Here is a 45,579-nt window from a genome sequence, read left to right on the forward strand (position 1 = left end):
GTGGCCCTGGCCCGGCAGGACAAGCCCGACGCGGTGCTGATGGACATCGTCATGCCTGGCATGAACGGCTTCCAGGCCACCCGCCAGCTCAGCAAGGACCCGGACACCAGCGCTATTCCAGTGATCGTGGTAACCACCAAGGACCAGGAAACCGACCGTATCTGGGCCACGCGCCAGGGTGCCCGTGACTTCCTGACCAAACCGGTGGAAGAGGAGGCGCTGATCGCCAAGCTCAAAGAAGTGCTGGGGGCTTGACCACCCGCCCGCAAGGCGCGTCGCTGACCGCCTTTGAGTTGTTGCTGGACATCGACCGGCGCTGTCGCCTGCTGGTTGCCGACCAGCCGCCGCAGGACAACCGCGTGCAGCAGTGGAGCGGCATTGGCTTTCGCATTGCCGGGCAGTGGTTCGTCGCGCCCATGGGCGAAGTGGCCGAGGTGCTGCGCGAGCCGCGCAGTAGCCGCGTTCCCGGCGTGCAGCCGTGGGTGTGCGGGGTGGCCAACCTGCGTGGCCGGCTGTTGCCGGTGATGGACCTGAGCTGCTTCTTCGGCCTTGGCCACGCCGCACCGGGCAAGCAGCGGCGAGTGCTGGTGCTGGATCACGACGACCTGTTCGTCGGTTTGCTGGTCGACGAGGTGCTGGGCCTTCAGCACTTTGCCCTCGACAGCCTGCAGCTGTCGCCGCCGCAGCCGCTGATCCCTGCCGCTGCACGCTTTGTGCAGGGGTATTTTCCGCGTGAACGTAACTGGGCGATCTTCAGCCCCTTTGCCCTGGCCCAGGCCCCGGGCTTTCTCGATGTGGCGTTATAGGACCTGCGAACGTGAACAAGCCTGCCACCCCCGTCACTGCCACCACCGTGAGCCCACGTACCCGCAGCATCGCGCAGATCACCGTGCTGTTCCTGATCCTGATCCTTTCGATCATCTTGCTGTTCGCCAACTTTGCTTACCTGAATACCCAATCCAACTACGACAAGCAGTACATCGGCCATGCCGGCGAGCTGCGCGTGCTGTCGCAGCGTATCGCCAAGAACGCCACCGAGGCGGCCACCGGCAAGGCCCTGGCCTTCAAGCTGCTGTCGGATGCGCGCAATGACTTCGAACGGCGCTGGGGTTACCTGCGCCAGGGTGACAAGTCCACTGGCCTGCCGCCTGCGCCACCTGCGGTGCGTGACGAGATGGAATCGGTACGCCGCGACTGGGAAAACCTGCGCAAGAACACCGACATCATCCTGGCCAGCGAGCAGACCGTGCTGTCGCTGCACCAGGTGGCAGCGACCCTGGCCGAGACCGTGCCGCAGCTGCAGGTGGAATACGAAAAAGTGGTCGAGATCCTGCTGCAGAGCGGTGCCCCGGCCAATCAGGTTGCGGTGGCCCAGCGCCAGCTGTTGCTGGCCGAACGCATCCTTGGCTCGGTCAACACCGTGCTGGCCGGTGACGACAGCGCCGCCCAGGCGGCCGACGCCTTCGGCCGTGACGCCGGGCGCTTTGGCCAGGTGCTGGAGGGCATGCTCGATGGCAATGCGACAATCCAGATAACCCGCGTCGAAGACGCCGATGCGCGTGCGCGGCTGGCCGAAATCGCCGAGTTGTTCCAGTTCGTTGCCGGTTCGGTGGATGAAATCCTCGAAACCTCCCCCGAACTGTTCCGTGTGCGGGAGGCTGCGGGCAACATCTTCAGCCTTTCGCAAACCCTGCTCGACGAAGCGTCGCACCTGGCGAACGGTTTCGAGAACCTGGCTGGCGGGCGCACCCTCGACACCGTTGGCGGCTATGCGCTGGGGCTGCTGGCGCTGGCCTCGATCATCCTCATCGGCCTGGTCATGGTGCGCACCACCAACCGCCAACTGCGCGAGACCGCAGAAAAGAACGAACGCAACCAGCAGGCCATCATGCGCCTGCTCGACGAAATCGAAGAGCTGGCAGATGGCGACCTGACGGTGACCGTATCGGTGACTGAAGACTTTACCGGCGCCATTGCCGACTCGATCAACTATTCCGTGGACCAGTTGCGCGACCTGGTCGCCACCATCAACCACAGTGCAGTGCAGGTCGCTGCCGCCGTGCAGGACACGCAGAACACTGCGCGGCAGCTGGCCAAGGCCTCCGAGCACCAGGCTGCACAGATCAGCGAGGCGTCCGAGGCGGTGGGTGACATGGTCGAGTCGATCGATCGGGTTTCGGCGCATGCTTACGAATCGGCCAAGGTGGCCGAGCGTTCGGTTGCCATCGCCAACAAGGGCAACGAGGTGGTGCACAACACCATCAACGGCATGGACAACATTCGCGAGCAGATCCAGGACACCGCCAAGCGGATCAAGCGCCTGGGCGAGTCCTCACAGGAAATCGGCGATATCGTCAGCCTGATCGACGACATTGCCGACCAGACCAACATCCTCGCCCTGAACGCCGCCATCCAGGCCTCGCTGGCCGGTGAGGCCGGGCGTGGGTTTGCCGTGGTTGCCGACGAGGTGCAGCGCCTGGCCGAACGCTCATCGTCTGCCACCCGCCAGATCGAGGCGCTGGTGCGTACCATCCAGGCCGATACCAACGAAGCGGTGATCTCCATGGAGCAGACCACCGCCGAAGTGGTGCGTGGCGCACGCCTGGCCCAGGATGCCGGGGTGGCGCTGGCCGAGATCGAAGGGGTATCGCAGAACCTCGCCGACCTTATCCACAGCATCTCCGACGCTGCCCAGTTGCAGACCTCGTCGGCCGGGCAGATCTCCCACACCATGGCGGTGATCCAGCAGATTACCGCGCAGACCTCCGCCGGCTCCGGTGCCACCGCCGACAGCATCCGCCACTTGGCCCGCATGGCCAGCGAGATGCGCCGTTCGGTGTCCGGTTTCACCCTGCCACCCCCTACCGAGCCGCGTTGAGGAATAGTGACCATGGCTTCTGCAGTAAGCCCCGAGCGTCACGAAACAGTGGCGCTGGCCTGGACCAAGGCCGCCATCCTCGATTGCCTGGGCCAGGCACGGCAGGCGCTGGAGCGCTTTGCCGGCGAGACGGGTGACCTGTCGATGATGGCTTTCGTGGTCGACAACCTGCACCAGGTGCACGGCTGCCTGCGCATGCTCGAACTGCGCGGCGCCACGCGCCTGGCGGAGGAGCTGGAGCTGTTTGCCAGGGCGTTGGCCGACGGCCAGGTCAGCCCCCGGGGTGATTGCCTGGGTGCATTGTTCCGCGGCCTGGAGCAGTTGCCCTCGTACCTGGAGCGGTTGCGCGGTGCTCGCCATGACCTGCCACTGGTGATGCTGCCGTTGCTCAACCAGCTGCGCGCCTGCCGGGGGGAGGAACCGCTGGCTCAGGCCAGCCTGATGACCGGCGCCGCCCAACGCTTCGCGGGTGACGATGACCTTGCCAACCTCGACCTGTCGCTGGGCAACTGGCGTGACCAACTGCAGGCCGGGTCGGGGCGCGATGCGCTGCGTTCGGTGGTGACTGCACTGTGCGATGACTTGATGCGCATCAAGGAGCGCCTGGACCAGTTCGGGCGCGGCGACCGTCAGCACCGCGAACAGCTCGATGCGCTGTTGGCGCCGTTGCGCCACGTGGCTGACACCCTGGCGGTACTGGGCTTTCAGCAACCGCGGCGGGTGATCATCGACCAGGTGCTGGCGTTGCAGGCATTGGCTCAGGGCGAGCGGGCGGTGGACGACGCGGTGTTGATGGATGTGGCGGGGGCCCTGCTGTACGTGGAGGCCTCCCTGAACGGCATGGTCGGTCCTTTGGAGGAAAACGGCCAAGGCAGCCTGCCGGGCTCGGACCTGGCCGAAATACGCCAGCTGGTGCTGAATGAATCGCTGAACGTGTTGCAGCAGGCCAAGGATCTGATCGGCGATTACCTGGAGTCCGACTGGCCGCGGCAACGCCTGCAGCCCTTGCCGGGGCTGTTACAGCAGATCCGCGGGGCATTGGCCATGTTGATGCTGCCGGCCGTGGCCGAGCTGTTTGTCGGCTGCGCAAGCTATGTGCAGCGTTGGTTGCAGCACCAGGAGGAAGAGCCGCCGATTGATGAGCTGACGCACTTGGCCGAGGCACTGAGCGCTGCCGAATGCTACCTGCAATGGCGGACGGCAGACCCGCTGGCCGATGGCCAACCCTTTATCGAGATGGCACGGGCCAGCCTGGCGGCGCTGGGTGTGCAGTGCGCGGTGGTCGGGGCCAGCGCAGACCTGGACGGCAGTGGCGACGGCATCGATGACGAGCTTCGCGAGGTGTTCCTTGATGAAGCGGGTGAGCTGCTGCCGGAAATCGAGCGCCACTGGCTGCGCTGGCGTGCCGACAACCAGCAGCGCGAGGCACTGGGCGAAGTGCGTCGCGCGCTGCATACACTCAAAGGCAGCGGCCGCATGGTGCATGCCGAGGCGGTGGCTGAACTGGCCTGGGGCGCCGAGCACCTGCTGAACCGGGTGCTCGAGGGCCGCAGCGTGCTCAGCCCGGAAGGGGTTGTAGCGCTGCAGCAGGTGTTCGTTCACCTGCCTGACCTGCTGGCCGACTTTGCCGCCGGCCAGTTGCCGCAACTGACTGAAATCGAGCAATTGGCCGGGCATCTGCACAGCCTGGCCGAAAACGATGCCCCGGCGGCTGCCGGTGTCGATGGCCTCGATCCGCAGTTGCTGGGTATTTTTCGCAGCGAGGCGCAGGGCCATCTGGCCAGCCTTGAGGTTTATCTGCAAAACACCGGTGGCCACGACACGCCGGTCAGCGATGACTTGCAGCGTGCCTTGCACACACTCAAAGGCAGTGCCGCCATGGCCGGTGTGATGCCGGTGGCCGAACTGGCCACTGCCTTCGACCGCCTGGCCCGTGAGTACAAGGGCCATCAACTGCCACTGCAAATGGCCGAAATGGAATGGCTGGAGGCTGCGCGGTCGTTGTTCCATCTGGGCTTGGCGCAACTCGATAGCACGCCCCTGGCCGCCATCCCCGGTGCCGCGGAACTGATCGAGCAGGTTGGCCAGGCCGTGGACCGCCGCCTGGCCAGCCTGCATGAAGACCCGCACCATGCCGGCCGCAGCAAGCGTGATCCGCAGTTGGTCGCCAGCTTCCTGGCCCAGGCCATGGACATCCTGCTCGATGCAGAGACGTTGTTGTCGCGCTGGCAGCAACAGCCCGCCCAGCGCGACGCACTGGATAACCTGCTCGACCAGATGACCACCCTGGGGCACGCCGCGCACCTGGCCGACCTGTGGCAGATGGATGACGTGTGCGAGGCGTTGCTGGACCTGTATGGCGCTGTGGAGGAGGGCAGCCTGCCTGCCGATGCCCGCTTCTTCAGCCAGGCGCAGCGGGCCCATGAAGCCTTGCTGGACATGCTGGACGAAGTGGCGGCCGGGCAGGATATTCCACCGCGCCCGGAGCTGGTCGACAGCCTGCGCAACCTGCTGGACCAGGCCTTGGCGCCAGATGCCACCGGCCTGGTGGGCATCGATACGGTCACACCACTGCACCCGGACATGGACCTGTCCGATACCTTGGGGTTGCCACGCCCGCCGTTGCAACCGCAGGTGGCCGAGCCGCTTGCCGAGGAGCCGGAAAGCCCCGGCGAAGAGCTGCTGGAAGTGTTCCTGGAAGAAAGCTCGGACATCGTCGAGAGCGCCGCGGCGGCCCTGGCGCGCTGGCAGGCCGACCCGCGCAGCAGCGTCGAGGTGGACAACCTGATGCGCGACCTGCACACCCTCAAGGGCGTGGCGCGCATGGTCGAAATTACCCCGATCGGCGACCTGGCCCACGAACTGGAGTTCCTCTATGAGCTGTTGGCTGCGGGTAGATTGCCGCCAAGCGCGCCACTGTTCGCACTGCTGCAAAACTGCCACGACCGGCTGGCGCATATGCTTGACGCTGTGCGCCTGGGGCAGCCGCTGCATGCCGCTACAGCGCTGATCGACTACATTCGCAACTTCAGCAGCGCCGCACTGACAGACAGTGCCGCGGGCCAGGGGCCGCCAGAAGCTGCCACCGCCGAAGTACCGGCAGCAGCGCCAGAGCGGGCACCGGGTGACATGGTCAAGGTCGACGCCGAGCTGCTCGACGACCTGGGTAACCTGGCCGGCGAGCACTCGATCATCCGGGGGCGCATCGAGCAGCAGGTCAACGACGCGCAGTTCGCCCTCAACGAGATGGAAACCACACTCGAGCGCATGCGTGATCAGTTGCTGCGTCTGGATGTCGAGACCCAGGGGCGAATCTCCAGCCGGCAGCAGTTCGAAGGCGATGCCTATGACGACTTCGACCCGCTGGAAATGGACCGCCACTCCCAGCTGCAGCAGCTGTCACGGGCCCTCTTCGAGTCTGCCTCGGACCTGCTCGACCTGAAGGAGACCCTGGCTCAGCGCGCTCAGGAGGCCTACAGCCTGCTGCAACAGCAGGCACGGGTGAACAGCCAGTTGCAGGAGGGCCTGACGGCCACCCTGATGGTGCCGTTCGAGCGCCTGGTGCCGCGCTTGCAGCGCGTGGTGCGGCAGGTGGCCAGCGAGCTGGGCAAGCAGGTGGAACTGGTGGTTGGCAATGCCGAGGGCGAACTGGACCGCAGCGTGCTGGAACGTATGGTGGCGCCGCTGGAGCATATGCTGCGCAACGCCGTTGACCACGGCCTGGAAAGCCGCGCAATGCGCCTGGCCGCCGGCAAGCCGGAGCAGGGCACCATCCATCTGAATTTGCTGCATGAGGGCGCCGATATCGTCATCGAAATGACGGATGATGGTGCCGGCGTGCCCCTGGAGGCGGTGCGGCGCAAGGCCATCAAGCGCGGCCTGCTGGACCCGCAGGCGCAGTTGAGTGACCACGAGATCCTGCAGTTCATCCTGCGGCCAGGCTTTTCCACCGCCGAAAAGATCACCCAGATTTCCGGGCGCGGGCTGGGCATGGATGTGGTGCACGAGGAGGTCAAGCAACTGGGTGGCTCGATGAGTATCGAGTCGGCGCAGGGCAAGGGGGCGCGTTTCCTGATCCGCCTGCCGTTCACCGTGTCGATCAACCGTGCGCTGATGGTGCACCTGGGCGAAGAGCAATACGCCATTCCGCTCAATACCATCGAGGGCATCGTCCGCGTGCCACCTGCCGAGCTTGCGGCGTGCTACCAGCTGGACTCGCCGCGCTATGTCTATGCCGGCCACGAATACGAGCTGCGCTATCTGGGCGAGTTGCTGCAAGGCCTGCCGCGCCCCGCGCTGCTGGGGCAGAGCGTGCCGTTGCCGGTGCTGCTGGTGCATTCCAAGGAGCAGTCGTTCGCCATCCAGGCCGACAGCCTGTCGCCCAGCCGCGAGATCGTGGTGAAAAGCCTGGGGCCGCAGTTTGCCGCGGTTGCCGGGTTATCGGGGGCGACACTGCTGGGCGATGGCCGGGTGGTGCTGATTCTTGACCTGCTGGGCCAGCTGCGCGGCCAGCAGCGACGGCTGGCCCGCTTGCCTGGTGGCGGTAGCCAACGCCAGTTGCTTGGCCCGGCACCGCGCCGTGCCTTGCTGGTGATGGTGGTGGACGATTCGGTAACCGTACGCAAGGTAACCAGCCGCCTGCTGGAGCGCCACGGTATGAGCGTGCTTACGGCCAAGGATGGTGTCGATGCCATGGCCCTGCTGGAAGAGCACCGGCCTGACGTGTTGTTGCTGGACATCGAAATGCCGCGCATGGACGGCTTCGAGGTGGCCACACGCATCCGCCGTGACGCACGGCTGAAAGACTTGCCGATCATCATGATCACCTCGCGCACCGGCCAGAAGCACCGGGACCGCGCCATGGCCATCGGCGTCAACGAATACCTGGGCAAGCCGTACCAGGAATCGCTGCTGTTGCAGAGCATCGCCCATTGGAGCCAGGCCCATGCTTGAACTGATTTCCGGCCAGCGCAGCAGCCTGACCGGGCTGTTGCTGCCGTTGGGCGACCGCACGCTGGTGTTGCCCAACGTGGCGGTGGCCGAGTTGAGCGGTCAGCGTAACCTGGTGTGCCAACACGGCGACCCCGCCTGGCACCTGGGGTGGATCGACTGGCGTCAGCAACGCCTGCCGTTGATCGGTTTCGAGGCCGCGTGCGGTGGTGAGACGCCGTGCGGCGAGCGGGCTCGCGTGGTGGTGCTCAATGCGTTGGGCGATACCGGTTTGCGCTACCTGGCGCTGTTGCTGCAGGACATTCCGCGCTCGTGCAAGCTCGACAGTCAGCTTAACTACGTGGATGTGGCGCTGGGCAGGTTGGAGCTGGCGGCGGTGCAGGTGGGTGAGCAGGTGGCGCGGGTGCCGGACCTGGTCGCATTGGAAAGGCTGGTGCGTGACGCGGATCTGCAACCTGACCTTGGTTAGGATGTGAGGCGCAGGGCCTCTTCGCGGGTAAACCCGCTCCTACAATGGCTGCGCGCTCCGTTGTAGGAGCGGGTTTACCCGCGAAGGGGTCATCAGCATCACAACAGGAACCCAGCCCACCTCAGGAGGTCTGTGTTTGCATGTATTACGGTGAACGCTTCAACGCCTGGACCCACCTGGTCGGTGCCGTCCTCGCTGCTATTGGTGCCATCTGGCTGATCGTGGCCGCGGGCCTGCAAGGCGACCCGTGGAAGATCGTCAGCTTCTCCATCTACGGCGGCACGCTGCTGTTGCTGTACAGCATTTCCACCCTGTACCACAGCACCCGTGGGCGGGCGAAAGTGATCATGCGCAAGCTCGACCACCTGTCGATCTATCTGCTGATTGCCGGCAGCTACACGCCGTTTTGCCTGGTCAGCCTGCGCGGCCCTTGGGGATGGAGCCTGTTCGGCGTGGTCTGGGGGCTGGCGATCATCGGCATGTTGCAAGAGATCAAGCCGCGCTCCGAGGCGCGGATCCTTTCGATCATCATCTATGCGGTAATGGGCTGGATCGTGCTGGTGGCAGTCAAGCCACTGCTGAACTCGCTGGGCACGGCCGGCTTCGCCTGGCTGGCTGCCGGCGGCGTGTTCTACACCGTCGGCATCATCTTCTTCGCCTTCGACAGCCGCTTCCGCCACTGGCATGGCATCTGGCACCTGTTCGTCATCGCTGGCAGCCTGATGCACTTCGTGGCGGTGTCGTTCTACGTGCGCTAGTTAAAAATCGCCCCACAACTGCTGTGCCACCGACATCGCCACCACCGGCGCGGTCTCGGTGCGCAGCACGCGCGGCCCAAGGCGTGCTGCGTGGAAACCGGCGGCTTTGGCCTGCTCGACCTCGGCTTCGCTAAGGCCGCCTTCGGGGCCGATCACGAAGGCCAGGGTGGCGGGCTTTTCATGGCTGGTGAGCGGCTCGGCCACCGGGTGCAGGACCAGCTTCAGGTCAGCCTTGGTGCTGCTCAACCATTCAGCCAGGGTCACGGGTGGGTGGATGACGGGCAAGGTAGAACGCCCGCATTGTTCACAGGCGCTGATCGCCACTTGGCGCCAGTGGGCCAGGCGCTTGTCGGCGCGCTCATCTTTCAGGCGTACTTCGCAGCGCTCGCTGACGATCGGGGTGATTTCGTTGGCACCAAGCTCGGTGGCCTTCTGGATCGCCCAGTCCATGCGCTCGCCACGGGAAAGGCCCTGGCCCAGGTGCACATGCAGCGGTGAATCGGCCTGGCCGGCAAAGGCCTGGTCAAGGCTGACGCGGACAGTTTTCTTGCCCACCTCGAGCAACTGACCACGGTATTCCTGGCCGCTGCCATCGAACAGCTGCACGGCGTCGCCGGGTGCCATGCGCAGCACGCGGCCAATGTAATGGGCCTGGGCCTCGGGCAGGTCGTGCTCGCCAAGGCTCAGGGGGGCGTCGATGAAGAAGCGGGACAGTCTCATGGGTTTGCTCGGTAAATAGAGAGACGCAGATCCCCTGTGGGAGCGGGCGTGCCCGCGAATCAGGCGCCGCGGTGCCTGGCAAGGGCTTCGCCCTTGTTCGCGGGCTCGCACGCTCCCACAGGAAAAGTGGTGTGGCGAATTGCCGGGCCTAGCCCGGGTCGCGGAAGTCGGGGTGGAAGTTGGCCGGCACTGCGACACTGACGCTGTCGCGGGTGGCGATATCGATGCCTTCGCTGGCCACTTCGGCAAGGAAGTCGATCTGCTCGGGGGTGATCACGTACGGCGGCAGGAAGTACACCACGCTGCCCAGCGGTCGCAGCAGGGCGCCGCGGGTCAGGGCGTGCTCGAACACCTTCAGGCCACGGCGCTCCTGCCAGGGATAGGCAAGCTTGCCTGCCTTGTCTTGCACCATTTCGATGGCCAGGGCCATGCCAGTCTGGCGTATTTCGGCAACGTGAGCATGATCGGCCAGGTGTGCAGTGGCTGTGGCCATGCGCGTGGCCAGGGCCTTGTTGGCCTCGATCACGTTGTCCTGCTCGAAGATATCCAGGGTCGCCAGCGCTGCAGCGCACGCCAGCGGGTTGCCGGTGTAGCTGTGCGAGTGCAGGAATGCGCGCAGTGTCGGGTAATCGTCATAGAACGCCTGATACACCTTGTCGGTGGTCAGGCAGGCGGCCAGCGGCAGGTAGCCGCCGGTGAGGGCCTTGGACAGGCACAGGAAATCCGGGCGGATGCCGGCTTGCTCGCAGGCGAACATCGTGCCGGTACGGCCGAAGCCCACGGCGATCTCATCGTGGATAAGGTGCACGTCGTAACGGTCGCAGGCCTCGCGCAACAGCTTGAGGTACACCGGGTGGTACATGCGCATGCCACCGGCACCCTGGATCAGCGGCTCGACGATCACGGCGCTGATCGAGGCGTGGTGTTCGGCCAGGGTCTGCTCCATGGCCTGGAACATGTTGCGCGAGTGCTCCTCCCAGCTCATGCCCTCCGGGCGCAGGTAGCAGTCAGGGCTTGGCACCTTGAGGGTGTCGAGCAGCAGCGCCTTGTAGGTTTCGGTGAACAGCGGCACATCACCAACCGACATGGCGGCAATGGTTTCGCCGTGGTAGCTGTTGGTCAGGGTGACGAAGCGCTTCTTGTCCGGTTTGCCGATGTTCTGCCAGTAGTGGAAGCTCATTTTCAGCGCCACTTCGATGCACGACGAGCCATTGTCGGCATAGAACACCCGGTCGAGACCGGCCGGGGTCATGGCGACCAGGCGTTCGGACAGCTCGATCACTGGCTGATGACTGAAACCGGCCAGGATCACGTGCTCGAGCTGGTCGACCTGGTCCTTGATGCGCTGGTTGATGCGCGGGTTGGCATGGCCGAACACGTTGACCCACCAGCTGCTCACCGCATCCAGGTAGCGTTTGCCCTCGAAGTCTTCCAGCCACACGCCTTCGCCGCGCTTGATAGGAATCAGCGGCAGCTGCTCGTGGTCTTTCATCTGGGTACAGGGGTGCCACAGGACCTTGAGGTCGCGTTGCATCCACTGATCATTGAGGCCCATGGGCACTTCTCCTGGCTTTGCGGCTTGGTTCGACCGCGTAAGCCTAAGCAATGCCGCAGGGCAGGACAACCGCTGCCGTTCAATGGCGGTGGGTGCCGGTCCATTCGAGCTTGCGGATATGCACGGTGCCGGCGTGCGAGGTGGAGATGGTCAGGCGCCGAAAGGGGCCGTCAATCACCTGGTAGTAGGGGTGTGTAGCGATCGGGCCCGGGCGAGCGTCCCGGAAGCCGCTACCTTCGAGGGTGAGCCAGTAGAAAATGCGGGGGGATGGCGCAACCAGGTCATAGTCGATGTTCTCGGCATCGAACAACATGTGCAGGTCTTCGCCCAGAAAGTCGCTGACTACGTAGTACTCCAGCCGCAGGGACTCGACCTCTTGAGCGAAAGCAATGGAAATTTCGCTGTGTTCGCCAATGACCAGCTCGGTACCGTCCTCGCCCTTGAAGGCTTCGTGAAAGCCGGTCCAGGACGTGCTGCTGGCGTGGAAGCTCAGGCCTGAGGCTGTGCGAAGTGTCTGCCTGTGTAACAGAAGCTGCCGCTCCACTTGGTTGAAGCGCTCCTCGAAGATCATGCGCAGGCCCTCCTGGCGGGCTTTTTGCCATCTTCGCCAGCTTCGCCTACCACCCTGTGACATGGCTACTGGCAAAAATGTCAGTTGCCAAAAGGACTTGATGTCACTGCGCTGGCAGGGTGCTCGGACCTGACGTATTCTTAACGCATCTTCCTGGGGCATTCCTGCCTCTCCCCGTTTCTGTAACCTCTGACTCGGAGTTCGCCGACATGGCTGCTGCTTGGGTGCGCCTGTGCGCGTTGGTATTGATTGGTGTGTCCAGCGGCGCTGCGCTGGCAAAAGACAAGACGCCCACGGCGATTGTCGTGGGGGGTGGCCTGGCAGGCCTGACGGCAGCCTACGAGCTGCAGAACAAAGGCTGGCAGGTGACCCTGCTGGAGGCCAAGGCGGGCATGGGCGGGCGTTCGGGCCTGGCCACCAGCGAGTGGATCGGCAACGCCAAGGCACAGCCGGTGCTCAACCAGTACCTCGACCGTTTCAAGCTTGAAACACTGTCGGCGCCCGAGTTCGTGCGTACCCCGGGTTACCTGATCGACGGCGAGTACTTCAGCGCCAGCGACCTGGCCACCAAGCAACCGGCCACTGCCGAGGCGCTCAAGCGTTACGAGAAAACCCTCGATGACCTGGCCCGCTCGATCGATGACCCGCTGAACCCGCAGGCAACCAGCACGCTGTTCGCCCTCGACCAGATCAACGTCTCCACCTGGCTGGACAAACTGCAACTGCCGGCCACCGCCCGTCAGTTGATCAATCAGCAGATCCGCACCCGCTACGATGAACCGTCGCGCCTGTCGCTGCTGTACTTCGCCCAGCAGAACCGCGTCTACCGCGGCGTCAGCGACCGCGACCTGCGCGCTGCGCGCCTGCCCGGTGGCAGCCCGGTGCTGGCCCAGGCTTTCGTCAAGCAGCTGAAAACCATCAAGACCAACTCGCCGGTTACCGCCATTGTCCAGGACAAGGATGGTGTCACGGTAAAAGTCGGCAGCGTCGGCTACAAGGCGGATTATCTGGTCATGGCTGTGCCCCTGCGCGCACTGGCCAAGATTCAGATGACCCCTGGCCTGGACAGCCAGCACCTGGCGGCGCTCAAGGGCACCAACTATGGTTGGCGCGACCAGATCATGCTCAAGTTCAAGAAGCCCGTTTGGGAAAGCCGTGCACGCATGTCGGGCGAAATCTACAGTAACGCCGGCCTCGGCATGCTGTGGGTCGAGCCGGCGCTCAAGGGTGGTGCCAATGTGGTGATCAACCTGTCCGGCGATAACGCTCGCCTGCTGCAGGCCTTTGGTGAAAAGCAGATGGTCGACCAGGTGCTGATCCGTCTGCATGCGTTCTACCCCCAGGCCCGTGGCGCGTTCACCGGTTACGAGGTCAAGCGATACAGTGCTGATGCTGGCACGGGTGGTGCCTACCTGGCCTACGGCCCAGGGCAGATCAGTAAATACTGGCGCCTGTGGGAACGTCCGGTGCAGCGCATGACCTTTGCCGGTGAGCACACGGATGCCCTGTACCCGGGCACCCTGGAAGGCGCCCTGCGCAGTGGCCAGCGTGCGGCCAGCCAGGCACAGGACCTGTTGGCCGGCAAGTCGTTCGACCCGGCCAAGGCGCTGCCGGTTGCGGCGGCGGCAGGTGCGGTGGCCGCCAAGGAGAGCAAGGGCGGGTTCTTCTCCAATATGTTCGGCGGTTCGTCCGACAAGGGCGACAAAGCTGACAAGGCGCCGGCCAAAGCTGAGCCTAAGCAGGCCGAAGAGGCCAAGCAGGACAAGCAGGACAAGCCAGGCTTCTTCAAGCGCCTGTTTGGCGGGGCGCAAGCGCCAGAGGCGAAGGTTGAGCCAATTGCCAAGGCTGAGGAAGTGGCGCCTGCACCTGCGCCCGCTCCACAGGCGGCTCCGGCTCCTGCAGCGCCTGCGCCTGTGGCCAAGGAAACGGCTGCCAAGCCTGCGGCAACCAAAGCCGCTCCCGCCAAGCATGCGCCCGCGCACAAGCCAGCCCACAAGCCTGCCGAGACGAAGAAGGCGACAGCCAAGTCGGAGCCTGCGAAGAAGCCTGTAACCAATACCCAGGCCAAGGCGGGCTGATCGATCGACAGTGCCGGCCTGTTCGCCTGAGGGCCGGCACTGCAACCCCAACTCTCCTACTATCGTTAATGTTTTCTTAATGGTCAGCTAACAGAATAAATATCGGATTCCTCGATAATCCAAAGCAATTTTTTCCGCTTTTCTTCGATACGTTACGCGTTAGTCTGTGCATAGCTTTCACGGGGAAACACGCAACATGCAACTGCGCAATTCACCTTCTCGCTACGGCGTGGTCAGCATCATCCTGCACTGGGGCGTGGCGCTGGCAGTTTTCGGCCTGTTCGGCCTGGGCTTGTGGATGGTCGGCCTGGACTACTACAGCCCTTGGCGCAAAGCTGGCCCGGACTTGCACAAGAGCATCGGCCTGGTGCTGCTGGCGGTGATGCTGCTGCGGGTAGTCTGGCGTTTCATCAGCCCGCCACCACCGGCACCAACCAACCATGGTGCGGTCACACGCCTGGCGGCCACGCTGGGCCACCTGGCCCTGTACCTTGGGCTGTTTGCGGTGATGGTTGCCGGTTACCTGATTTCCACCGCCGACGGCGTCGGCATTCCGGTGTTCGGCCTGTTCGAAGTGCCGGCACTGATCAGCGACCTGCCTGACCAGGCAGATGTGGCGGGTGTGGTTCATTTGTGGCTGGCTTGGGGGCTGGTGATTTTTGCCGTGCTGCATGCCCTTGCCGCGCTCAAGCATCATTTCATCGACCGTGACGCGACCCTGACTCGCATGCTGGGCCGCAAAGCTTGACTCTCAACCTCAATTACACAGGAAGGAACAGGATGTTGAAAAAGACTTTTGCCGCTCTGGCGCTCGGTACCGCTCTGCTCTCTGCTGGCCAGGCCATGGCTGCCGAGTACAAGATCGACAAGGAAGGCCAGCACGCGTTCGTTGACTGGAAAATCAGCCACCTGGGCTACAGCTTCATCCACGGTACTTTCAAGGATTTCGACGGCAGCTTCACCTGGGACAGTGCCAAGCCTGAAGCCAGCAAGATCAGCGTCGACTTGAAAACTGCCAGCCTGTGGTCGAACCACGCCGAGCGTGACAAGCACATCGCCAGCGCCGATTTCCTCGACGTGAAGAAGTACCCGGACGCCAAATTCGTCTCCACCAGCGTCAAGTCGACTGGCGACAAGACGGCTGACGTGACTGGCGACCTGACCATGCACGGTGTCACCAAACCGGTGACGTTCAAGGCTACCTTCAACGGTGAAGGCAAGGACCCATGGGGTGGTGAGCGCGCAGGCTTCAACGCCACCACGACGCTGAACCTGAACGACTTCGGCATCAAAGGCCCAGGTGCTACCTCGCAGACCCTGGACCTGGATATCAGTGTCGAAGGTGTGAAGCAGAAGTAATTTCTGCCAGCTGAAAACCGAGGGGGCCGCTTTGCGGCCCTATCACGACACAAGGCCGCGCCCGCAGAGATCAAGAAATTCTCTGCAGGCGCGGCCTTGTGTCGTGATAGGGCTGCGAAGCAGCCCCCTCGGTACTTCTATCAGCCCTTGCGGGTCAGCAGCGCTGGGCGCTCACCGCGTGGGCGGCTTGGCAGGTCATCCAGTTGCTCAGGCGTCGGGAAACGGTCCAGCTTGGACTCCTTGCGAATGATCACTGGCTGTTTTTCCGGCTGACGCGGGTTGCGCACGGCCGGCTCTTGCCGGGCAGCATCGTCACGCGCTGGGCGACCACGGCCACCGCCGCCATCACGACGGGCACCGCCACCGTTGTTGGCGCGAGGCGGGCGTTTTTCTCCGCCACCACTGCGTGGCTGGCCGCCATTGCGAGCTTGGCCCTGGCCGCCAGCGTTGCTGCGTTGGCCATTGCCTTGCCCCTGACCTTGGCCAGCACCACCCGGGCGGCGGTTGCGGCCCTGGTTCTTGCCTTGGTACGGGCTGACATAGTCGGCGCGGTTACCGAAGTTATCGAGCTCGTCGTCCAGGAATTCTTCCGGGTCGCGGTCTGCCGGCGGCTTCGGAACGCTGTTACTGCTGGCCTGCTGCGGGCGTGGCTTCTTGTCACGCGGCTTGCGCGGTTGCTGCTTGTCGCCGCTCTTTTCCTTGTCGTCCGGCTTGGCCGCAGCTTGCTGCCTGGCTTTGCCTTTGTCCTTGCCTTTGTCCTTGCGGCCGCCGTTGCTGTCTTTAGCACCTTCGCCACGGGCTTGCTGGTTGCGGCCGCCGCGGCCGTTGTTCTGTGGGCGCTCGCGTGCTTCGGGCTTTTCGGCTTCGACCTGGCTGGCGTCGAAGCCCATCAGGTCGCCATCCGCGATGCGCTGCTTGGTCACCCGCTCGATGCTCTTGAGCAGCTTCTCTTCATCTGGCGCGACCAGGGAAATTGCTTCACCCGACCGACCGGCACGGCCGGTACGGCCAATGCGGTGGACGTAGTCCTCCTCGACATTCGGCAGCTCGAAGTTGACAACGTGGGGCAACTGGTCGATGTCCAGGCCGCGGGCAGCGATGTCGGTGGCGACCAGTACGCGCACGCTGTTGGCCTTGAAGTCGGCCAAAGCCTTGGTGCGGGCGTTCTGGCTCTTGTTGCCGTGGATCGCGGCGGCGGTCAGGCCTTGCTTTTCCAGGTACTCGGCCAGGCGGTTGGCGCCATGCTTGGTTCGAGTGAACACCAACACCTGTTCCCAGGCACCCAGGGTAATCAGGTGCGCCAGCAGGGCACGCTTGTGGCTGGCAGGCAGGCGATACACCCGCTGCTCGATACGCTCGACGGTGGTGTTCGGCGGGGTGACCTCGATACGCTCCGGGTTGTGCAGGAGCTTGTCGGCGAGGTCGGTGATGTCCTTGGAGAAGGTGGCCGAGAAGAGCAGGTTCTGGCGTTTGGCCGGCAGGCGGGCGAGGACCTTCTTGACGTCGTGGATGAAGCCCATGTCGAGCATGCGATCGGCTTCATCAAGTACCAGGATTTCCACGTGGGCCAGGTCGACCTTGCCTTGACCGGCCAGGTCGAGCAGGCGGCCTGGGCAGGCGACCAGCACATCAACGCCTTTGGCAATGGCCTGGATCTGCGGGTTCATGCCAACGCCGCCGAAGATGCAGGCGCTGACCAGTGGCAGGTCACGGGCATAGACCTTGAAACTGTCATGCACCTGGGCTGCCAGTTCGCGGGTCGGTGTCAGGACCAGCACGCGAGGCTGGCGTGGGCCGTGGCGCTGCGATTTGTCGGGATGGCCGGCCGGGAACAGGCGCTCGAGAATCGGCAGGGCGAAGCCGCCGGTTTTACCCGTACCTGTCTGTGCGGCAACCATCAGGTCGCGGCCTTGCAACACGGCGGGAATAGCCCGCTGTTGCACGGGGGTCGGCTGGGTGTAGCCCGCAGCCTCGATAGCGCGGACAAGAGCCTCGGAGAGACCGAGGGAAGCAAAGGACATGGGCGATCCTGTTCTCGTGTGGGCTGGGCCCGTTGGGATGTTCTGCCTGGCGCGACGGGCATCGATGAAATGCGATCGCGTCCGGTCCAGCTGGGCTTTCACTGCACATCCGGGAAACGGAGGCTGGACGCGAAGGGGCGTCGGTACCGATCGGGATGCCTGTTGCGAGGCCGAGCGTCCGGGCGTGAGCCGGGCGGGAAGGCCCGAGTATAACAGAGCTATCGCGCTGTGCTGCTTTCCTGCTGCTCAACGGCGTTGAGAATGTTTCCAGTGTCGCTTGTATAACGGTTGCTGATCGCTGCATAGGCCGGCTCCTGCTTGAACCGCTGCAGCTCTTCGGCAAAGGCCACGGCCAGTGCCTCGCGCCCAGGCTTGCGCACCAGGCCCAAATACTGCGCCTGGCGGCTGACTACCAGCGGCAGTTCTTCGACTTGCTGTTGCAGGCCGAGCTGGCGGAGCAGGTAATGCCCGACCCTGCGGTCGGTGATCGCCAGGTCGATACGGCCCAGCACCAGCTTGCCGAAGTTGGCTTCGTGGGTGGGTGCGGCTTCGCGCTTGAAGTGCGGGGCCTCGGTGAACGCTTTACCGTAGGCGTAGCCGGGTGATGTGCCGACGGTGAGGCCGGCGAGGTCGTCCAGGTGGGTGACGGTATGGCGGCGCGTGCGGCTTTGGAACAGGACGAATTCGACCTCCGACATGGGTTCGGAGCCGTACACCATGTAGGGTTGGCGCGCCTCCGTCTGGAAAATGTCGAGAATGCCATCGGCCAGGCCCTGCTCAGCCATCGCCAAGCAGCGCTTCCAAGGCAGGAATTGCCACTCCACCTCGACGCCGAGGCGTGCGAAGACCTGGCTGGCGACTTCGTAGTCGATGCCGCGCGGTTGGCCGTTGTGCTGAAACACATAAGGTGCCCAGTCGTCGGTTACCAGGCGCAAGCGTTCGCCCAGAGCCAACGGGCTCAGGCAAACGAGCAGCAGGATCCAGAACAGACGGGCGATATGTGGCATGGCCGGAGATTACGCGCTCGGCCGGTGTACGGTAAAGGCATGCATTATCGATGTGGGAGCGGGCGTGCCCGCGAACACCGGCGAAGCCGGTGCCAACGATCGGGTTGCTCTCTTCGCGGGCACGCCCGCTCCCACCAGACCGCGCAAGGCAATGAGTTTTGCGGGCACATCAGGCTTGAGTGGTTCGCAGCAGATGCGCCTCGATATCCTTGCGCCGCTCGCCCAGCGATAGCCGTAGCCCCGGATGGCGCAGGCACTGACGCAGCCGCTCGGGCTCCACGTGGCCGTAGCGGTCATTGAGGTTTTCCAGGGCCTTGTCCCACCAGGCGGACGCACAGGCGCGGTCGAACTCATTGGGGTAGGGGTAGCAGCCATAGAGCAATTCGCGGGCGAACTGGCGCTCGTGACTGGGCAGGGTCAGGCTCAACGCCTTGTAACCCAGGCGGTGCAGAGTGGGTGGCCGCGGCAGTTGGTCGTTGACCAGCGCAACGTCGGCCAAGGCCGAGGGGCTGAGTGGGTCGTGCTCGTGCTTGCGCAGCCAGGCCTGGATCTTGGCGCGGAACTGCGCCTTCCGGCTCCAGTAGTGATGGATGACATCGGTACACTCGGCCAGCTCCAGGTTGCGGTAGGCCGCTACTGCCAGGCAGAACTCCTCGAGGGTATAGGCCTCCCGAGCCAAGGGGTAGAATTCGTCCATCATGGCGATGGAGCGGTCCAGGGTGTCGCAGTTCTCGGCAGTGAGGCCGATAACGCCGGAATTGACGAGCGGCATCTGGCAGTCGGCCAGTCCCCGGGACTCGAGAATGGCCAGCAGGTTCTTGTACAACAGGCACTTCTGGTCAGCGCCGTAGCGCGTGCCGATGGCGTTGCACAGCAGGCGGTTGGGCGCCACGCGGGCGAACAGATGCAACGGCGAAGTGCGGAAGAAGGTGTCGGTGTCGATCAGCACTGCCAGCGGGTGTTGCTGCAGTACCTGGCGCAACAGCACATGCTTGCTGCGAAAGTGATAACCGTGCGGGGCATTCCATGCCTGGCGCGTGGCCTCGTCCAGCAGGTGGACGGTGACGGGCAGCCTGGCGTAGGGCTGCGCATTGTCGGTGTAGACCTGGATGTCCATGGCCTCGCCGGCTGCGCTGCCTAGCTGGGCGAGGGCGCTGACGATGCTGAAGCAGGCTTCCTGATGGTAGGTTGCCGGGCCAAAAGCCAGGTAAACAAGCTGTGGGCGCGAAGGTTGGGTGTGCTGCATGGCAGGCAAGACCTGTTTAACCCGAAAATGAATAAGGCTTTAGTCTATGACCAAAGCCTTAATCATTTCTTAAGCAGACTTTGCCAAAAGATTTCAGCGCGGCAGCTTCAGGTTGTTCCAGATCGCCAGGCTCGGTTCAGCCTGGTTCAAGGTATAGAAGTGCAGGCCCGGCGCGCCGCCTTGCAACAGCTGTTCGCACATGCGGGTAATCACTTCTTCGCCGAACGCCTGGATGCTGGCGGTGTCGTCGGCATAGGCTTCCAGCTGCTTGCGGATCCAGCGCGGGATCTCGGCGCCACAGGCATCGGAGAAGCGGGCCAGCTTGCTGTAGTTGGTGATCGGCATGATGCCCGGTACCACCGGAATGTCCACGCCCAGCTTCTGTGCACGCTCGACGAAGTAGAAGTAGCTGTCGGCGTTGAAGAAGTACTGGGTGATGGCGCTGTCGGCACCGGCCTTGACCTTGTGCACAAAGTTGGCCAGATCCGCCTCGAAGTTGCGCGCCTGCGGGTGCATTTCCGGGTAGGCAGCCACTTCCAGGTGGAAGTGATCAGCGGTTTCCTGGCGGATGAACTCGACCAGGTCACTGGCATAGCGCAGTTCACCACTGGCCATGCCCATGCCCGACGGCAGGTCACCACGCAGAGCGACAATGCGTTTGATGCCGGCTGCCTTGTACTCGGCCAGCAGGGCACGCAATTCGGCCTTGGTGTCGCCCACGCACGACAGGTGCGGCGCGGCAGGTATCTTCACTTCGCTTTCCAGCTGCAGCACGGTGTTGAGCGTGCGGTCGCGGGTCGAGCCACCGGCACCGTAGGTGCAGGAGAAGAAGTCCGGGTTATAGGTGGCCAGCTGGCGGGCGACGCCCATCAGCTTTTCGTGACCGGCATCGGTCTTGGTCGGGAAGAACTCGAAACTGTAGCGGCGTTCTTGTGACATCAGGCGTTCCTCTGGCAACAAGCGTCTGGCGGCAAGCTGCAAGTAAAAGCCAGATCGGTGATGGCCGGTCTGGCTTGGGCGTCGTTCAAGATCTGTGTTTCCGGAGCTGCAAGTGGCAACGGCACGGTATGCCTTTGCCTGCCACTTGCAGCTTCAAGCTTGCCGCTTAGTAGCGGTAGGCGTGCGGCTTGAACGGACCTTCGACGGTCACGCCGATGTAGTCGGCTTGCTGCTTGGTCAGCTGGGTGACCACGCCGCCGAAGCCGCGGACCATTTCCAGGGCCACTTCTTCGTCGAGTTTCTTCGGCAGCACTTCAACGGTCAGGCGCTCGGCTTTCTTTTCGGCCGGCAGGTCAGCGAACTTCTGCTCGAACAGGAAGATCTGTGCCAGAACCTGGTTGGCGAACGAGCCGTCCATGATGCGGCTTGGGTGGCCAGTGGCGTTGCCCAGGTTGACCAGGCGGCCTTCGGCCAGCAGGATCAGGTAGTCATCGTTCTGCGGGTCGAAGCTGCCAGCGCCGGTACGGTGGATCTTGTGAACCTGCGGCTTGACCTCTTCCCAGGCCCAGTTCTTGCGCATGAAGGCGGTGTCGATCTCGTTGTCGAAGTGGCCGATGTTGCAGACTACGGCACGCTTTTTCAGGGCCTTGAGCATGTTGGCGTCGCAGACATTGACGTTACCGGTGGTGGTCACGATCAGGTCGATCTTGCCCAGCAGGGCCTTGTCGATGCTGGCTTCGGTGCCGTCGTTGATACCGTCGATGAACGGCGAGACCAGCTCGAAGCCGTCCATGCAGGCCTGCATGGCGCAGATCGGGTCAATTTCGGAGACCTTGACGATCATGCCTTCCTGACGCAGGGACTGGGCCGAGCCCTTGCCCACGTCACCGTAGCCGATCACCAGGGCCTGCTTGCCCGACAGCAGGTGGTCGGTACCACGCTTGATGGCATCGTTCAGGCTGTGACGGCAGCCGTACTTGTTGTCGTTCTTGCTCTTGGTGACCGAGTCGTTGACGTTGATCGCCGGGACTTTCAGCTCGCCCTTGGCCAGCATGTCCAGCAGGCGGTGTACGCCGGTGGTGGTCTCTTCGGTCACGCCGTGCACGCGGTCCAGTACCTGCGGGTACTTCTTGTGCAGCAGTTCGGTCAGGTCACCACCGTCGTCGAGGATCATGTTGGCGTCCCATGGCTGGCCATCTTTCAGGATGGTCTGCTCCAGGCACCACTCGTACTCTTCTTCGGTTTCACCTTTCCAGGCGAAAACCGGGATACCGGCGGCGGCGATCGAGGCGGCGGCCTGGTCTTGAGTCGAGAAGATGTTGCAGGACGACCAGCGCACTTCGGCACCCAAGGCAACCAGGGTTTCGATCAGCACGGCGGTCTGGATGGTCATGTGGATGCAGCCCAGGATCTTCGCACCCTTGAGCGGTTGCTCGGCCAGGTACTTGCGACGCAGGCCCATCAGCGCAGGCATTTCCGATTCGGCAATGATGGTTTCGCGACGGCCCCAGGCGGCCAGGGAGATGTCGGCGACTTTGTAATCGGTAAAACCAGCAGGCATGTTTGCAGCGCTCATGAGAGCCTCCATTCGTAATGTGCGAATGGGCGCCGTTGTGCGTTAAGCGCTCGCGGGAGCGAGCAACGCCCCATCCGAGCCTGACAGGCCTAGCCTGCTGCAGCGCCCCTCGGACAGGTGGCGGGCATGGCTCCGCTGTGGGCAACCATGTAAAACGGCGCAGATTATAGCTGCCCCCGCCGGCTTGCCCAAGGTTTTCCGTCGATTAATCGCGACGATAGTCGATGTTCAATGGAGCGAAGGCAGCCGCTCTGCCATCATTGCTACACGTTAGCCAAGCAGGTCAGGAGTACAGATGAACTTTCACACCCGCAAGTGGGTTAAACCCGAAGACCTCAACCCCAATGGCACCCTGTTCGGTGGCAGCCTGTTGCGCTGGATCGATGAAGAGGCGGCGATCTACGCCATCGTCCAGTTGGGCAACCAGCGTGTGGTGACCAAGTACATGTCGGAAATCAACTTCGTCAGTGCTTCGCGTCAGGGTGACATCATCGAGCTGGGCATCACCGCTACCGCGTTCGGCCGCACCTCGATCACCCTCAAGTGCGAAGTGCGTAACAAGATCACCCGCAAGAGCATTCTGACTGTCGACAAGATGGTGTTCGTCAACCTGGGCGAGGATGGCTTGCCGGCAGCCCATGGGCGCACCGAGATCAAGTACGTGCAGGACCAGTTCCCGGATTCGGCAGTCGAATAGACCCTGGTTGCCTGTGCCGGCCTCTTCGCGGGTGAACCCGCTCCTACAGGGGGACGCGCCCCCGTAGGAGCGGGTTTACCCGCGAATGGGCCGCAAAGCGGCCCCGGCATTCTCAAGGCTGGGCGCTGACCTTGCGCACCACCCGCCCAATGCTCAACCCCTGCACCAGAATCGACGACAACACCACGATGTAGGTGATCGACAGCAGCAGGTCCCGTTCCTCGCCCAGCGGTAGCGACAGTGCAAGTGCCACCGACACGCCACCGCGCAGGCCACCCCAGGTCAGCACCCGCACCGTGCCTTTGGGCACCGGGCGCCAGCGCCGCAGCAACACGATCGCCGGGGCCACCGTCAACAGGCGCGACAGCAGCACTGCCAGCGCCAGCACGCCGCCGGCCGCCAGGTGCATCCAGTTGAACGGCAGCAGCAACAGCTCCAGGCCGATCAATGCGAACAGCAGGGCATTGAGCATGTCGTCGATCAGCTCCCAGAAACCGTCCATGTAACGGCGGGTCATGTCATTCATCGCCAGGTTGCGCCCCAGGTTGCCGATGATCAGGCCTGCCACCACCATGGCGATCGGTGCCGACACATGCAGCTCGTAGCACATCGCCGAACCACCGATTACCAGCGCCAGGGTCAGCATGACTTCCACCTGGTACTGCTCGACGCTCTTGATCATGCGGTAGGTGGCGTAGCCGATCAGGCCACCGAACACCACGCCGCCAATGGCCTCGCGGGCGAACAGGATCGCCGTGTCGGCCATGCTCGGTGTTTCACCCAGCTGGATGATGCCCAGCAACACGGTGAATACCACGACTGCCGTGCCGTCGTTGAACAGTGACTCGCCGACGATGGTGGTTTTAAGCGGTTTGGGCGCATTGGCAGTACGCAGCGCGCCAAGCACGGCAATCGGGTCGGTTGGTGAGATCAGTGCACCAAACAGCAGGCAGTAGATCAGGGGCACCTGCCAGCCGAACAGGGCAAACACCCAATGTGACAGGTAGCCGATGACCACGGTGGCAATCAGCACGCCCAAGGTAGCCAGCAGGCCGATTGGCCAGCGGTAGCTGCGCAAGTCGCTGAGGTTGACGTGCAGGGCGCCGGCAAACAGCAGGAACGCCAGCATCCAGTGCATGAGCAGATCGTTGAAGTCGATCTGGTTCATCAGCCCTTCGACGCGCTCTTCCAGGCCAGGGAAGCCGACAAGGCTCAGGCCTTGCAATATCAGGGAAAACAACAGCGCCGTAACCATCACGCCGATAGCGGGGGGCAGGCCGATGAAGCGGTAATTGACATAGGTAAGAAGGGTGGTGAGGCAAATAAACGCGGCAACTAATTCAAGCATCCCGAATCCTGTAACAGTGGCTTCCAAGTCGTTACCCGAGTGACTCGGGCAGTTCTTTGATGACCTGGCACGGGGTTCGGGGCACAGGGTTTGACCGAATTAGTCCAAATCGTTCCCGTGACAGTCTGCACTGGTTACCCTGTGGGAGCGGGCGTGCCCGCGAACACCGGCAAAGCCGGTGCCATACACCGAGTTGCATTCTTCGCGGGCATGCCCGCTCCCACAAAGCCCCCCTGAACGCTATATATTCACAGCCATGAAAAGCCATAAGGATAAGAAGGCGTGTTGGCAACATCTCTGGTGCTGGTTGCCGCCCTGCTGCATGCAACCTGGAATACCTTGATCAAATTCAGTGGCGAGCGCTTGCTGGTAATTGCCAGCATGGACACGGTAGCGCTGGCCTTCGCGGTGCTGGCGGTGCCCTTCGTCGATGTTCCGCCTGCTGAAATCTGGCCCTGGTTGGTAGCCTCGGCACTGGCTGAGCAGTTGTACCGCTATCTGCTGATCAAGGCCTACCGCGTGGGCGACCTGGGGCTGGTCTATCCTCTGATGCGCGGGCTGTCACCGCTGGTGGTGCTGGGGCTGACCCTGGCCTTTGCCGGGGAATCGCTGAGCCAGCAGCAGATCATCGGTATCCTGTTGATCCCCTGTGGCATGGCCTGCCTGTTGTGGCAGGGCGGCGGCGGTGACCGGCTGCCATGGTCGATGCTGCCGGTGGTTGCCTTGATTGGCCTGTGCATTGGTTGCTACACCTGGTTCGACGGCCAGGCCGTGCGCCTGTGGGGCAAGCCGTGGGATTACCTGGTCTGGCTGACCCTGCTCAGCGCCTGGCAATTCCCGTTGTTGGCGGGCGTAGCGCGGCGGGCGCCATTCGTACTGTTCTGGCGAACCCAATGGCGCCTTGGGTTGGCGGTAGGGTTCTGCGTATTGTTCAGCTATGCCCTGGTGCTGTGGGCCATGCACCTGGGGTCAGTGGCCGAAGCGGCGGCACTGCGGGAGTTGAGCGTGATACTGGTGGTGCTGCTGGGTATGCGCTACCTCAAAGAACCTTTTGGCGGGCCGAGACTCCTAGCTTGCGGGCTGGTGTTGGCCGGCATGCTGGTAATGAAGCTTTGAACTGAAGACTGAACAAGGAGTCCTGTCCATGACTGTTGCCCTGTGGTGCATCCTGATTGCGCTGCTGTTGAACCCGCTTTGTGCCTTGATCGCCAAGGCGAGCAGTGGCCGCTTCGGCCTCAAGGACAATCACGATCCGCGAGCCTTCCTCGATACCTTGTCGGGCCTCCCGCGGCGTGCCCATGCAGCGCAGCAGAATGGCTACGAAGCGTTTCCGGCATTTGCTGCGGCGGTGCTTGTGGCGGATATCGTGGGCAATGCAGAGCAGGTGACCCAGGATGTGCTGGGGGTGATGTATATCACCAGCCGCTTGCTTTACATCATCTGCTACCTGGCCGACTGGGCTGCCTTGCGGTCGCTGGTGTGGTTTGCCAGCCTGGCACTGATCGTGTCGTTCTTCGTGGTTTCCATCTGAAACCGAGTGGTCTTCTTCGCGGGCAAGCCCGCGAAGAATCCATCGCCGATCAAGGTACCTTAGGTACCTCAGGTAGCGGCTGGCCTTTAGGCCAGAGCATCCAGATCTGCCCCTGCTGTTTCATGTTCCCGGCCAGTTCGCCGGCTTCCGGCCCGGTGCCCCAGAACAGGTCGGCACGCACTTCGCCGGTAATCGCCCCGCCGGTGTCCTGCGCGCCAACCGGTCGTACCACCGGCGTGCCGTCCGGGCGTGTGGTAGACAGCCACAACAAGCTGCCCAGGGGAATCACCTTGCGGTCGATGGCCACGCTGTAGCCGGCGGTAAGCGGTACGTTCAGCGAGCCGCGCGGGCCTTCGTTGCTGTCCGGGCGGGTGCTGAAGAATACGTAGCTGGGGTTGCTGGCCAGCAGCTCTGGTACGCGCTGCGGGTTGGCCTGGGCCCAGGCATGAATGGCGCCCATGCTCACTTCTTCTTTTTTCAGCTGACCTTGCTCCACCAGCCAGCGGCCGATCGGCCGATAGGGGTGGCCGTTCTGGTCGGCGTAGCCCAGGCGCAGTTGACGGCCGTCCTCCAGTTGCACCCGGCCAGAACCCTGGATCTGCAGGAATTGCAGGTCCATCGGGTCGGTCAGCCAGGCCAGCACCGGTGCCTTGACGCCGTTACGGTTGATGACTTCGGCCGTGTCGTAGGGCTTGAGCACCCGACCCTCCAGGCGGCCGCGCAGGCGTTTGCCCTTCAGTTCGGGGTACACGCTGGCCAGGTCGACCACGATCATGTCATCAGGGATGCCGTAGACCGCCACATGGTTGGTTGCCGATTGGCTCAGGCTGCCTGGGTAGACCGGCTCGTAGTAGCCGGTAATCAGGCCGTTGGCATTGTTCTCTGCAGAGCGCAGGCCGTACACCTGCAGGTTCTGTTCAAGGAAGGTTCGCACTTGGGCGGCGCTGGCTGTGGCGCTGCCGGCCGCTTCGCAGGTGGCGGCCCACACCGGGTCGCGCTTGAGTTTTTCGCAGCCGTTGCGCCATGCATAAAAGCCTGCCAGCAGGTCTTCATCGCTGACGGCCGGCAAGTCTTTCCAAGTGGCCGGGGCATAGGTGGCGACAGCGTGGGGCTCGGGCTTGGCGCTCTCGCCGCCGTTGCAGCCGGCCAGCAAAGCCAGCACCGGCAGTGTCCAGGCCAGGTGGCGCAGGGCAGATTTCATGTGTGCATTCCTGTCATGAGCGAACATGAAGGTTCGCCCCTGTCTTTTATGTGGCTATTGGTGTTTGGCCCAGGGGCAGCGATACTGGCCGCCCATTTGCGTAGGCCGAAGTGAGCGTGATGTTTAAGCGATTGACCGTTGTTCTGCTGGCAGCACTTGCCCTGGGAGGGGCTCTGACGGGTTGTGACCGGGTTGACCCGAATTCGCCGCTGGGCAAACGCAAGGTGATCTTCAAGGACATGCTCAAGACCAGCGAGGACCTCGGCGGCATGCTGCGTGGCCGGTTGCCGTTCGACGGGGTGAAGTTTGCCGACGGCGCGCTGAAGCTGGACAGCCTGTCGCATCAGCCGTGGCAGCATTTTCCACAGGTGCGCGATGGTGGTGACAGCGCCGCCCGTGCCGAAGTGTGGGAGCGCCAGGCGCGGTTCCATGACCTGGCCCGGCAGCTTGAGGGCGTCACCGGCGAACTGGTCGATGTCACCCGCAACCAGCCACTGGATGCTGCGCAATTGAAGGCACCGATGGACAAGGTCGAGGCTGCGTGCAAGGCCTGTCATAGCGAATTTCGTAATCATTGAATGGCTGTGCTGTTTGCGCAAACCTTCGAGGCGTGTACAAATTCCACAAAGACCAGGCTTGCCGGCCAGATGCCTTAGCGGTCGAGAGCGTCGACCGCTTCCTGCAGCTCTTTACGCGACTCGGCCAGCTTGTCCTTGCGTTTGTTGATCTTCTCGGCGTCGCCTTTCTTCTCTGCCTTCTTCAAGTCCTTTTCCCGCTGCGCCACTTCGTGACGCGCATCGAGCACCTTCTGCTCACGTTCCTTGCGCAGGCTGGCGTCGGTGCAGTTGTCCACACCGCGCAGGGCTTCCTCCAGCCCTGCAACCTGGTCGCTGTTGCCGTGGTCACGGGCAATTTTCAGCTGGTTTTCGATGGCGCTGCGCTTGGCGGCGCAACCGGTCAGGCCGGCATCCGGCTGGGCAGCCTGAGCAGTGCCCGCGGCCAGGCCCAGTGTTGCGAGCAGGAAAAGAGTCGAAATACGTTTCATGAAAAGCCTCCCTAACGGGGCGGGGCAGCAAAAGTTGGGGGAAATCCTGCCTTGGTTTTGCCCATTTAGAAACCCTTGGTGAGGTTTTCTGCCGGAGTCTCGGGTTTTTCCTACGCACTATTTGGTAAAAAATCATTGCTCAATGCGCTGGGGTGGGGTCCGGAAACCTTCTATGCCGGCTTCGGCCAACTGTGCGGCAATGGCTTGCACCTCGGATGCCGCGAAAAATTCCACAAGTTGGCGCGAGCGTTTTGCGCCGATGCCGGGCACGGTTTGCCATTGCCCGGCACTGCGTGAAGCCAGCGCCTGCCAGTCGCCAGTCAGTGGCAAATGCTTGCCAATGGGCACGCCAAGGGCGCGCAGCCACTGATCGAATGGGCGTGAGCGGGCTTCGTCGAAACTGCCCATCAGGTGTGCCGCAGTGAGCCTGCTGATACCGGGGGCCTGCTGCAGGCGCTCGGCATCGAGCTGCAGCCAGTCGGTCATGGACGTTACCAAGCCAGCTTCGACCAGCCGACGCCATGTGCCCGGCCCGGTGCGTGGCAAGGCCAGGCCCTGTTTACCGCCAAGCCAGGTGAGTCGGGCAATGAACTGCTCATCACAGCCCTCGCTGGCTTGCCAGCAGCTGTGGGCATGATGCTGGTCGGGTGCTGGTGCGGTTATCGGTTGGCGCTCTACAGCGCGGTGCACGACGTGTTCGAGCCGCGGAATGGTCAGCCCGGCAAGGCTGATGGCCACCTGATCGCCAGGGCGAATATCCAGGCGTTGCCAGCGCGCCAGCGACCCAAGGCTGACTTGGCTAATGCGCCGGTCATCGAGGGTAACGGGTTGCAGGTGAAGAACGGGCGTGACCCTGCCAGTGCGGCCGACCCGAAAGCGCACGTCGCGTACTTCGGCCAAGGCTTGTGCATAGGGGTACTTCCAGGCCGCGATCCAGTATGGCGCCTTGGCCTGCCAGCGCTCGGCAGGTGGCCGACTGCCCTGGCGCAGGATCACACCGTCGGTGGCGAAGGGCAGAGCAGAGCGATACCAGTGCTCGCGCCAGTGTGCTGCATCCTCCAGCGTGTCGATGGCGATGCTGTAAAGCTGGCTGTCCGGAAAACCCAGTCGTGCCAGCTGGGCGAGGCGTTCGGCCTGTTGCTCGGGGCCGTGCGGCCAGCCCCACACGAACAGGCCGATAGCGTTGCCTTGTGCGCCAGTCAGTTGCTTGCGTGCGAGCAGCCCTGCCACGGTACCCCGGGCGTTGGCGCTGCCTGCCTTGGCTTGCACATGTTCGTCCAGGCGCAGATACAGCTCACCTTGCAAGTGCAGGTCGACCGCCTCGGGCAACTGCCGTGTGACAGCGCCGAGCTGTGGGATGTGTCGGCTCCAGTCATGGCCGTGTACACCGTCCCCCCGGCTGGTCAGCTGTACCAATCGGCCCTGTTGGTAAGTGAGGGAAACGGCTACGCCGTCGACCTTGGGCTGTACCCACACGCCGGTCTTGCCGGCCATCCATCGCGCCACGGCCTGGCGGTCTGCCAGCTTGTCGACGCCGGTATGCGGCACAGGGTGGGGGACCGGGCCGCGAGCGCTGGCCAGGGGGGAGGGGCTGGTGCCAACCGCGAAGCACTGCTGCAGGTGGTTCAGGCGCTCGCGGCTCTGGTCGTACAGTTCGTCGGCCACCAGGGCTATGCCCTGGCGATGGTAGTGCTCGTCCCATCGGGCAAGCGTGGCGCGCAGTTGCGCAACTTCGGCCTTGACCTGTTGCGGGCTCCAGTGTGGGCATGAGGCAGCCCTGGCCAATGGGGTGTTCAGCACAAATAGCAGGGCGAACAACAACAGGTACGGCATGGCCTGGCATCCTTGCATGGCGGGGAAGCGCTTAGCGTAGGCGGGTGGCGGGGCGGGCGGTGCGTGCAGTTGTCAGGTGATATTTCGCTGGTGTTCGTCTCCAAGCCCGAGGCGGAGCAAAAAACGAGCGCGGCGCTCGATCTCACGGGCGATGGACATGCCGTGACAGGCACAAAAAAGCCCCTGCCGATCGCTCGGCAGGGGCTTTCGTCTGGCGCTGCAGGAAGCTCTTACAGGCCGGCAGCGTCACGCAGCGACTGGGCGCGGTCGGTGCGCTCCCAGGTGAAGGTGGTGAAGGTGTCGTCGCCGACAGTCTTCTGCTGCGGGGTGCGGCCGAAGTGGCCGTAGGCAGCGGTTTCCTGATACATCGGGTGCAGCAGGTCGAGCATGGTGGTGATGGCGTATGGACGCAGGTCGAAGCACTCACGCACCAGCTGGATGATCTTGTCGTCGGAGACCTTGCCGGTACCGAAGGTGTTGATCGAGATGGAGGTCGGCTGGGCCACGCCGATGGCGTACGACACCTGAATCTCGCAACGCTCGGCCAAACCGGCGGCGACGATGTTCTTGGCCACGTAGCGGCCGGCGTAGGCAGCGGAACGGTCGACCTTGGACGGGTCCTTGCCGGAGAACGCGCCACCCCCGTGACGGGCCATGCCACCGTAAGAGTCGACGATGATCTTGCGGCCAGTCAGGCCGCAGTCACCCACCGGGCCACCGATGATGAAGTTGCCGGTCGGGTTGATGTGGTACTGGGTGCCTTTGTGCAGCAGTTCGGCCGGCAGGGTGTGCTTGACGATCAGCTCCATCACGGCTTCTTGCAAGTCTTTCTGCGAAACCTCCGGATTGTGCTGGGTCGACAGCACCACGGCGTCGATACCGACCACTTTGCCGTTCTCGTAGCGGCAGGTGACCTGCGACTTGGCATCCGGGCGCAGCCATGGCAGCAGGCCGGACTTGCGCGCCTCGGCCTGGCGTTCTACCAGACGGTGCGAGAAGCAGATCGGTGCAGGCATCAGGACTTCGGTTTCGTTGCTGGCATAGCCGAACATCAGGCCCTGATCACCGGCGCCCTGGTCTTCTGGCTTGGAGCGGTCCACGCCCTGGGCGATGTCTACCGACTGTTTGCCGATGATGTTCATCACGGCGCAGGTGGCGCCGTCGAAGCCGACGTCGGAGCTGTTGTAGCCGATGTCGATGATGACTTTGCGCACCAGGTCTTCCAGGTCGACCCAGGCCGAAGTGGTGACTTCGCCGGCGATGATGGCGACACCGGTCTTGACCAGGGTTTCGCAGGCTACGCGGGCGTATTTGTCCTGAGCGATGATGGCATCAAGGACTGCGTCCGAAATCTGGTCGGCGATCTTGTCCGGATGCCCTTCGGACACGGACTCGGAGGTGAAAAGGGAGTATTCGCTCATCTCGAAGGTTCCTGAAATTTACCGATGGTGTATGTCGCCAGCCGTCCGCTGAAAATGGCGGACCTGGATCTGGAAACCGTTACGCAAGCCCACGTACAGGCTGTCCGCATGGGCCAGCCCGGCAGCGTTGGCCCAGCGCGCCAGGTCGTCCTGTTCGAAGCCCAGCCAGAGGTCGCCGCAGGCTTCGCGCGCCCACCCCTGGTCATGGCTGCACAGTTCGGTGACCAGCAGGCTGCCGCCTGCCTTCACCCGTTTGGCCAGCTGGCGCAAGGCCAGGGCCGGGTCGCTGAAATGGTGCAGCACCATGTTCAGCACAACGCAGTCGGCGGCCACATCCGTTGCACCCAGTGCATCGGCCAACTGCAGGTTCACGTTGTCGAGCCCTTCGCGCTGGCACACCTGGCGCGCAAGCTCGAGCATGGTAGGGCTGTTGTCCAGGGCGGTGACCTGGGCGAAGCGCCGGGCCAGGTCGGGCAGGAAGCCACCGTCGCCGGGGCCGACTTCCAGCGCGCTGGCGGCCGGGTCGAAATGCAGTTTGTCGAGCAGCGCCAGCAGGCTGTCGCGGTACTGCGGAAGGCCGGCGATCAGGTCCTGCTGGGCACGGAACTTCTCTTCCACGCGCAGGAAGAAGTCCTGGCTGGTGGCCGCCCGTCGCTGCTGGACATGGGCTATGCGCGCCTGCACATCGGGCGGCAGGGCCAGGTCGTCGACTTCTTCGAGCAGCGCCGCGTGCAGCCGGCCACCCAGGCGCAGGCCATCGGGCAGGGCACGGCGGTAGAAGATGGCGTTGCCTTCGCGGCGGGTTGCCACGAGGTCGGCCTGAGCCAGCACCTTGAGGTGATGGCTCATGCCCGACTGGCCGATGTCGAAGATCTGCGCCAGCTCCAGCACGCCGAACGAGTCATTGGCCAAGGCGCGCAATACGTTCAGGCGCAGCGCATCGCCACTGGCTTTGCACAGGGCTGCCAATGTTTCGCGTTGCTCGGGGATCGATTGCGCACGCAGATTCATGGGGCGGCAGTCTAGACAGGCATCGATGCCCTAGCAAGGCCAATATCAAAAAGTTTTGATATTGGCGATGAGCTGCAAGCCGAAAGCCTCAAGTTACACGCTTTGGGGCACCCCGAGTCGCGCTCTGCTTCTTCAGTTGCGGCTTAAAGCTGGCGCCTGGCGCTTAAATGTTTGCCCCAAGCGCCCCCAGTGGGCGAAAATGGCCGCCTTTTTCGTGACACCACCTATTCAAGCCCCCTAGGAGATCAGCGATGCCCAGCCGTCGTGAACGTGCCAACGCCATTCGTGCCCTCAGCATGGATGCCGTGCAAAAGGCCAACAGCGGCCACCCAGGTGCCCCCATGGGCATGGCGGATATCGCCGAAGTGCTTTGGCGCGACTACCTGAAGCACAACCCGAGCAACCCGAGCTTCGCCGACCGTGACCGCTTCGTGCTGTCCAACGGCCACGGTTCGATGCTGATCTACTCGCTGCTGCACCTGACCGGCTACGACGTCACCATCGATGACATCAAAGGCTTCCGCCAACTGCACAGCCGCACCCCGGGCCACCCGGAATACGGCTACACCCCAGGTGTGGAAACCACCACCGGCCCGCTCGGCCAAGGTATCGCCAACGCCGTGGGCTTCGCCCTGGCCGAAAAAGTGCTGGCTGCCCAGTTCAACCGTGACGGCCACAATATCGTCGACCACAACACCTATGTGTTCCTCGGCGACGGCTGCATGATGGAAGGCATCTCCCATGAAGTCGCCTCGCTGGCCGGCACCCTGGGCCTGAACAAGCTGATCGCCTTCTACGATGACAATGGCATCTCCATCGACGGCGAAGTGCACGGCTGGTTCACCGACAACACCCCGGCGCGCTTCGAAGCCTACAACTGGCAGGTGATCCGCAACGTCGACGGCCATGACGCCGAAGAAATCAAGATGGCCATCGAGACCGCCCGCAAGAGCGATCGCCCGACCCTGATCTGCTGCAAGACCATCATTGGTTTTGGCTCGCCGAACAAGCAGGGCAAGGAAGATTGCCACGGTGCACCGCTGGGCAACGACGAAATCGCCTTGGCCCGTAAAGAACTGAACTGGAACCACGGCCCGTTCGAAATCCCTGCCGACATTTATGCCGAGTGGGATGCCAAGGCCGCTGGCGCCAAGGCCGAAGCCGAGTGGAACCAGCGCTTCGAGGCCTACGCCAAGGCCTACCCGGAGCTGGCTGCCGAGTTCAAGCGCCGTGCCAGCGGCGAGCTGCCGGCCGACTTCAGCGAAAAGGCCCAGGCCTACATCAACGAAGTGGCTGCCAAAGGCGAAACCATCGCCAGCCGCAAGGCCAGCCAGAACGCCCTGAACGCCTTCGGCCCGCTGCTGCCCGAGTTCCTCGGCGGTTCGGCTGACCTGGCCGGCTCCAACCTGACCCTGTGGAAAGGTTGCAAGGGCGTCGAAGCCAATGACGCCAGCGGCAACTACGTGTTCTACGGTGTGCGCGAGTTCGGCATGACCGCCATCATGAACGGCGTTGCCCTGCACGGTGGCCTGGTGCCTTACGGCGCGACCTTCCTGATGTTCATGGAATACGCCCGCAACGCCGTGCGCATGTCGGCCCTGATGAAGCAGCGCGTGATCCACGTGTACACCCACGACTCCATCGGTCTGGGCGAAGACGGCCCGACGCACCAGCCGATCGAGCAGCTGACCAGCCTGCGCAGCACCCCGAACCTGGACACCTGGCGCCCGGCCGACGCGGTGGAATCCGCCGTGTCCTGGAAAAACGCCCTGGAGCGCAAGGACGGCCCATCGGCGCTGATCTTCTCGCGCCAGAACCTGCAGCACCAGGACCGCGATGCCCAGCAGATCGCCGACATCAGCCGCGGTGGTTATGTGCTCAAGGACTGCGCCGGCGAGCCTGAACTGATTCTGATCGCCACCGGTTCCGAAGTGGGCCTGGCTGTTCAGGCCTTCGACAAGCTGACCGAGCAAGGCCGCAAGGTGCGCGTGGTTTCCATGCCATGCACCAGCGTGTTCGATGCCCAGGACGCTGCCTACAAGCAGTCCGTGCTGCCGCTGGAAGTCGGTGCGCGCATCGCCATCGAAGCTGCCCACGCCGACTTCTGGTACAAGTACGTCGGCCTGGAAGGTCGTATCATCGGCATGACCACCTACGGTGAGTCGGCGCCGGCTTCGGCATTGTTCGAAGAGTTTGGCTTCACCCTGGAGAACATCCTCGGTACTGCCGAAGAGCTGCTGGAAGACTGATTTAAAGATCTGCGGGCGGTGTCGCCTTCATTCGCGGGCAAGCCCGCTCCCACAGAGGTTGCATGAAACCCTGTGGGAGCGGGCTTGCCCGCGAATGCCACACCGCAAATTCCGCAGGCTGACGACAATTGAACTGTCTCGTGAGCCCCGAATGCCCCACCGTCCCTACAAAGTTGCACTCAACGGTTATGGCCGTATCGGCCGCTGTGTCCTGCGCGCGCTGTTCGAGCGGGGGGCAAAGGCCGGTTTCGAGATCGTTGCGCTGAACGATCTGGCCGATCAGGCCAGCCTCGAATACCTGACACGCTTCGACTCCACCCACGGGCGTTTTCCCGGCGAGGTCAAGGTCGACGGCGACTGTCTGCACATCAATGGCGACTGCGTGAAGGTAATGCGCAGTGCCACCCCCGAAGGCATCGACTGGGCTGCGCTGGGCATCGACCTGGTGCTGGAGTGTTCCGGTGCCTATAACACCCGTGCCGATGGCCAGCGTTTCCTCGAAGCCGGTGCGCCAAGGGTGCTGTTCTCGCAGCCCATGGCCAGCGAGGCTGACGTTGACGCCACGGTGGTCTACGGCATCAACCAGGCCTGCCTAACCGGTAGCGAGCGCCTGGTGTCCAACGCCTCGTGCACCACCAACTGCGGTGTGCCGCTGCTGCGTGTGCTGGACCAGGCGTTCGGCATCGAATACGTGCAGATCACCACCATCCACTCGGCGATGAACGACCAGCCGGTGATCGATGCCTATCACCACGAAGACCTGCGCCGCACGCGTTCGGCCTTCCAGTCGGTGATTCCCGTGTCCACTGGCCTGGCGCGTGGCATCGAGCGCCTGCTTCCGGAACTTGCCGGGCGAATCCAGGCCAAAGCGGTACGTGTACCGACCGTCAACGTCTCGTGCCTGGACATCACCCTGCAGACTGCCCGCGACACCAGTGCGGCCGAAGTCAACCGAGTGCTGCGCGAGGCTGCGCTGGAAGGTCCGCTTAAAGGCTTGCTGGCTTACACCGAGCTGCCGCACGCCAGCTGTGATTTCAACCATGACCCACATTCGGCGATCGTCGATGCCAGCCAGACGCGTGTTTCCGGGCCCCGCCTGGTAAACCTGCTGGCCTGGTTCGACAACGAATGGGGTTTTGCCAACCGTATGCTCGACGTTGCCGAACACTTTCTGCACGTCGTTCACCCAACCCGCAACAAACAGCCCTGAAGGACTGCATTCATGACCGTGTTGAAGATGACCGACCTCGACCTGCAAGGTAAACGCGTACTGATCCGCGAAGACCTCAACGTGCCTGTGAAGGACGGTGTGGTAGCCAGCGACGCGCGTATCCTGGCAGCGCTGCCGACCATCAAGCTGGCCCTGGAGAAGGGCGCAGCGGTAATGGTCTGCTCGCACCTGGGCCGCCCGACCGAAGGCGAATTCTCTGCCGAGAACAGCCTCAAGCCGGTCGCCGATTACCTGAGCAAGGCCCTGGGCCGTGACGTGCCGCTGGTTGCCGACTACCTGGACGGTGTCGCGGTACAGGCCGGTGAACTGGTGCTGTTCGAGAACGTGCGCTTCAACAAGGGCGAGAAAAAGAACGCCGACGAGCTGGCGCAGAAGTACGCTGCCCTGTGTGACGTGTTCGTCATGGACGCCTTCGGCACCGCCCACCGCGCCGAGGGTTCCACTCACGGTGTAGCCAAGTTTGCCAAAGTCGCTGCTGCAGGCCCGCTGCTGGCTGCCGAACTGGACGCCCTGGGCAAGGCCCTGAAGGCCCCGGCCAAACCAATGGCGGCCATCGTTGCCGGCTCCAAGGTTTCCACCAAACTGGACGTGCTGAACAGCCTGAGCAGTGTTTGCGACCAGCTGATCGTCGGCGGCGGTATTGCCAACACCTTCCTGGCCGCTGCTGGCCACCCGGTGGGCAAGTCGCTGTACGAGCCTGACCTGGTAGACACCGCCAAGGCCATCGCCGCCAAGGTCAGCGTACCGCTGCCAGTCGACGTGGTAGTTGCCAAGGAGTTCGCCGAGACCGCCGAAGCCACCGTCAAGGCCATCGCCGACGTAGCTGCCGACGACATGATCCTGGACATCGGCCCGCAAACCGCGGCCAACTTCGCCGAGCTGCTGAAATCGTCGAAAACCATTCTGTGGAACGGCCCGGTTGGCGTGTTCGAATTCGATCAGTTCGGCAACGGCACCAAGGTACTGGCCAAGGCCATCGCCGACAGCGCCGCGTTTTCCATCGCCGGTGGCGGTGACACCCTGGCAGCCATCGACAAATATGGCGTCAGCAAGGAAATCTCCTACATTTCTACCGGTGGTGGCGCCTTCCTCGAGTTCGTCGAGGGCAAGGTCCTGCCAGCTGTGGCAATCCTGGAAGAGCGGGCCAAGGCCTGATGACGTCGGCGCTTGGCAAAGGGAGTGGCCTGGTGGTCAAACAATTGCCTGTGATGATGCTGGCTGGTCTGTTGAGCGCTTGCGCGGGCAGCCCGGCCTCGGATACCGACCCGGCGCAGTCGCACAAGGGCGGTTGCTACCAGTCCGAATGGCAGGCCGAGACTGTGCCGGTCATCGGCAAGCGCGTGGGCCCGGAAGGCCTGGAAAAGTACGACGAAGACCACCAGCGCAAGGCGCCGGGTTGCCCTTGATCGGGTAATAGGCAACCTGAACGTTGATTTGTGGTCTTGAAGAAGGGGCCGCTGTGCGGCCCTTCGCGGGCTCGCCCGCTCCCACAGAGACCGTACTGTACCTGTGGGAGCGGGCGAGCCCGCGAAGGGCTGCACAGCAGCCCCAAATCGAGGAAACTGAATGAAAGCGCTTTTGGCCGTGACGGCCCTGGCGACACTGGCAGGATGCTCACTGCTGCAGCCGACGCAACCGGCCCCGGCAGACAACTGGACCCGTTGGGTCTGCGACACCCAGGCCGAGGTGCTTTGGCGCTTCGCCGATGCGCAACGTGACCAGGTTGACGTGCGCCTTGGCGGCGGCGACCAGGTCTATCGGCTCAAGGCTGAACCGGGTGCCTCGGGTGCGCTGTACAGCGATGGCATGCTGGCCTTCCACACCAAGGGCGAAGAAGGCCTGGTGTACTGGGTGGCAACCAACGATCTGATTGGGCGGGGCTGCAAGGCACCGTGACTGGCCGGGCCGCGAGGGTGGCCCACACTACTTGAACAGCAACCGCCCCTGCGGCAGGCTTGCACGAAACAAACGACGCTTGTCGGGAGAGAGATACACAATGGCACTCATTAGCATGCGCCAGATGCTGGACCACGCCGCCGAGTTCGGCTACGGCGTACCAGCTTTCAACGTCAACAACCTCGAGCAGATGCGCGCCATCATGGAAGCGGCCGACAAGACCGACTCCCCCGTGATCGTCCAGGCTTCGGCCGGTGCCCGCAAATACGCGGGTGCGCCTTTCCTGCGCCACCTGATCCTGGCTGCCATCGAAGAGTTCCCGCACATTCCGGTGTGCATGCACCAGGACCACGGTACCAGCCCTGACGTCTGCCAGCGCTCGATCCAGCTGGGCTTCAGCTCGGTCATGATGGACGGCTCGCTGGGTGAAGACGGCAAGACCCCGACCGACTACGAGTACAACGTCCGCGTTACCCAGCAGACCGTTGCCATGGCTCACGCCTGCGGCGTTTCGGTTGAAGGCGAGCTGGGCTGCCTGGGTTCGCTGGAAACCGGCATGGCCGGTGAAGAAGACGGGATCGGCGCCGAAGGCGTGCTGGATCACAGCCAGATGCTGACCGACCCGGAAGAAGCCGCCGACTTCGTCAAGAAGACCCAGGTCGACGCCCTGGCGATCGCCATTGGTACCAGCCACGGTGCCTACAAGTTCACCAAGCCACCAACCGGTGACGTGCTGGCCATCGATCGCATCAAGGAAATCCACAAGCGCATCCCCAACACCCACCTGGTGATGCACGGTTCGTCCTCGGTACCGCAAGAGTGGCTGGCGATCATCAACCAGTACGGCGGCGACATCAAAGAAACCTACGGTGTACCGGTCGAAGAAATCGTTGAAGGCATCAAGCACGGCGTGCGCAAGGTCAACATCGATACCGACCTGCGTCTGGCCTCTACCGGTGCCATGCGCCGCCTGATGGCGCAGAACCCGAGCGAGTTCGACCCGCGCAAGTTCTTCGGTGAAACCATCAAGGCCATGCGCGACGTGTGCATCGCGCGTTACGAAGCCTTCGGCACCGCCGGCAATGCCTCGAAGATCAAGCCGATCTCTCTGGAAGGTATGTACCAGCGCTACCTGAAAGGTGAACTGGCCGCCAAGGTCAACTGATCGACAGGTAACCCTGAAAAACCCGCAGCGATGCGGGTTTTTTTATGGGTGATGGAAACCTGTACATAATTCCGGCAGACCGACCGTTAGTCGGCTACCGTACAGTTTGACCATTGATAGCGTTCTGATTGCATTGCGTGTTGCAGCCTCAGGTCTAGAGTACTAATGGATCCAACCGTATTTTGAAGTCGGTCACATAACAGAGAAGCAGCATGGATGGCGCTCACCCTCAACAGCAGCAGCCACTGGATGGCAGCTCAGTTCTTCTGGTGGTAGACGACTACCCCGAGAACCTCATCAGCATGCGGGCCTTGCTGGCCCGGCAGGATTGGCAAGTATTGACGGCAAGCTCTGGGATAGAAGCCTTGAGCGCGTTGCTTGAGTACGAAGTCGACCTGGTGTTGATGGATGTACAGATGCCGGAAATGGACGGCTTTGAAGTCGCCCGGCTGATGCGCGGCAATCAGCGTACCCGACTGACCCCGATCATTTTCCTCACCGCCAACGAACAGTCCGACGCGGCCGTGCTCAAAGGCTACGCCAGCGGCGCCGTGGACTACATGTTCAAACCGTTCGACCCGCAAATACTCAAGCCCAAAGTCCAGGCGCTGCTCGACCAGCAGCGCAACCGGCGCATGCTGCAGCAGCTCAGTCGCGAACTGGAGGCGGCCAGGGCATTCAATGCGTCCATCCTGGAGAATGCCGCCGAAGGCATTCTGGTGGTTGATGCCCATGGCATCATCAGTTTTGCCAATCCAGCCATCTCCCGTTTGCTGGCGGCACCGGTGCAACGCCTGCAGGGCACCCAATTGCTCGACGTTGTGCAACTGACCAGTACCAGCCTGTGGCGCGAGTCGGACTTCTACAAGGCCTACCAGGGGCGGCAGATCTACCGCGTACACGATGCCCAACTGCGTACCCAAGGCGGTGAGCTTGTGCCGGTGGCGCTGTCCTGTGCGCCGTTGCCGGCCGATCAACAGGCCATGGTGGTGACCGTGCTGGACATGTCGGCAGTGCGTAACTTGCACCAGCAGCTGGAATACCAGGCCATTACTGACCCGCTCACCGGCCTGCTCAACCGCCGTGGTTTCTACCAGGCGGCTGAAGGTGCACTGTTGCGCAACGAGCGCTCTGACAAGGCGCAGGCGCTGATGTACATGGACCTGGATGGCTTCAAGCGCATCAACGACTCGCTCGGCCACGACGCGGGCGACCGGGTGTTGCGCTGGGTGGCCGAGCAGCTCAAGGACTGCCTGGGCAGTGAGGCCTTGCTGGCGCGTATGGGCGGTGATGAGTTCACTGCACTGTTTGACAGCTTGCCCTACCCGGAGCAGGCCGGGCGTTTTGCCGAACGGTTGCTCGAACGTGTTTCCATCAGCCATGAGGTAGACGGGCTCGATGTGTGCCTTGGGGTCAGCATCGGCATTGCCACCTACCCGGACTGTGGCGCCAATGTCGAAGGCCTGCTGCGTTCGGCCGATGCTGCGATGTACGCCGCCAAGCAAGCGGGGCGTCAGCAATACCGCTTCTACGACCAGGAACTCAACGGACGGGCGCGCTCGCGATTGATGCTCGAGGACAGCGTGCGCACGGCCATCGAGCAGCAGGACTTTACCTTGGTGTACCAGCCACAGGTCGCCTTCCACGATGGTCGCCTGCGTGGTTTCGAGGCCTTGCTGCGCTGGCAGCACCCCAGCGTTGGCGATGTGCCGCCGGGGCTGTTCATCCCGTTGCTGGAAGAAGCGCGTCTGATCAACCGCCTGGCCAGCTGGATCTACCGCCAGGGGGCCGCCCAGCGGCAGGCCTGGTACGACCGGTTTCCGCCGGACCTTGTGCTCGGCATCAGCCTGAGCCGCGCGCAGTTCGTCATGCCTGGCCTGGTCGAAGAACTGCGACGGGTCATCCAGCTTTACCAGCTTGTCCCGACTCAGTTGGAGGTGGAAGTGGCGGAAACGTCGCTGATGTATAACATCGACGCGGCCGTCAAACAGATACACCGCTTGCGTGAGCTGGGCGTGAGGGTGGCCCTGGATGACTTCGGTGCGGGTGACTGTTCGTTGCGCATGCTGCGCGACCTGCCTATCGACACACTCAAGCTCGACCGTCATCTGGTGGCACGTCTGCCCGATTCGGCGGTAGATGCTGCGTTGGTTCGCAGCGTGATCGGCCTGTGCGCCGACTACCGTATCACGGTGATCGCCGAGGGGGTGGAGACCCCGGCGCAGGCAGCCTGGCTCAAGGCCAATGGCTGCGAATACGTTCAGGGTTTCCTGGTGGCTTATCCGATGACCGCGACTGACGCTAGCGGCTTCCCGGCAATTTTCTCCTGGCCAGGGCCGTGATTGGCTAGAATCGGCATTCGTTACGCCGAATACAGCGCCATGACCGTACTACGTTACTTGCAAGCCTACCCCCCGCACCTGCAGGAGCAGGTGCGGCAGATGATCGACAGCGACCGCCTGGGTGAATACCTGCAGCGCCGTTACCCTGACCGCCATGACGTGCAAAACGACAAGGCGCTGTATGGCTATGCCCAGGATCTGCGCCAACAGTACCTGCGAAGTGCGCCAAACCTGGACAAGGTGCTGTTCGACAGCCGCCTCGATCTGACGCATCGGGCCCTGGGCTTGAACACGGCGGTGTCGCGGGTGCAGGGCGGCAAGCTCAAGGCGAAGAAGGAAATCCGCATTGCCTCGCTGTTCAAGGAGGCCGCGCCACAGTTCTTGCGCATGATTGTTGTGCACGAGTTGGCGCACCTGCGCGAGCGAGATCACAACAAGGCGTTCTACCAGCTCTGCCAGCACATGGAGCCGGACTATCATCAACTGGAATTCGACCTGCGCGTCTACCTGACCTACCGGGAGCTGCCGGGCAACCTCTAAGGAACATGCAGCATGGAAGTGAGCAAGACCAAGAGCAGCTTCTACCGCCGCCTGTACGTGGCCTGGCTGATCGATAGCCAGACCGCGACCAGCGTGCCCGCCCTGATGGAGGCCACCGGCATGCCCCGTCGCACAGCTCAGGACACTATCGCCGCGCTGGCCGACCTGGACATCGTCTGCGAGTTCGAACAGCAGGAAGGCGCACGCAACCACGCCGGGCATTATCGCATTCATGACTGGGGGGCGATCGACAAGCAGTGGATCATCCGTCACTTGCGGCAGATCCGCGAAGTGCTGGGTTACCCCTGATGTGCAAAGCCCGCACAGGGTGGGCTCATCCCTTGCGCATTCCAATGGACGCGATGCCGTTCTCCGAAGACTCCTCGCTCACCACCGCAAACCCATGGCGGGCATAAAACGCCTGTAAATGCGCCGGAGCCGACAGATAAACCGGCACCCCCGGCCAACAATGCTCCGCCGCTTCCAGCCCCTTGAGCAGCAAGCTTTCGTCGAGCTGCAAACCTCGCGCCTGCGGTGATGTCACCACTCGTCCGATCACCACATCCCCACCTTGTGACTGCGGATCCAGCAGGCGCAGGTAGGCCACCAGCTTGTCTTCCTGCCAGGCCATGAGGTGCAAGGTATCGCCAGTCAGGTCCTGACCATCGACTTCCTGGTAGGCGTGGCGCTGCTCCACCACGAGCACTTCAGTGCGTAGCTGCAAAATGGCATAGAGCTGCTCCTTGCCGAGATCGGTGTGGTGCTTGCAGAGCCAGTCGATTGACATGGGCACGAACTCCTTGGATGAGGCTCGATCATCGCATGCTGCACGTGCTTCGGCCAAAATAGAGGCTAAATGACACTATTGGCCGCTGCCCTCGGCAAGCGCTTTGTGTAATCTCACTGGCAGTGTTGCCCTCCATTGCGAAAGGACGTGAGCATGCGGCCACTGCTTTGTGTTCTGGGATTGCTGACAACGATGCTGGCAACACCTGCCCCGGGTCACGACAAGCTACGCCTGGTGGCTGACAACTGGCCACCGTTCACCGATGCCAAGATGCCGGGCGGCGGCCTTGCGACCAGCATCGTTACCACCGCACTGGCCCGTGCCGGCTACGCCAGCGGCTATGAAGAGGTGCCGTGGGCGCGGGCGTTGCTGGGGGTAGGTGAAGGGCGCTACGACGTGCTGATCAATGCCTGGTACAACGACTCGCGCGCCAATATCGGGCAATTCTCCAGCGCCTACCTGAGTAATCGTATTCGCCTGCTGCAACGTAAGGGCGAGGCGTTCAGCTACACGCGTCTGTCTGACCTTTATGCCTACAGCATTGCGGTAGTGCGTGATTACGCCTATTCACCGGAATTCGACGGGGATCCGCGTCTGAACAAAGTGCCGGTGCGCAACTTTTCTTCTGCGGTACGCATGTTGGCGGCAGGGCGGGTAAGCCTGGCGGTGGAAGACGAGTACGTGGCCCGCTACAACCTGCAGCGCGAGCCGCAGGAAGTGCGTGACAGGGTGATGCTGGTGGATCCGCCGCTGGGGGAGAACACCCTGCATGTCCTGGTCAGCCTGAAGCACCCGGAGCACAAGCGGATCGTCGAGCGCTTCGAGCAGGCGATAGCGGCGATGAAGGCCGATGGCAGCTATGCCCGGCTGCTGCGTCAGTATGGCTTTTGAGCACAGGCAATAAAACGATCAGGCCGGGGCATTTTCCTTGATCAGGTGTGCCGCCAGGGTCCGCAATGGCCCCAGCTGCCGGCATATCAACGCCAACTGCGTCTGCACCAACCGCTGATGCTCATCCAGATCTTCCGGCATCTGCTCCAGGGCATTGGCCAGCGCCTCTTCGGCATCACTGTGAATCGCCACCGGCAGCCGTGCGGCCAGGCCGTTGGCAATCTCGTCCAGGCTGCTGGCCAGGCTTTGCCCGGCGCCTTCGATCAACTGCTCCTGCACCTCCGCCGGCAACGCCGTGTCGCGGTGCGCGCCTAACCCCGAGAGGTAGCTGAGCAAGGTGTGCGACAGCACCAGGAAGCGAAAGCCAACGTCGGCCTCCTTACGGAAATGCCCCGGCTCCATCAGCATGTTGGCCAAGGTGGTGGACAGCGCCGCGTCAGCGTTGTGGGCATTGCGCCGGGCCAGGCGGTAGGCCAGGTCGTCGCGCTTGCCGTGGGCATACTGCTGCATGATCTGGCGCAGGTACACGCTGGCGCAGGCCAGGGTATTGGCCAGCGCCTTGTTCAGCCGTCGGCCCTGCCAGTCGGGCAGGAACAGGAACACCGCTAGGATGGCAATCAGGCTGCCCACCAGGGTATCGAACAGGCGTGGCAGGAACAGGCCGTAGCCATCGCCGATCTGGTTGAAGCAGAACAGCACCATCAGGGTGATCGCCGCAGTGGCCAGGGTGTAGCGGGTGGTGCGGTTGACGAAGAACACCACCCCGGCAACCACGGCGAACAACGACTGGATGACCGGGTTGGGGAACAGGTCGAACAAGGCCCAGCCCACGGTCAGGCCAACGGCAGTGCCGAAGATTCGCTGCACCAGCTTGCGCCGCGTGGCCCCGTAGTTGGGCTGGCAGACGAACAGCGTGGTGAGGATGATCCAGTAGCCCTGGGTCGGGTGAATCAGGTGCACCATGCCATAGCCGATCGACAACGCCAGCGGCAGGCGCAAGGCATGGCGGAACAACAGCGAAGTCGGTGTGAGCTGAGTGCGCAGGCGCGTCCACACGTCCTTCAGCGAGTGTGGCGAGCGGTCGAGCAGGCTGCTGTCGCTGGCGTCGGCCAGGCTATCCGGGTTGCTGGCGGCACTGAGCAGGCGGTCCAGTGTTGCCAGGTTGGCAGCCAGCGCCCGCAGCGACCGCAGCAGGCCGCGCCAGGCCGGGTTGCTCTGGATGCGCAGGTGTTCGAGCGAAGCGTTGAGGTCCTCGAGGGCTTCTGGATAACCGCTGGCCAGCACGAACGGTTGGCGCAGGCGGATCGAGCGGGCCAGTTCCTGGCAGGATGAACCCTGCTTACGCAACAGGCGCTGGCAGCGGAACATGACGTCGCTGTGGAAAAACGCCTCGGTCAGTGCGTTGTAGGGGTAGTGCGAGGCACTGACACGCTCGTGGATATCCTGGGCCAGGAAGTACAGCTTGAGGTAGCGGCTTACCTTCGAGTTTGGCTGGCTGTTGCCCACCCGGTGCAGGATGATTTCCTTGGCTGCATTCAGCGCGGCCACCACCTTGCCGTTCTGCTGGGCCAGTTCCAGGCGCCGTGCCTCGACGTCGAGCGTGCGGACCGGTTCAAACAGGCTGGCCTTGAGCTTGAGGTAGCTGCCCAGCTCGAAGAACAGTCTGGCCAGGCTCTGCTGTACCGGCTGGTTGGAAAACAGCGCCTGCCACAGCACCGACAACAGCCCGTACCAGGCCGCACCTGCCACCAGCAGCAGCGGTTCGTGCCAGAAATCGGTGACCTGGCCGCCGCGCTGGTCCACCCCGATCATGGTGTAGACCGCAGTGATCAAGGTGGCCGAAGCGATGGCGCCGTAGCGCTCGCCCAGCGCCCCGAGCATGGTCAGGCCAAAGGCAGCCAGGGCCAGGGCAATGACGAAGATCCAGGGGTAGGGGAACAGCAACTCGACTGCCAGTGCAGCGATGGCGAAGCACACCAGGGTAACGGCCAGGGCGCTGAGGCGGCCCTGCCAGCTGTCGTCGGTTTCGGCCAGGGCGCTGGCGATGATGCCGAGGAACAGCGGAATCAGCAGGGCCATCTCGTTCTGGTACCAGCACAGGGCCAGGCTGCCGGTGAGGGCAATGGTGACCCGGATGCTGTAGCTGAACTTGTCTTGGCCCCACAGGCGACGCAGTGACTGACGGAACGAGCTCGATGACATGATGGCCTGCCAGGCGGTGATCAGAAGAATACCTTTCAGGGCCGGTTATCGGGGGCCGCTTC

General features: G+C 63.1%; 39 protein-coding genes and 1 riboswitch (1 of these 40 running past the window's edge). Of the genes, 23 read left to right on the top strand and 16 right to left on the bottom strand.

The features are described from left to right. From pilH to N5D53_RS03635, 6 genes are all read left to right on the top strand, one after another. Positions 1–255, top strand: the 3' portion of a protein-coding gene (gene pilH, locus N5D53_RS03610) for a twitching motility response regulator PilH (protein WP_003249327.1). 111 nt of this gene lie to the left of the window's left edge; only the last 255 of its 366 coding nucleotides appear in the window; its start codon lies beyond the left edge, outside the window; it ends in the stop codon at positions 253–255. Then, positions 252–806 (top strand): chemotaxis protein CheW, encoded by a 555-nt coding sequence (locus N5D53_RS03615; protein ID WP_010955559.1) that lies wholly within the window; start codon positions 252–254, stop codon positions 804–806. The genes pilH and N5D53_RS03615 overlap by 4 nt, the downstream gene beginning before the upstream one ends. 47 nt (positions 807–853) lie before the next feature. Then, positions 854–2,878, top strand: coding sequence for a methyl-accepting chemotaxis protein (locus N5D53_RS03620; RefSeq protein ID WP_231114307.1), 2,025 nt, complete (start codon positions 854–856; stop codon positions 2,876–2,878). A 12-nt stretch (positions 2,879–2,890) separates the two neighbouring features. Further along, the gene (locus N5D53_RS03625; RefSeq protein ID WP_266022061.1) at positions 2,891–7,831 is read left to right on the top strand and encodes an Hpt domain-containing protein; all 4,941 of its coding nucleotides are present in this window, start codon (positions 2,891–2,893) and stop codon (positions 7,829–7,831) included. Further along, positions 7,824–8,297 carry a chemotaxis protein CheW gene (locus N5D53_RS03630; RefSeq protein WP_003249336.1) on the top strand — a complete coding sequence of 158 codons (474 nt, stop codon included), beginning with the start codon at positions 7,824–7,826 and terminating at the stop codon, positions 8,295–8,297. The genes N5D53_RS03625 and N5D53_RS03630 overlap by 8 nt, the downstream gene beginning before the upstream one ends. A 140-nt stretch (positions 8,298–8,437) precedes the next feature. After that, positions 8,438–9,055 (top strand): hemolysin III family protein, encoded by a 618-nt coding sequence (locus tag N5D53_RS03635; protein ID WP_014754668.1) that lies wholly within the window; start codon positions 8,438–8,440, stop codon positions 9,053–9,055. On the opposite strand, the gene N5D53_RS03640 is transcribed toward N5D53_RS03635, so the two are convergent. From N5D53_RS03640 to N5D53_RS03650, 3 genes are all read right to left on the bottom strand, one after another. Further along, a complete protein-coding gene (locus tag N5D53_RS03640; protein ID WP_104962683.1) occupies positions 9,056–9,775 on the bottom strand; it encodes a 16S rRNA (uracil(1498)-N(3))-methyltransferase in 720 nt (239 codons plus the stop codon). Between the two features lie 148 nt (positions 9,776–9,923). After that, complete coding sequence (locus tag N5D53_RS03645; RefSeq protein ID WP_010955554.1) at positions 9,924–11,330, bottom strand: adenosylmethionine--8-amino-7-oxononanoate transaminase; 1,407 nt, start codon at positions 11,328–11,330, stop codon at positions 9,924–9,926. 79 nt (positions 11,331–11,409) lie between these two features. Continuing rightward, positions 11,410–11,901 (bottom strand): hypothetical protein, encoded by a 492-nt coding sequence (locus N5D53_RS03650; protein ID WP_104962682.1) that lies wholly within the window; start codon positions 11,899–11,901, stop codon positions 11,410–11,412. 209 nt (positions 11,902–12,110) lie between these two features. Here N5D53_RS03650 and N5D53_RS03655 point away from each other — a divergent pair, with 209 nt between their 5' ends. The 3 genes from N5D53_RS03655 (at position 12,111) to N5D53_RS03665 (ending at position 15,338) form a co-directional block, all read left to right on the top strand. Continuing rightward, complete coding sequence (locus N5D53_RS03655; protein WP_190869880.1) at positions 12,111–13,979, top strand: flavin monoamine oxidase family protein; 1,869 nt, start codon at positions 12,111–12,113, stop codon at positions 13,977–13,979. A 196-nt stretch (positions 13,980–14,175) separates the two neighbouring features. Next, positions 14,176–14,727 carry a cytochrome b gene (locus N5D53_RS03660; RefSeq protein ID WP_104962680.1) on the top strand — a complete coding sequence of 184 codons (552 nt, stop codon included), beginning with the start codon at positions 14,176–14,178 and terminating at the stop codon, positions 14,725–14,727. A 32-nt stretch (positions 14,728–14,759) separates the two neighbouring features. Then, positions 14,760–15,338 carry a YceI family protein gene (locus N5D53_RS03665; protein ID WP_020191536.1) on the top strand — a complete coding sequence of 193 codons (579 nt, stop codon included), beginning with the start codon at positions 14,760–14,762 and terminating at the stop codon, positions 15,336–15,338. 140 nt (positions 15,339–15,478) lie between these two features. Here the strand turns inward: N5D53_RS03665 and N5D53_RS03670 are convergent, their stop codons facing one another. The 5 genes from N5D53_RS03670 to ahcY all read right to left on the bottom strand — a co-directional run bounded on the left by N5D53_RS03670 (position 15,479) and on the right by ahcY (position 22,127). Next, the gene (locus N5D53_RS03670) at positions 15,479–17,359 is read right to left on the bottom strand and encodes a DEAD/DEAH box helicase (protein ID WP_020191535.1); all 1,881 of its coding nucleotides are present in this window, start codon (positions 17,357–17,359) and stop codon (positions 15,479–15,481) included. Positions 17,360–17,577: 218 nt separating this feature from the next. Further along, on the bottom strand, positions 17,578–18,366 hold the full coding sequence (locus N5D53_RS03675; protein WP_104962679.1) for a transporter substrate-binding domain-containing protein: 789 nt from the start codon (positions 18,364–18,366) through the stop codon (positions 17,578–17,580). 169 nt (positions 18,367–18,535) lie between these two features. Continuing rightward, on the bottom strand, positions 18,536–19,612 hold the full coding sequence (locus tag N5D53_RS03680; RefSeq protein WP_104962678.1) for a hypothetical protein: 1,077 nt from the start codon (positions 19,610–19,612) through the stop codon (positions 18,536–18,538). A 93-nt stretch (positions 19,613–19,705) separates the two neighbouring features. After that, entirely contained in the window at positions 19,706–20,551 is an 846-nt protein-coding gene (gene metF, locus N5D53_RS03685) for a methylenetetrahydrofolate reductase [NAD(P)H] (RefSeq protein WP_003249357.1), read from the bottom strand. A 166-nt stretch (positions 20,552–20,717) separates the two neighbouring features. Next, positions 20,718–22,127, bottom strand: a complete 1,410-nt coding sequence (ahcY, locus tag N5D53_RS03690; protein ID WP_021783768.1) for an adenosylhomocysteinase — start codon at positions 22,125–22,127, stop codon at positions 20,718–20,720. Between the two features lie 20 nt (positions 22,128–22,147). Next, positions 22,148–22,244, bottom strand: a riboswitch (S-adenosyl-L-homocysteine riboswitch). Between the two features lie 178 nt (positions 22,245–22,422). Here ahcY and N5D53_RS03695 point away from each other — a divergent pair. Then, on the top strand, positions 22,423–22,824 hold the full coding sequence (locus N5D53_RS03695; RefSeq protein WP_003249362.1) for a hotdog domain-containing protein: 402 nt from the start codon (positions 22,423–22,425) through the stop codon (positions 22,822–22,824). A gap of 112 nt (positions 22,825–22,936) precedes the next feature. On the opposite strand, the gene N5D53_RS03700 is transcribed toward N5D53_RS03695, so the two are convergent. Then, entirely contained in the window at positions 22,937–24,172 is a 1,236-nt protein-coding gene (locus N5D53_RS03700; protein ID WP_104962677.1) for a sodium:proton antiporter, read from the bottom strand. A 282-nt stretch (positions 24,173–24,454) separates the two neighbouring features. Between N5D53_RS03700 and N5D53_RS03705 the strand changes: the two genes are divergently transcribed. Both N5D53_RS03705 and N5D53_RS03710 read left to right on the top strand, forming a co-directional pair. Beyond that, a complete protein-coding gene (locus tag N5D53_RS03705; RefSeq protein WP_020191826.1) occupies positions 24,455–25,288 on the top strand; it encodes a DMT family transporter in 834 nt (277 codons plus the stop codon). A gap of 28 nt (positions 25,289–25,316) precedes the next feature. Further along, positions 25,317–25,703: an MAPEG family protein gene (locus N5D53_RS03710; RefSeq protein ID WP_010955544.1), complete on the top strand. Its 387-nt coding sequence runs from the start codon at positions 25,317–25,319 to the stop codon at positions 25,701–25,703. Between the two features lie 49 nt (positions 25,704–25,752). Here N5D53_RS03710 and N5D53_RS03715 read toward each other — a convergent pair whose 3' ends face one another. Beyond that, positions 25,753–26,904, bottom strand: a complete 1,152-nt coding sequence (locus N5D53_RS03715) for a murein transglycosylase A (protein ID WP_020191825.1) — start codon at positions 26,902–26,904, stop codon at positions 25,753–25,755. A gap of 119 nt (positions 26,905–27,023) precedes the next feature. On the opposite strand from N5D53_RS03715, the gene N5D53_RS03720 reads away from it, so the two are divergent. Next, positions 27,024–27,482 (top strand): cytochrome c, encoded by a 459-nt coding sequence (locus tag N5D53_RS03720; RefSeq protein WP_064492989.1) that lies wholly within the window; start codon positions 27,024–27,026, stop codon positions 27,480–27,482. Positions 27,483–27,556: 74 nt separating this feature from the next. Here the strand turns inward: N5D53_RS03720 and N5D53_RS03725 are convergent, their stop codons facing one another. The 4 genes from N5D53_RS03725 to N5D53_RS03740 all read right to left on the bottom strand — a co-directional run bounded on the left by N5D53_RS03725 (position 27,557) and on the right by N5D53_RS03740 (position 32,214). Further along, positions 27,557–27,949, bottom strand: coding sequence for a DUF1090 domain-containing protein (locus N5D53_RS03725; RefSeq protein ID WP_020191823.1), 393 nt, complete (start codon positions 27,947–27,949; stop codon positions 27,557–27,559). 132 nt (positions 27,950–28,081) lie between these two features. Further along, positions 28,082–29,782, bottom strand: a complete 1,701-nt coding sequence (ligB, locus tag N5D53_RS03730; protein WP_266022078.1) for an NAD-dependent DNA ligase LigB — start codon at positions 29,780–29,782, stop codon at positions 28,082–28,084. A 230-nt stretch (positions 29,783–30,012) separates the two neighbouring features. Then, a complete protein-coding gene (gene metK, locus N5D53_RS03735) occupies positions 30,013–31,203 on the bottom strand; it encodes a methionine adenosyltransferase (protein ID WP_003249375.1) in 1,191 nt (396 codons plus the stop codon). Between the two features lie 18 nt (positions 31,204–31,221). Continuing rightward, positions 31,222–32,214 (bottom strand): metalloregulator ArsR/SmtB family transcription factor, encoded by a 993-nt coding sequence (locus N5D53_RS03740; RefSeq protein ID WP_003249377.1) that lies wholly within the window; start codon positions 32,212–32,214, stop codon positions 31,222–31,224. A 251-nt stretch (positions 32,215–32,465) separates the two neighbouring features. Here N5D53_RS03740 and tkt point away from each other — a divergent pair, with 251 nt between their 5' ends. From tkt to N5D53_RS03785, 9 genes are all read left to right on the top strand, one after another. Next, positions 32,466–34,463, top strand: coding sequence for a transketolase (tkt, locus tag N5D53_RS03745; RefSeq protein WP_190869883.1), 1,998 nt, complete (start codon positions 32,466–32,468; stop codon positions 34,461–34,463). A gap of 151 nt (positions 34,464–34,614) precedes the next feature. Next, on the top strand, positions 34,615–35,673 hold the full coding sequence (gene epd, locus N5D53_RS03750; RefSeq protein WP_020193574.1) for an erythrose-4-phosphate dehydrogenase: 1,059 nt from the start codon (positions 34,615–34,617) through the stop codon (positions 35,671–35,673). Positions 35,674–35,685: 12 nt separating this feature from the next. Beyond that, the gene (locus N5D53_RS03755; protein WP_003249382.1) at positions 35,686–36,849 is read left to right on the top strand and encodes a phosphoglycerate kinase; all 1,164 of its coding nucleotides are present in this window, start codon (positions 35,686–35,688) and stop codon (positions 36,847–36,849) included. Then, entirely contained in the window at positions 36,849–37,100 is a 252-nt protein-coding gene (locus N5D53_RS03760) for a hypothetical protein (RefSeq protein WP_019437228.1), read from the top strand. The genes N5D53_RS03755 and N5D53_RS03760 overlap by 1 nt, the downstream gene beginning before the upstream one ends. A gap of 160 nt (positions 37,101–37,260) precedes the next feature. After that, positions 37,261–37,590 (top strand): MliC family protein, encoded by a 330-nt coding sequence (locus N5D53_RS03765; RefSeq protein WP_003249387.1) that lies wholly within the window; start codon positions 37,261–37,263, stop codon positions 37,588–37,590. A gap of 100 nt (positions 37,591–37,690) precedes the next feature. Further along, positions 37,691–38,755 (top strand): class II fructose-bisphosphate aldolase, encoded by a 1,065-nt coding sequence (gene fba, locus N5D53_RS03770; protein WP_010955535.1) that lies wholly within the window; start codon positions 37,691–37,693, stop codon positions 38,753–38,755. Positions 38,756–38,967: 212 nt separating this feature from the next. Further along, positions 38,968–41,097, top strand: coding sequence for an EAL domain-containing protein (locus N5D53_RS03775; protein WP_190869884.1), 2,130 nt, complete (start codon positions 38,968–38,970; stop codon positions 41,095–41,097). A gap of 39 nt (positions 41,098–41,136) precedes the next feature. After that, a complete protein-coding gene (locus N5D53_RS03780) occupies positions 41,137–41,637 on the top strand; it encodes a M48 family metallopeptidase (protein ID WP_054889349.1) in 501 nt (166 codons plus the stop codon). A gap of 12 nt (positions 41,638–41,649) precedes the next feature. After that, positions 41,650–41,946, top strand: a complete 297-nt coding sequence (locus N5D53_RS03785; protein ID WP_003249396.1) for a winged helix-turn-helix domain-containing protein — start codon at positions 41,650–41,652, stop codon at positions 41,944–41,946. A gap of 25 nt (positions 41,947–41,971) precedes the next feature. On the opposite strand, the gene N5D53_RS03790 is transcribed toward N5D53_RS03785, so the two are convergent. After that, positions 41,972–42,424, bottom strand: coding sequence for a GNAT family N-acetyltransferase (locus tag N5D53_RS03790; RefSeq protein ID WP_104962673.1), 453 nt, complete (start codon positions 42,422–42,424; stop codon positions 41,972–41,974). A 153-nt stretch (positions 42,425–42,577) separates the two neighbouring features. Here N5D53_RS03790 and N5D53_RS03795 point away from each other — a divergent pair, with 153 nt between their 5' ends. Then, complete coding sequence (locus N5D53_RS03795; RefSeq protein ID WP_020192742.1) at positions 42,578–43,315, top strand: transporter substrate-binding domain-containing protein; 738 nt, start codon at positions 42,578–42,580, stop codon at positions 43,313–43,315. A gap of 18 nt (positions 43,316–43,333) precedes the next feature. Here the strand turns inward: N5D53_RS03795 and yccS are convergent, their stop codons facing one another. After that, entirely contained in the window at positions 43,334–45,517 is a 2,184-nt protein-coding gene (gene yccS / locus N5D53_RS03800) for a YccS family putative transporter (RefSeq protein WP_047604700.1), read from the bottom strand. Positions 45,518–45,579: the final 62 nt, after the last annotated feature.

Source organism: Pseudomonas sp. GD03862 (genome assembly GCF_029840855.1).
Taxonomy (GTDB): Bacteria; Pseudomonadota; Gammaproteobacteria; order Pseudomonadales; family Pseudomonadaceae; genus Aquipseudomonas; species Aquipseudomonas alloputida.

Coding starts and splice junctions, on each gene's coding strand:
- N5D53_RS03725 (WP_020191823.1), bottom strand. CDS start 27,949: ATGAAACGTATTTCGACTCTTTTCCTGCTCGCAACACTGGGCCTGGCC.
- N5D53_RS03635 (WP_014754668.1), top strand. CDS start 8,438: ATGTATTACGGTGAACGCTTCAACGCCTGGACCCACCTGGTCGGTGCC.
- N5D53_RS03795 (WP_020192742.1), top strand. CDS start 42,578: ATGCGGCCACTGCTTTGTGTTCTGGGATTGCTGACAACGATGCTGGCA.
- N5D53_RS03650 (WP_104962682.1), bottom strand. CDS start 11,901: ATGATCTTCGAGGAGCGCTTCAACCAAGTGGAGCGGCAGCTTCTGTTA.
- N5D53_RS03645 (WP_010955554.1), bottom strand. CDS start 11,330: ATGGGCCTCAATGATCAGTGGATGCAACGCGACCTCAAGGTCCTGTGG.
- ahcY (WP_021783768.1), bottom strand. CDS start 22,127: ATGAGCGCTGCAAACATGCCTGCTGGTTTTACCGATTACAAAGTCGCC.
- N5D53_RS03675 (WP_104962679.1), bottom strand. CDS start 18,366: ATGCCACATATCGCCCGTCTGTTCTGGATCCTGCTGCTCGTTTGCCTG.
- N5D53_RS03630 (WP_003249336.1), top strand. CDS start 7,824: ATGCTTGAACTGATTTCCGGCCAGCGCAGCAGCCTGACCGGGCTGTTG.
- N5D53_RS03785 (WP_003249396.1), top strand. CDS start 41,650: ATGGAAGTGAGCAAGACCAAGAGCAGCTTCTACCGCCGCCTGTACGTG.
- N5D53_RS03665 (WP_020191536.1), top strand. CDS start 14,760: ATGTTGAAAAAGACTTTTGCCGCTCTGGCGCTCGGTACCGCTCTGCTC.
- yccS (WP_047604700.1), bottom strand. CDS start 45,517: ATGTCATCGAGCTCGTTCCGTCAGTCACTGCGTCGCCTGTGGGGCCAA.
- epd (WP_020193574.1), top strand. CDS start 34,615: ATGCCCCACCGTCCCTACAAAGTTGCACTCAACGGTTATGGCCGTATC.
- N5D53_RS03700 (WP_104962677.1), bottom strand. CDS start 24,172: ATGCTTGAATTAGTTGCCGCGTTTATTTGCCTCACCACCCTTCTTACC.
- N5D53_RS03720 (WP_064492989.1), top strand. CDS start 27,024: ATGTTTAAGCGATTGACCGTTGTTCTGCTGGCAGCACTTGCCCTGGGA.
- metF (WP_003249357.1), bottom strand. CDS start 20,551: ATGTCACAAGAACGCCGCTACAGTTTCGAGTTCTTCCCGACCAAGACC.
- N5D53_RS03780 (WP_054889349.1), top strand. CDS start 41,137: ATGACCGTACTACGTTACTTGCAAGCCTACCCCCCGCACCTGCAGGAG.
- N5D53_RS03760 (WP_019437228.1), top strand. CDS start 36,849: ATGACGTCGGCGCTTGGCAAAGGGAGTGGCCTGGTGGTCAAACAATTG.
- N5D53_RS03625 (WP_266022061.1), top strand. CDS start 2,891: ATGGCTTCTGCAGTAAGCCCCGAGCGTCACGAAACAGTGGCGCTGGCC.
- N5D53_RS03655 (WP_190869880.1), top strand. CDS start 12,111: ATGGCTGCTGCTTGGGTGCGCCTGTGCGCGTTGGTATTGATTGGTGTG.
- N5D53_RS03775 (WP_190869884.1), top strand. CDS start 38,968: ATGGATGGCGCTCACCCTCAACAGCAGCAGCCACTGGATGGCAGCTCA.
- N5D53_RS03790 (WP_104962673.1), bottom strand. CDS start 42,424: ATGTCAATCGACTGGCTCTGCAAGCACCACACCGATCTCGGCAAGGAG.
- tkt (WP_190869883.1), top strand. CDS start 32,466: ATGCCCAGCCGTCGTGAACGTGCCAACGCCATTCGTGCCCTCAGCATG.
- N5D53_RS03715 (WP_020191825.1), bottom strand. CDS start 26,904: ATGAAATCTGCCCTGCGCCACCTGGCCTGGACACTGCCGGTGCTGGCT.
- N5D53_RS03710 (WP_010955544.1), top strand. CDS start 25,317: ATGACTGTTGCCCTGTGGTGCATCCTGATTGCGCTGCTGTTGAACCCG.
- N5D53_RS03740 (WP_003249377.1), bottom strand. CDS start 32,214: ATGAATCTGCGTGCGCAATCGATCCCCGAGCAACGCGAAACATTGGCA.
- N5D53_RS03640 (WP_104962683.1), bottom strand. CDS start 9,775: ATGAGACTGTCCCGCTTCTTCATCGACGCCCCCCTGAGCCTTGGCGAG.
- ligB (WP_266022078.1), bottom strand. CDS start 29,782: ATGCCGTACCTGTTGTTGTTCGCCCTGCTATTTGTGCTGAACACCCCA.
- N5D53_RS03680 (WP_104962678.1), bottom strand. CDS start 19,612: ATGCAGCACACCCAACCTTCGCGCCCACAGCTTGTTTACCTGGCTTTT.
- N5D53_RS03670 (WP_020191535.1), bottom strand. CDS start 17,359: ATGTCCTTTGCTTCCCTCGGTCTCTCCGAGGCTCTTGTCCGCGCTATC.
- N5D53_RS03765 (WP_003249387.1), top strand. CDS start 37,261: ATGAAAGCGCTTTTGGCCGTGACGGCCCTGGCGACACTGGCAGGATGC.
- N5D53_RS03660 (WP_104962680.1), top strand. CDS start 14,176: ATGCAACTGCGCAATTCACCTTCTCGCTACGGCGTGGTCAGCATCATC.
- N5D53_RS03755 (WP_003249382.1), top strand. CDS start 35,686: ATGACCGTGTTGAAGATGACCGACCTCGACCTGCAAGGTAAACGCGTA.
- metK (WP_003249375.1), bottom strand. CDS start 31,203: ATGAGCGAATACTCCCTTTTCACCTCCGAGTCCGTGTCCGAAGGGCAT.
- N5D53_RS03695 (WP_003249362.1), top strand. CDS start 22,423: ATGAACTTTCACACCCGCAAGTGGGTTAAACCCGAAGACCTCAACCCC.
- fba (WP_010955535.1), top strand. CDS start 37,691: ATGGCACTCATTAGCATGCGCCAGATGCTGGACCACGCCGCCGAGTTC.